Genomic DNA, 55,727 nt, shown 5'->3' with positions numbered 1-55,727 from the left:
CACGAAATTCGTGCCCGCCAGCAGCGTCATGTTCAAGGTGCTGGCGGATTCATGCGCAGCCTGCGCATCCGGCACCTTCGAAGCGCAGAGCGAACCGCCGGTACGGAACGGCAGACCGAGACGGCGGGCAAGCTGTGCCGCGCCATAGGAGACGAGCGACGGCTCCGGCGTGCCGAAGGTCGGTGCGCCCGACTGCATCGAAATGGATGCGGCGAAGGTGCCAAATAGGACCGGCGAGCCCTTGCGGATCAGCTGCGTGAAGGAAGCGCCGGCCAGCACCTCGGCGAGGATCTGTGTCAGCGTGCCCGCCACCGTCACCGGGCTCATCGCGCCGGACAAGATGAACGGAGAAACGACCGAGGCCTGATTATGTCGCGCATAGACCTTCAAGGCACCGAGCATGGTCTCGTCGAACACCATCGGTGAGTTGGCATTGATCAGGTTCAGCGTCACGCAATTGTTCTCGACGAACTCGTCGCCGAAGACGATCTTCGCCATCGCGATGGTGTCTTCGGCACGCTCCGGTGCCGTGACCGAGCCCATGAACGGCTTGTCGGAATATTTGATATGGCTGTAGACCATATCGAGATGGCGCTTGTTGACCGGGATATCGACGGGCTCGCAAACCGTGCCGCCGGACGAATGCATCGACGGCGCCATATAGGCGAGCTTCACGAAATTGCGGAAATCCTCGATCGTCGCATAGCGGCGGTTGCCTTCGAGGTCACGTACGAAGGGCGGGCCGTAGACGGGCGCGAAGATCGTCGCCTTGCCGCCTACATGGGCGTTGCGGGCGCTGTTGCGCGCATGCCACGTAAATTCTTTCGGCGCCGTCTTCAGAAGTTCGCGGCAAAGTCCCTTCGGGAAATGCACACGCTGGCCACGCACGTCGGCGCCGGCTTCCTTCCAGAGCGCCAAAGCCTCCGCATCGTCACGAAACTCGATGCCGATTTCCTCGAGCACGGTGTCGGCGTTGCGCTCAATAAGCTGCAGACCTTCTTCATCGAGCACTTCATAGACACCGATCTTCCGAGTGATATAGGGGAGCGAAGGGGCCGGTCCGCCGCCGCTGCGCGAGGCGCGCCTCGCCGCGGCACCCCTGCCTTCGCCGCGCGAACGCCGTCCGCCGCCTTCTCCGCCTGCAGCCGGTTGCTCAATCATATCGTCCATGATGTTTCCTCACTCCTGCGCATGAATGCGTCTGTCATAACCCTATGCTACCCGATTCCACCAACCGGACGTTCCTTAATGCGCCAGCAATTAGCATAGGACAGACATCGGTGCGGCAATATCGACTGTTCTCCATTCGTCGCGATTGATCCGCGCGACGTCGCATTCGAAAAGAGTTTTGGCAGACTTCGGGTCTATCGGTAATAACGACACTGTTTTATACAAGCCTCTGATGCATTGCACGAAAATGGGATGGAGCGCATGTCTGACGACGAAATCATTCTCGCGGAACTTTCTGATGAAGAACTCGTGCAGCAGATGCATGATGATCTATATGACGGCTTGAAGGAAGAGATCGAGGAAGCGACGCAGATCCTTCTCGACCGCGGCTGGACGCCTTACGACGTCCTGACGCAAGCGCTTGTCGAAGGCATGCGCATCGTCGGCATCGACTTCCGCGATGGCATTCTCTTTGTTCCGGAAGTTTTGCTTTCCGCCAATGCGATGAAGGCCGGCATGGCCATCCTGCGTCCGCTGCTGGCACTGACCGGTGCACCCAAGCTCGGCAAGATGGTGATCGGCACCGTCAAGGGCGACATTCACGACATCGGCAAGAACCTCGTCGGCATGATGATGGAAGGCGCCGGCTTCGATGTCATCGACCTTGGAATCAACAATCCGGTCGAAAACTATCTCGACGCCATCGAACGCGAACAGCCCGACATTCTCGGCATGTCGGCGCTGCTGACCACTACCATGCCCTACATGAAGGTCGTTATCGACACGCTGAAGGAAAAAGGCCTGCGCGACGACTATGTCGTGCTGGTCGGCGGCGCGCCGCTCAACGAGGAGTTCGGCAAGGCTGTCGGTGCGGACGCCTATTGCCGCGACGCTGCGGTGGCGGTCGAAACCGCCAAGGAATTCATGAAGCGCAAGCACAATAGCCTGGCTGCGGGAGCCTGATTGCTTTATTTCTCCAAGCCGGCGACGAAAAGGTTGTCGCCGGCCTGCGGGCATCCCAAATGAGTTACTGAGCAGCCTTCTTGACGGTATGACCGGCATCTTCCGTCGCATTGACGGCGTTTGCCGTATCCCTGCCCATGCCACGAATGGTGTTGGAGCACGAAGCAAGCACCATAAGCACGGCGAAAGCGGCGGCGATTTTGCTTGTTGTCGATACGGTCATCATCAGGAGCCCCTTTGAATGGATGTTGATCGGCAAAATTCGGAGAAAAACCCTCCGCCCGATAAACGCGTAACAACTCAAAAAGTTCATGTGATCGCGTGCGGCGCAATCGCGCGCGAAATACTGGCGGTCGTTAGAATAAACGGGCTCGACCACATCGACCTGCACTGTCTTCCCGCAATTTACCATTCCTATCCGCAGAAGATCGCACCGGCGCTGGAACAGGCAATCGCCGATGCGCGCTCGCGCGGATTCGACAAGATCTTCATCGGCTATGCCGATTGCGGTACCGGGGGAGATATCGACAGGATTTGCGAGCGCGAGGGAATAGAGCGCCTGTCCGGCCCGCACTGTTACTCCTTCTTTACGGGCAATGAGGCTTTCGCGGCGCGTGACGATGATATCACGTCGTTTTTCCTGACCGACTTCCTGGCCCGTCAGTTCGAATCCTTCGTCATCGTCCCACTGGGTTTGGATCGTCATCCGGAGCTGCGCGACATGTATTTCGGCAACTACCGCAAGGTTGTCTACCTCTCGCAGGAGGAGGATCCCCTGCTGCAGGCAAAGGCGAAGGAAGCCGCCGCCTACCTCGGCCTGGACTACGAATATCGCTTGACCGGCTACGGCGATCTTGCCCGCGAACTGTCGGTCGTCTGATTGCGACGCCCTCTCGTTTCCTGCCGGCTGCTTCTTTGTCGCCACCGACATGCTGGACGAGTGAGGTTCATTCAATCACAGTTCGAACCCGGTAATTTCAAAGGAAAATGCTCGCTGGGGACGCTCACGGACAAGCTTTTCACGCGGCGTCGCTTTTCGGCATGTGCCGCGTCGTGGCGAGCGCAGTCCGATGGTCGGCCGGCGTGCATTCTTGTGTGAAGAGGAGATTTGTGCATGGCAGATCGCATTGTCGTCTACTGGCGGGACATTCCGGCCCAGGTGATTATCAAGAAGGGTAGGCAGACGGCAAAACGTGAGCTTTCGCTGCGCTTTACCGAAGCAATAGACATGTGTGCCATGCGCACGGGTGCCGCCGAAACGGACGACTATCTTGCCGAATGGCGCAAGGCGGATCCCGTGGCCGTTTCCGACGATCTCGAAGCCGAGGCGGACAAGGCGGCAAGCGAGCTTGAGGCCGCCTACGATCGCGAGCGGCTGGTGGCGCTGGTAAAGGCCGGGGGCCGCGACAATGGCTGATGCCGTCCAGAAGCCCGGCAACGCCGCGGCAGGTGCAAAGGCAGCCAGCGGCGCCTATACACCGGCCGGCGTCTCCCCCAATCGCCGCGCCCGGCGCAAATATACAGTCCGCCTATGGGCTGTCCGTCACTCGCGCTTCTTGGAATGGTTCTACCGTCGCTTCGCCGATGCCTTCCTCCTGCTTCATCCGCTGTGGAAAGCGTTCGGCTATGAACGCGTGGAGCGCCCGATTACCTTCATCGAACGCAATGTGAAGGGCTTCCTGTTTGATTGCCGCATGTGCGGCCAGTGCGCGCTGTCGTCGACGGGCATGTCCTGCCCGATGAACTGTCCCAAGCAGCTGCGCAACGGCCCTTGCGGCGGCGTACGCGCCAACGGCAATTGCGAGGTGGAGCCCGACATGCCCTGCGTCTGGGTGCAGGCCTGGAACGGCTCGAGGAACATGACCCACGGGGACGCGATCCTTAACGTGCAGAAACCCGTGAACCAGTCGCTGCGCGAAACATCCTCATGGCTTCGCGTCACGGCGGAAGCGGCAGCAGCCCGTGAAACGGCGAAAAAGGAAGCCTGAGCGATGTCGCATATCGATGAAAACCCGCTTGGCGTCCATCTGCCGCTCGATCCCCTGCCCGGCCATTATTCACTCGGGCGGCTGGAACGCGTCCTTCGTCGCGGCGAATTCGCGGTTACCGCCGAGTTGAACCCACCCGACAGCGCCAATGCCGAAGACGTCTACGAGCGCGCCGCGATTTTCGAAGGTTGGGTCGATGGCATCAACGCCGTCGATGCCTCCGGCGCCAACTGCCATATGTCTTCCGTCGGGATTTGCGCCCTGCTGACGCGCATGGGCTATGCCCCCATCATGCAGATCGCCTGCCGCGACAAGAACCGCATCGCCATTCAGGGCGACGTGCTGGGCGCGGCTGCCATGGGCGTGTGCAACATCATGTGCCTCACCGGTGACGGGGTGCAGGCAGGCGATCAGCCGGGCGCCAAGCCGGTCTTCGATCTCGATTGCATGTCGTTGCTCGAAACCGTGCGTATCATGCGCGACAACGGGAAATTCCTCTCCGGCCGAAAGCTGACATCACCGCCGAAAGTCTTTCTCGGCGCCGCCATCAATCCCTTCGCACCGCCTTACGACTTCCGCCCCTATCGGCTGGCGAAGAAGATCGAGGCCGGCGCGCAGTTCGTCCAGAGCCAGTATTGCTACGACGTGCCGATGTTCCGGGACTATATGAAGAAGGTCCGCGATCTCGGCCTCACCGAAAAGTGCTTCATTCTCGTCGGCGTCGGTCCGCTCGCATCGGCAAAGACCGCCCGCTGGATGCGCTCCAACGTGCCGGGCGTCCATATTCCCGATGCCGTCATCAAGCGCATCGAAGGTGCGCAGGATCAGAAGAAGGAAGGCAAGCAGCTCTGCATCGATATCATCAACGAGGTGCAGGAGATCGAGGGCGTTTCCGGCATTCACGTCATGGCCTATCGCCAGGAGGAGTATGTCGCCGAAATGGTGCATGATTCCGGTGTTCTGAAGGGCCGCCAGCCTTGGAAGCGCGAGGCAAGCCGCAGCGACGTTCTGGTTGCCGAGCGGCTGCACCAGATCAGCGAAGGCCGGGAAGAAAACCAGCAGGCGATGGCGGAAATTGCAGCCCACCATACGCCGCCGCAGGCGCATTGACTTCGATACGATAGAAGCAGGCCAGGAGAGAAACCGGCCGGCTTGTAACCCAGATCACCGCACGGTAGACCAGCTATCGGGCCAATCGACCAGAGGATCAGACATGACGCGTACCATCGTTGCCTCCGCCACCCGCGAGATCATCATAGGCTTCGACCAGCCCTTCTGCGTGATCGGCGAGCGCATCAATCCGACGGGGCGCAAGAAGCTCGCCGCCGAGATGATCGAAGGCAATTTCGACACTGTCATCAAGGATGCGCTGGAGCAGGTGGCGGCCGGTGCGACCATGCTGGACGTCAATGCTGGCGTCACTTCGGTCAACCCCAATGAAACCGAACCGGGCCTGCTGGTGCAGACGCTGGAGATCGTGCAGGGCCTCGTCGATGTGCCGCTTTCCATCGACAGCTCGGTCACGGCAGCCATCGAAGCGGCGCTCAAGGTCGCCAAGGGCCGGCCGCTGGTCAATTCCGTGACGGGCGAAGAAGAGAAGCTCGAGGCCATTCTGCCGCTCATCAAGAAATACGATGTGCCGGTCGTCGCGATTTCCAACGACGAGACCGGCATTTCCATGGACCCGGATGTCCGCTTCTCCGTCGCCAAGAAGATTGTCGAGCGCGCCATGGATTACGGCATCAAGCCGCACGACATCGTCGTCGACCCGCTCGTTATGCCGATCGGCGCTCTGGGCGATGCCGGCCGTCAGGTCTTCGCGTTGCTGCATCGCCTGCGCAACGAGCTGAAGGTCAACACCACCTGCGGCCTTTCCAATATCTCGTTCGGCCTGCCGCATCGCCATGGCATCAATGCCGGTTTCATTCCCATGGTCATCGGTGCCGGCATGACCTCGGCCATCATGAACCCCTGCCGCCCGCAGGAAATGGAGGCTGTGCGCGCCGCCAACGTGCTGAATGGCACCGACGCCAATTGCACCAACTGGATCATGACCTACCGTGATTACAAGCCGGCGGAAGCTGGCGCTGCCCCTGTCTCCACAGCCGCTCCCGCTGCCGGCGGCGGACGACGTGGCGGCCGCGCCGCACGCGCTGGCGCCGGCGCTGCGAGGGAATAGCATGGCATCCGGTCGCGGCTTTTCAAACGATCTTGCCACCCTGTGGCTGCAGTCGCCCGTCGTGATTGCGATACGGCTGCAGCAAATGTGGATGGATGCTTTGGCTGGCAATGTGAACGCGGCCGAGATGAATCGGATGATCTCCGAGAAGATGATGGCAGCGGCCGAAAGCGCCGTTGCCGTCAACGCCGCGATGATGCAGCAAGGCATCGCGGTACTGACGGCAAGCCCCACAAGCCAATCGCAGCGCCACGTCGCCGACGCGATCGCGCACGCCGCGATAGAACCCTATAGCAGGCGCGTTCGCTCGAACGCGCGCCGCCTTACAAAATAGAAAGGCTGATCCGTGGCCGAAGCCGGTGACAGCGCGAACCCTCTCGTCCTTTTCATGCCGTCCGGCAAGCGCGGTCGCTTCCCCACGGGAACCCCGGTACTGGAGGCGGCGCGCCAGCTCGGCGTCTATGTCGAGAGCGTCTGTGGCGGTCGCGCCACTTGCGGGCGCTGCCAGGTTTCGGTGCAGGAAGGCAATTTCGCCAAGCACAAGATCGTCTCTGCCAACGACCACCTTTCACCGATCGGGCCAAAGGAGCGGCGCTATGCCGAGGTGCGCGATTTGCCCGAAGGCCGCCGCCTCTCCTGCTCCGCGCTGATCCAGGGCGATCTCGTCATCGACGTACCGCAGGATACCGTCATCAATGCGCAGGTGGTGCGGAAAGCCGCCGACGAGCGCATTATTGCCCGCGATGCGGCCGTGCACATGTGTTACGTGGAGGTCGAGGAGCCCGACATGCACAAGCCGCTTGGCGATCTGGATCGCCTGAAGGCGGCCATCGCAGCGGACTGGAAATACGACAATCTCGAAGTGGATTTCCACCTCATTCCGCAGGTGCAGGCGATCCTGCGCAAGGGCGAATGGAAGGTGACGGCTGCCATTCACCGTGATCAGGACACCGAGCGTCCCCGCTTGATCGCACTCTATCCCGGCTTGAAGAACGAGGCCTATGGCATCGCCTGCGATATCGGTTCGACGACGATCGCCATGCATCTGTCGTCGCTGCTGTCGGGCAGAACCGTGGCATCGGCAGGCGCCTCAAATCCGCAGATCCGCTTCGGCGAGGATCTGATGAGCCGTGTCTCCTACGTGATGATGAACCCGGACGGCCGCGAGGCGATGACCAACGCTGTGCGCGAAGCATTGAACGGCTTGATCGACAAGGTTTGCGCCGATGGCGGCGTCTCGCGCCAGGATATTCTGAACGCCGTCTTCGTCGGCAATCCGATCATGCATCATCTTTTCCTCGGCATCGATCCGACCGAGCTTGGCGGCGCTCCCTTTGCGCTTGCCGTATCGGGGGCGGTGCATCTGAAGTCGGCGGAAATCGGACTGCCGATGAACGCCGGTACGCGGATCTACATGCTGCCCTGCATTGCCGGCCATGTTGGCGCCGACGCGGCTGCCGCAACGCTTGCCGAGGGTCCGCATCGCCAGGACGAGATGATGCTGCTGGTCGACATCGGCACCAATGCGGAGATCGTGCTCGGCAATCGCCATCGCGTTGTCGCCGCCTCCTCGCCGACCGGCCCCGCTTTCGAAGGTGCTGAGATTTCAAGCGGCCAGCGCGCGGCACCCGGTGCGATCGAACGCGTGCGCATCGATCCCGTCACGCTCGAACCGCGCTATCGCGTGATCGGCATCGAGCCATGGTCGGACGAGCCGGGCTTCGCAGACGCCGCCGCCAAGGTCGGCGTCACCGGTATCTGCGGCTCCGCCATCATCGAGGTCGTCGCCGAAATGTTCCTGACCGGCATCATCTCGGAGGATGGCGTGGTCGATGGCGCGATGGCGGCGCGCTCGCCGCGCATCCTGCAGAACGGCCGCACCTACTCCTATCTGCTGCGCGATGGCGAACCCCGCATCACGGTGACGCAGAACGACATACGTGCCATCCAGCTTGCCAAGGCCGCGCTTTATGCCGGCGTCAAGCTGCTGATGGACAAGCAGGGCATCGATCACGTCGACCGGATCGGCCTTGCCGGCGCCTTCGGCACCTTCATCGATCCGAAATACGCCATGGTGCTCGGGCTCATCCCGGACTGCGCGCTGGACAAGGTGAAGGCCGTCGGCAATGCCGCCGGCACCGGCGCGCGCATGGCTCTGCTCAACCGCGGCCATCGCCGTGAGATCGAGGAAACCGTCAGGAAAATCGAGAAGATAGAGACGGCGCTTGAATCAAAGTTTCAGGAGCATTTTGTCTACGCCATGGCCCTGCCGAACAAGGTGGACGCCTTCCCGGAACTCTCCAAGGTCGTCACGCTGCCCGAACGCAAGCAGATTTCCGATGATGGCGGAGAAGGTGGCGGTCGCAGGCGTCGCCGCAGCCGCGAATAGGAAACGGCTGGCCGCGGTTCACGCGGCCATCTTGCGCCCGATCTCGACAAAGGCCTGGCGGATGCTGTCGGCCACCGCCTTCATCGGCCCCGTCATCTGCGATGCCGTCAGCAGACGAATGTCGAAGGACGTCAGTTCCGGCAGCCCCTCGTTCGGTCCGAGAATTTCCATATCATCGGTGATGTAGGAGCGTGGGAACGGCGCGATCGCAAGATCGGAGACGATAGCGGCGCGCTGCGCCATCGTATGGGCGCTGAGATAGGAGACGCGATAGGCGCGCTTCTGTCTCTCCAGCTGCGCCATGGCTTCGGACCGCCAGATGCAGCCCTCTTCCCATATGGAAATCGGTAGCGGATCGCGACGATAGGCGGTGCCGCACTTGGCGCCGGCCCAGACGAGGCGTTCGGTATATATAACCTCCCCCTCCGTCGGGAAAGGCCGCGTCGCGCAATTGATCAGGGCCAGATCCAGCCGCTGCTCCTCGATGCGCTTCTTGAGCTGGATGCTCATATCCACGACGACATCCACCATGATGCCCGGATAGCTCTCGGAAAAGCTCTTCAGGATGGTCGGCAAGAGCCGCTCACCAATATCGTCGGGGGCGCCGAGCCGCACCACGCCGCTGAGCTCAGGCATGATGAAGCGCGAGACCGCCTCGTTGGAAAGCGCCAGAATGTTGCGGGCATAGGAAAGCAGCATCTCACCGTGCTGCGTCAGGCTCACCGAGCGCGCGTCGCGCAGGAACAGCGTCACGCCGAGCTGCTCCTCCAGCTTCTTGATCTGCATCGAAACGGCAGACGGTGTACGAAAGACGGCATCGGCGGCCGTGGAGAAATTCCCCGTTTCGGCGATCGCGACGAAGGTGCGCAGAACTTCATTGTCAAGCAACGGTATGGGCCGGCGGAGCGGAACGGTCATAACGGTTAACTTTCAATTTTTCTGATTTTAAACACCATATCATTTCATTTGTCTGAATGTCAACGAAGTCCCATATTAGACCTAATGGAAATTCACGCAGACAGCCGCAAAGGAGTAAAATCATGGCTGACACGGCATTGAGCGAAGCTTCTCGCCTCTTCACGCTCTTACGCGTCCGGAAAATTCAGCGGACGGCGCAACATACGCTTGATGAGATCGTAACCCGCTTTCCGGCTCATCTGATCGACGACGTAAACGCGCGCGGCCTGCCGCCAGATCGGACGCTGTCGATCCTCGAGCGCAAGCCCGGCAAGGTGCGTTCGTTCAAAAATACTGATGGCAACCATAAGATCTATTCGCTTGATTGATTGGTTTGCCAGATCCATATTTACACCCAATGGGCGTGACATTTTGAGCGGTTGACACTGAAAGGAACCCGGAAATGACAACGATCATCTATAGACAACCCGGCAGGATGCGGAATTCGTTTCCATCAGGCGGCAGTTACGTACCCTTCATCTCTCGCATCGCCCGTCGCTGGCAGCAATGGCGTTCGCTTCGCGAGCTTGAGTCCCTGTCCGACGACCTGCGCAAGGACCTCGGCTGGCCGGCCGCAAACGAAACGAAAAATCCGAAAGTCATGCGATGATTGCAAAAGATCGAAAGCATTGAAGGCGGCGCTCAACCCCAACGAGTGTCGCCTTTTGAACATTTAATCATCTGAACGCGCATTCCCGAATAATTTCTCGAATTACCTTCATATACATTCCTTTGCTCCGGCGGATTGCCCGCCATCCCCTTCAATCCTCTCCGTAGAGCGACATTTTTCCTGACAAGCGCAAATATCCCTTTGCGGCCGCGATTATCCATGCCAGTGTCGCTAATAGACCATCGGGCCGACGTATTTGGCGCAAGGAATACGCAATGGTCCTGGAGCATGGATTTTCACGATATGAGCAAGACTCCGATTAAGACGCGTTCCCTGGTTTTCTTCCTCGTCCCACATTTCACCATGCTGCCGTTTTCCGCCGCGATCGAGACGCTGCGGATTGCCAACCGCATGCTGGGCTACCCCGCCTATACGTGGCGATTAGCCTCCGCGGACGGCCAGAAAGTCTATTCATCCAGCGGCATCGGATTGGAGGTCAATTCCTCCCTTACCGACGAGCGCCGCTATCTCGGCGGCGAGAACCGCCCGAACATGGTGCTGGTCTGTTCCGGCATCTATGTCGAGGAATTTCACAACAAGTCGGTCAACGCCTGGCTGCGCGAGACCTATAATCGCGGCGTCGCCGTCGGCAGCCTCTGTACGGGCGCGCATGTGCTTGCTCAGGCAGGATTGCTGAACGGCAAGCGCTGTGCGATCCACTGGGAGAACCTGCCCGGCTTTTCCGAAACGTTCCCGCAGGCGGAAGTCTATGCCGATCTCTACGAGGTCGACAGCAACATCTATACCTGCGCCGGCGGCACGGCTTCGCTCGACATGATGCTGAACCTGATCGGCCAGGACTTCGGAGAAAACCTCGTCAACCGCGTCTGCGAGCAGCAGCTGACCGACCGCGTCCGCAGCCCGCACGACCGTCAGCGCCTGCCGCTGCGCGCGCGCCTGGGTGTCCAGAACGCCAAGGTTCTCTCCATCATCGAGCTGATGGAAAGCAATCTCGCCGAGCCATTGTCGCTCCTGGAAATCGCCGACGATGCCGGCCTGTCGCGCCGGCAGATCGAGCGCCTGTTCCGCCAGGAAATGGGCCGCTCGCCGGCCCGCTATTACCTTGAAATTCGCCTCGACCGCGCCCGGCACCTGCTCGTGCAATCCTCCATGCCGGTCGTGGAAGTCGCTGTTGCCTGCGGCTTCGTTTCAGCCTCGCACTTTTCCAAGTGTTATCGCGAGCTCTACAACCGCTCGCCGCAGCAGGAGCGCGCCGAGCGCAAGCTGACCATGTCGACGAACCGCACGGGGATCGTCGTCTAAAAGGCCCGAGCAATCACGACTATGGGGCGCGGCCTACTGGGCCGCCTCCTGGGTCATCTTGAAGTCCGAATAGACCTGATTGCGACCATTGTGTTTCGCCATATAGAGAAACTGGTCGGCGGCGTTGAGATAGTTGTCGAAGGATTCGTATCCGGCGATCTCGGCAACACCAATGGAAACCGTCACTGACAATTCCTCGTCATCGGCGTGAACCTTCAGATCCGCAAGGCTGAGGCGCACCTCGTCGCACACCTCGGTCGCCGCGCGTGAATTCATTTCGGTAAAGAGAATGGCGAACTCCTCACCGCCGAGGCGGGAGAGCAGGTTGTCGCTGCCTTCAAAAAGCGAACCGAGCCGGCCGGCAACCGCCTTCAAGACCTGATCGCCGATCTCGTGACCATAGGTATCGTTCAGATTCTTGAAATGATCGATATCGAGAATGGCGACCGAACTCGGACGCTGGCGGCGCAGGCAATCGTTTACGAGACGCGGACCGTGGTCGTAGAAATAACGCCTGTTATAAAGACCCGTCAGATAGTCGCTCGCCGCCGCCGCGCGCAATTGCTTCAGCTGCGCCAATGTCTCGACGTTCAACGCGATACGGCACTGTAATTCCTCTGGAACGAAGGGGCGATAGATGAAATCGCTCGCGCCGGCCTTCAGGAAGGTCGCGGACAGCAATCGGTCATTCGATGACGAAATGCCGATGATCCGCATCCGGTCCGAACCAAAACGATGGCGGATGCGACGGGTCAGTTCATGGCCATTCATATCGGGCATGTTGTAGTCGGTGACGACCACTTCGATATCGTTGAACTCCTCGAGCGCCGCCAGGGCTTCGATCCCGGTGCCGGCTTCGGTGACCTTGAACTGCTGGGCATGCAGCAAATCCGTCAGCATCTTTCGAGCCGACGGAAGATCGTCCACAACCAATACGCGCGTCGATCGATTGGCAATGGCGCGCCGGACGGACGAGACCAGATTGTCGAGCGCGAACTCGCCGTCCTTGAGCACGTAATCGACGACACTGCGCTCCATGATGCGGTTGCGCGTCGCCATGTCAAAAGACGCGGTAAAAACGATGGTGGGAATATTGTGGGCGACGGCGACATCCAAAGCCTCGCCATGGGCAGCGTCGGGCAGATTGAGGTCGATCACAGCCATGGTAAAGCCACGGTCCGCATCCGCCAGCGCGTCGTTCAACACTTTCAGCGATGGGCAATGCGTAACCGCCAGGCCGAGTTCGGTCTCGAACCGATGCGAAAGCACGGCTGAAAACATGCGGGAATCCTCCACCAGAAGTATCTTCTGGTGGCCGTTGCGGTGGCCGCCGCCATCGCCGAGGGATCCCACATGCAGTACCATTTCCCTTCAATTCCTCCCGCGCCGTAGGCGCCTGAATCTCAGTCAATTGCAGGGTCTGCCAAACCGTCCTTCACCTTATCCTGAACAGGATTCGTGAAAAAATTGGAACCATAGATTGCGGAGTTTTATACAAAAATGATTTCTCCTCACATTCTTTTGATGGACTTCCCTGCTTTCGCAATGCCTAGGCGGTTTCCTCGACTTTACGCGCCGTCTGGATTTGCAAAAGCGTGTCGAGATTCTGATTCACGCGGCAGTAGAATTCCTCGTCGATGAATGGCCGCAGGATGAAGTCGTTGCCGCCGGCCTTGAGGAACCGTGCCGAGAGCAGCCGGTTGTTGGACGACGAAACGCCGATGATGCGCAGCTCGTGCGAACCGGTGGTGGCGCGAATGCGCCGCGTCAGTTCGAAGCCGTCCATGTCGGGCATGTTGTAATCCGTGACCATAAGGCCGATATCCGGACTGGCCTTCAGGATTTGGAGCGCCTTGGCGCCGCTTTCGGCAACGCTGACACGGAAGTTATAGCGCTTCAGGCGGCTGGACAGCAGAGCGCGCGCCGTCGCACTGTCATCGACGATGAGCACGTGATGGCGGTGGTTGGTGAGAAAGCGGCAGATCGATTCCGCCAGCATGTCGACCGCAAACACATTGTCCTTGAGAATGTAATCGACGACATCTCTGGCGATCAGCTCGTCGCGCATACCCTCCAGGAAGGTGCCGGTGAAGGCGATGGTGGGAATGCTGAGATCGACCAGATAAGCCAGGGCTTCGCCTTTCTCGGCTCCCGGTAGGTTCATATTCGAGATCGCCAGCTTGATCGGCTCCGACGACTTGTCATAGGCAAGCTGCAATTCCTCGAAATTGCGGCAAATCTCGACATCGATGTCCAGAAGCTCCTTGAGCCTGGCCCGGATCATAGCGGTGAAAAGATTGGAATCCTCGACAAGGAGAATGCGCGAGCCGGCAAGAGACGCACCGGAATACTGCATCCCCGAAACACCCAGAAATGGCATAATGAAAACCTGTTACTGAAAATGATCCCCTCTGTACTTTTTTAGAACAAAGCTTTTGCGGATTCATTAAACCGATTGGTTTCCCAGAGATGAAGAAAGGTAGCATCCGCCGCGGCGGACGCAGGCGAATGTTCCGGCTCTTGGAACCGGTCGATGATCAGCAAGCGTTGAGCATCGTGTGCCACTGATGCCGGCTACAAGTCCGGCCCTGCCCGGCTCACTCCGCTGCGGTTCTGCCGCGGCGACGGCCGGCACCCTTTACCTCGGAAGCACTCTCCTCGGACGGAGCAACACCTTCCGCCGGATCGGCCTCCGGCCCATCGGCCGAATCCGTCAATATACTGGCCGCAATATCGCCGTGCCGCTCTCTCCTGCCGTCGCGAACGATATGCAGCTCCTGATGCGGATAGGGAATGGCAATCCCCTCCTCCTTGAACCGCCTCAGGATTTCGATGCGCAGATTGTTGCGGATCTCCATGCCGTCGGAAAGATCCGAGAGGTAGAAGCGCATCTCGAAATCCAGAGATGACGGACCGAAGCGCAGGAACTCCACGTGCGGCTCGGGATTTCTGAGGACCTTCGGGATCGCCCGCACCAGTTCCAGCAGAATATCCATGACCTTGCGCGGATCGGCATCATAGCTGACGGATACCGGAATTTCCGAGCGGCCGAGCCGGTTGCGATGCGTCCAATTGCCGAGCGAAGCGTTGATGAGCTCGGAATTCGGTACGATGATCGACTGTTTGCGGAAGGTCTCGATCTCGGTCGCCCGCACCGAGATGCGCTTGACGATACCCTCCGAAGTGCCCGACACGATCCAGTCACCGACCTTGAAAGGCCGTTCGACCAGAAGGATCAGGCCGGACACGAAATTCGACACGATGTTCTGCAGACCGAAACCGATACCGACCGAAAGGGCACTGGCGACGAGCGCGAGGCTGGACAAATCGATGCCGGCAGCGGAAATGGCAAAGATGGCGGCCAAGGCTATGCCGAGATAGCCGATACCGGTCCTCACGGAGTTGCGGACGCCCAGATCCACCTGCCCGCGCGCCATGACATTGCTGTCGAGCCAGCGCTGGAACCAGCGCGTAATCATATAACCGCCGGCAAACAGCAGAATGCCAACGAATATGCCGAGCAACGAGATCGACATGTTGCCGATCTTGATCTCGGTAAACAGCCTGTAGGCGAAGACCTCCAGATCCTGGATGTGGAAGCCCCAGGACAGCAGGATCAACGGAATGCCCGTCAGCAGCGCGACGGCATAGGTCGCCAGCCCGGCAGCGAGGCCGGCCTGATCGAGCGCCACTTCGCGAAGCTTCAGCCGGTTTTCCAGAAAGCGGCCGATGATCGTTTCGGCAAAGACGCCCTGCTTCGATACGGCCTTGCCGAGCTGAAAGCCGAGATACATGGTCGCGATGACCGCACTCGTCACGATCATCTGCGTTGCCATGAAGCGGGCGAGGCCGACATAACCGATGAACGAGATGAAGATCACCAATATGCCGAGAGCGCGAAGAATGATTGCCATGCCATGCGGCCAATGACGGCCTGGCGCATCCGGATCGCCGTTCTTGGCCAGCATCGGCGAGCCGAACGAGGCGGCAATCAGAATGAGGCCGATCAGCAGCGCCGCCAGGAAGCTCTTTGCAACGGTGACGACGACGGGCGAACCCATGGACTCGCTGATGCGGTCGAAGACGTAGTCCAAACCATTGACCACGGCCATTGCCTGCAGGCACCAGGTCAGCGAATGCGCGCCCTTGTTCGACAGCTTGACGAGGCGCCAGTGCGGCCGGAACGGCGCGAAGACGGCGTTGCTCAGGCGGCCGACGAAATAGACAAGCCCGATGAAACCGAAGACCGCCGCCAGTATCGGCGCGATATCCGGTCGCAGGACATTGAAATTCGACAGGAAAAAGAAGGACGTGACGAGAAATGCCGCCAACGACAGGGTGCGGATCAAGGTCGACCAGAAGGCGACGGAGAGCCGGCTGATATAGGGCGGATTCTCGATGGCCTCGTCCTGCACGTAATAACGGCGGAACAGCCTATAGCCACCGGCGAGGAATAGCAGTGCCGCGCCGATCGACAGGCAAACGGCGGCCAGGAACGAAGCGAGCTTGGCTTTCAGCACGAATCCGATCCAGCTCGTCACGGCGCCGCTGAACTTGATGCCCTCATCGACGAGAGCCGCGCCCGCATCGTCGAATGTGGCACCGGAAATCTCCGTCCGCTTGAACAATGTCTCGGCGAACAGCTTTCGGCGCATTTCCATGAACTGCATGGAAAGCCGATTGGTCTCCGCGGTCAGATTGTCGGCATCGAGGATCACCGCGCTGATCTGCGCGCGCTCGGCATTGAGCCGGTCACGCTCCTGCGCGACGATCGGCGCTTCCGGCGGCTGGCCCTCCTTGGGGGCAGCGCCGAGCTGGGTCAGGCGCGTATCGATCTCGGCGGTGCGGGGTTTCAGACGTGTCGAGATTGCAGCGACGGCGCGATTGAGCTCGTCGACACGGCCCGAGAGCGCCACCAGCGCCTCATCGTCCGCTCCCGATTGTTTTGCGCTGTCCTGGAGGGTGTCGTATGTCTTCTTTGCCTTATTGAGATCGGCAACGGCCGCATCCAGCAACCCGTTTGCAAGCTGCGTGGGCTGTTGCTGATCCGTTTGTTGCGACTGCTGGGCCGGCTGCTGATCCTGCGCAAAGGCATAGCTACCCGCCAACGGAAGGGTGGCGGTAACGGTGCCCAATCCCAGCAGCAAAAGGGGCAGCAGAAAAAGACGGAATTTCAGCGGGCGCAAGCAAAGCTCCTCGTCGCACATAACTCGCAGGCAGCGGATGATCGAAATCGCCGAAGAAAATCGCGAACCGAGTCGTCCTATAGTGTGATTGCGAATTTCATAGTCTTTACGCGAACGCCTTGTAAGACAAAGAAAGGCGACACAAAGGCATTCCACGCCTTTATCCGGTTCTGAATCGTGCCCGAAGCCGGATATCGCTCGCTTCGTCCCGAAGACGACGTGTCGGACCGCTCATGTCTGCGTGGAAATAGGCCGGAGCCAAGCCTTGGCAATGGGTCGTCCATGGCCGCCTGCTTCGCGATGTCAGAATGAAGATCACACCTTCGGCAGGCCGGATGGGCGCGCCAAATTGCTTAAAATAGATCCGCGAAACGTCAGCCGGCCTTGCACTGCGGATGAAAGCGCTCCGCCACGTTTTCGGCTGCTGCATAGGCCTGGGTCACGATCTCCGGCACCAGATCGATATCGGGAAGACTTCCGAGCCCCAAGGGGCCGATGGCAAAGAGCCCCTCCGTCGTGCGGCCATTGACCTCGAGCGCACCGCTCGCCTCGACGGCCAGACCGAGGCCGAGTTCGTCGGGCACCGCAAGGCCGGTGTCGATCAGGCTGCGCAGCAACGGCGCATTCAGATCGGGCGCCTGGCATCGACAGTCGATCACATCATCGGCGTAGAGCTGCTCGGGTTCTGATCGGCCTGCGGGCCTCAAAACCATCCCGGTCGGTGTCCGCCGGATGAAATGGCCGCGCCGCAACACGGTATTCCCCTCGGCCAGTTCCTGCTTCAGGCGAACATGCAGGGCTTCGGGCAGCCGGTTGCGATGGCTGTCGTAGAGTGCCCGCAGATGACGGTTGAACTGTTGCTTCTGGCCGGCGGGCAAGGATCGCCAGAGCGACCGCGCATGCTTGCGCAAGCCGTTCATGACAGACTGCCAGCTTTGGCCACTCGTCTCAGCCTCCTCGCAGGCTTGACGGATAAAGCGAACGATCTCGCTGAGATTGCGAGGCATTTTATCGGCGGGGAATACCGGATCGGCATTGTTACGCGTGTGGCTTTGCGGCAGGAAGCCCCGCCTCGAAACGATGGTGATCTGCCCGGTATAACCATTGTCGCGCATCTGCAGCAGCCGGTCGACGACACGCAGGCCGCTGCCGAGCAGCAGCGTATGCGGGCGCGACACCAGGCGCCGTGCCCGCACCGTCGTCGGGACATTCACGAGATCGCTGGCCTGCGATTCCTGATCGGTGATGCCGTAGCCGGTCGCCACCACCACCATGTCGAACGGCGCGTTAACGGCACCGTCGCTTTCCACCACGAAGCGGCCGCCGCGAACGCGGCGAAGCCCGAAGACCGTCTCGCTGCTGACCTGCACCGCAACATCGCGACGCGACGAGAAAGCCTCGGAAAAGCGCTGATAGACGTAGTCGCTGAAAATGCTCTTCGGCACGAAGATCTGCAAAAAGCCGGGTATGGCGGCGGGAACGGCACTGCGGAACGGCGCATTGCCACAAAGCCATTGATTGAAATCATCGGGATCGCCGGCGGAGACCGAAAGATCGCGAACGCGGCTATTGAGGATTTCGCTGCTATGGCCCGAGGCCAGCGCCTGACCGCCGCTAACGCTGGAATTGGGGTCGAAAAGCTGTAGATGAAACGGAAAGCGCACTGTCTTCATCAGGGCGATCGCCATCATCATACCGGAAAAGCCGCGCCCGATAACGGCAATGCGCGGCATCACATAAGACTGTGCCGCCGCGTTCGTCCTGGCGGAAAAAAATCCCTGAACCGTCATATCAACTCCTGGGGCGAGAGGTGCTCGATCATGCCTTTCTTGAGGCTTGCTCACTTTACGGGCCCAGAAACTCAAACTCCGATATCTGGTGCTCGACAGCCGAAGAACAGTGGCTGACAAAACGCACGGAGGCCGCTTCGGTTCTCAAAACTAGGCGCATTCTTTCAATCTGGATTTCCCTATCCGCTGCAAGAAAGATGCGACAGGCGGGTCCAACTCTGATCTACACCAGATCCCCGCAATCGGCTGCCATGTATTGCTTCTCGGAAGCCGTCAGGCAGCAGGATTATTGTCATTGTCTACTTATTTAGTCGTATATGAAAGCGCGAAAATGCGTCGCTAGCAAGTGCTTTCTTGTGGGACCGGGATCGGACTGTCGATGCTGCAACGCAAAAGACGCCTCGTGATCGTAATGCCTCCTCGTGGATAACGATGATTTCTTCCGGCGGAAAAGAAGAGTGTCTCATAGCCCCGATGCCACTGTGCGGCACCGCTTTCTACGTTGACGAGCAGAAGACGAGAAGCCGCAAAGCTCGCTATTGCAGCAACCATATATCGGCCCGCTCGCTTACAATTTCTGCATTTGACGCCTATTATGTCCAAGGACGTGGCGCGAACAACGCCTGAAAGACTGACCTGGCGCTGGCCGAGGAGTGGTGAATGGGGACTGTTTCGCAGTTGCGCGAACGCGTCAGGCCGCCCGCGCATCGCATTCAAAGCGAAGAAGAAGCGCTCGACATCGCGCGGTCACTCGCGGCTGATTTCGCACAGCAGGCAAGCGACCGCGATATCAACCGCATCCTACCCTATGACGAGATCGAAGCCCTATCCCAATCGGGCCTGCTCGGCATTTCAGTGCCCTCGGAGCATGGCGGCATCGATATTTCAAACTGCGTTCTCGCTGAGGTCATTGCCATCCTGGCGGAGGCCGATCCTTCCATTGCGCAGATACTGCAGACACATTTTCATGTGCTGGAGGCAGTCAGAATCGCCGGCGGCGAGGAACAACGGGCATCCCTCTTCGACCGGGCGATCACAGGCGATCGCTTCGGCAGCGTCTTCTCCCAACCAGAGACCGGCGGGACGGATCAGGATGTCCTGCATCTGGCACCGGATGGGCTCGGCTTTCGCCTCAACGGCCGAAGCCTGCCTTCCGCCAGCATTCTGTTTTCGGACTGGATCGCCCTGTTCGTCCCGGACAAACGCAAGGGGCTGATGGCGGCAATCGTGCCGAGAAATACCGAGGGCATTCAGATCATCGACGACTGGGACGGCTTTGGTCAACGAACCTCCGGAAACGGCACGACCATACTGCATGACGTTTATCTCAACGCCGACGCCCTGCTCCTGCAGCAGGAGAAGCTGACGGAGCCCACGGTGATCGATTGCGTGAGCCAGCTCACCCATGCCGGCATCAATCTCGGCATCGCCCGATCGGCTCTGGCGGCGACCATGGAGTTCGTGCGGACCAATCCTCAACTATCGGCGGATAACGACTCCAAGCGGGCCGTGGACGATCCATTGCTGGTGACGAGGATCGGCGAGATTGCCATTCGGATCGAGGCAGCAACGGCGATCGTGGAGCGCGCCGGCAGCAAGATCGACGCCGCCCAGATCAATCTCACCGAGGATCACGTCATCGATGCTGCGCTCTCAGTTGCGGCGGCCCAGGCGATTACCGCCGACATCGCGATGGAAGCATCCAATACGTTGTTCGATCTTGCCGGCACGACGTCGGCGCGTATCGGGCTCAATCTCGACCGCCACTGGCGCAACGCCCGCATTCACACGCTGTATGATCCCGCGCGCCGAACCCACAACATCGTCGGCAACTATCATCTCAACGGCATAAAGCCGGCAAGAAACTCGCTGGTCTGAAAACCGCAGGGAATGCCGGGAAGGTCAGCCGATCTGCGAGGCGCGGTGGTCTTCCCGCTCCGGGATATCAACATCCGCGCCGCCGGCAACGAACTGCTCCAGCGACATGTTGTCGAGAATCTCGGCAATGGCGTCACGCACCTCCGTCATGGAGCGCCGTACCTGACAGCGCTCCGGATCGGAACAGTCGTCGCAAGCTTCGTAGGCCGTGCGGCTGGCACAGCGGATCGGCGCCAGCGGCCCGTCCAGAGTGCGAATGACATGGCCGATGCGGATTTCCGACGCCGGGCGCGACAGCGAATAGCCGCCACCCGGCCCCTTCTTCGAGCGCAATACGCCGGCGTTTCGCAATTCGAGCAGGATGGTATCGAGAAACTTCTTCGGAATATTGTTGCGCAACGCGATATCGTTGATGAATGCGGTTTCGCCTGGACCGAGGCGTGCGAGATCCACCAACGCCTTCAGTCCGTATTTTCCTTTTTTCGTAAGCATCGCCGTCCGCTTTACTGCAAAGTCGATTGTTGAAACCCGGCTTGGCCACCCAAGAGAGACTCACCCGGCTCATCCTGTCATCATGGATCACGGAAGTAACCCCGCGCCCTTTGACGAACAAGATAGTAACTCACAAATTGTATAGTTTATATGAGTAAATTTAGGCAATTGTATCGCCTAAGCAACGAATTTGCGGCTTTTCTTGGATTTAGGCGGCGCTACTATCCCAATATGCCTTCCTTTTCCCATGCCTACGGCCGCTGATCGCGCCGGCGACCTGTTCGGCGACAAGAACGGCATGCTCGACCACTTCGGGCAGGCCCATGAGTTCGCCGAAGGTGCCGCGTGCGAGCGGTCCGGAAATAAACAGGGACGGCACCACCGTTCCGTCGGCGGCAAGTGCCCGCGATTGCGTATCGCAGGCAAATCCCAACCGCGCGGAATCCATTGCGAGATATCCGGCTTTCGACAGCTCTTCGATCCAGCCTTGCGATTGCAGAATGCCGCGATGTCCGGGGCCTGTGGTGACGACGACCGCATCGAATTGCCTGTCGACACGCCGCCCGGACCGGCTGAGCTGCAATGTGCAGTCAATGACGCCATTGGTAACGTCAACTGCCGCGACCGAAGCTGCCAGAACCTCGAGCCTGCCGCTTTCGATCGCCCGATCGCTGACCGCCTGCACCTGCGGCGCGACGCGAAAACGATGCACATCCCAGAACGGCCTCAAATGCCTGACGAGACGGCGCCGCTCCTCGGTCGGCAGCGCCTGCCAGACATGCCGGCCCTGCGCCCTCACCTGGTCGATGACGGCATGCCAGCTGCGCCCTTCGCCCTCCGCGTTGCGGATAGCAGCCCGCAGGCCGCGCAGGAGATCAAGCGCCGTCTTCGACGGCTCGCTGGCGAAATCCCCGAATGGTTCCTGCTTCACCGCCGCATGACCGCGCGAGCGCAGACCGCGTCGCGATATGGCGGTGACCGGTCCCGCATGCCCCCTGAGTTCGAGCGATGCGATGACATCGGCCGAGGTCAAGCCGTTGCCGACGACCAGGACGCGATCCTCGGCGCCGATAGCCGCTAGCGCATTCGGTCGTGTCGGATCAGGAACGAAGCGCGGGTGCCCCGTAAGCGCCTCCCGCAGCACCTGCGGCGGCGAGGGCGATGGATGGCTGGTGGCGATGACGAGAATATCCGCATCCACGCGCTGTCCAGCCGCACCGGTGACCGCCCAGCGGCCACCTGCCCTCTCGATGCGCTCCACGCCTTGCCTGACATGGACAACACGCCCATCCTCGACGAAGGGATGGATCATGCTGTTGATATAGTTGCCGAAGACAGAGCGTCGTGGGAAGAGGTTGCCATTGGCGGCAACCGCCGCCTCATCGTCGGCAAGCGCATTCCTCTGCTGCAGCCAGCGTTGAAAATGCTCGAGGTCATCCGGCAGCAGGCTCATCTTCGCCGCCGGCACATTGATGCGGTGGGCGGGATCTTGCGTATCGTAGGCAAGCCCTGCTCCCAGACGTTCCCGTGGCTCGAATATGAAGAGCTGGCCGGCTGGCAACGACTGTCGCTGCAGCAGATGGAAGGCAACCGCCGTTCCGGAAACGCCGCCGCCGACAATGACGATAACAGGCAGATCACGTGCCTGGTGGTCAGAGCCAATGGTCAATAGCCAACTCCCTCAAGATCGACCAGCACGCGAGTTCTTCGCGCGTCGAGCAATCGCAATTTCATTGGAGATAATCGTATACTCTATAAAATTTGTTGACAATACGATTGCGGCGGCGGCCCACTCCACCCGCAGCCAAAGGCAGCCAACACAATGCTGATATGCCTTTGCAAACAAGCGGTTATTTGTGCCTCGCACAATATTGTTTTTGCACCGCAGGATGTAAAAAACTTGGCAGGCGTCGTTCGAAAGAACATACTAGCGGTTGTTCTGGTTCGTGTTCTCTGTGGGAGGAGAAACATCATGGAACTGCTTCGTCTGCTCACTGCATTCGACTATACGCTGGTGCTGATTCTGGCCGTCATCTTTGTGTTCAGTGTTATGGAAGGCGGGCATAAAAAGCATTGAATATAGGCTGTTGAAGGCGATAGCCGTTGCGGCCGGGCAACCACGCCCGGCATGGTTAGATGCGCTTGAGCCACCATGCTCGAAACCCGCTACAGCCGCGCAAAATCGACACGCATGGCGATTGGCTATAACAGCGACAGCACGTGTTGATGCAGACAAGCCGCCGCCTGGCCGGCCTCATCCTGACGAATTGTCCAATCATCCCTCACATTGCCTAGATAGCCCTCGCGCGCATGCAGCAACGTTCGCGCCGGCTGCTTCGGCAGGCGCGATGCGGCCCAATCGGCTGCGATATCCTTGGTGACGAACTCCCCGGTTGCGGCCGTTCTCCACATGCGAGCCAGTGTCAGCAGGACATTCCGTTCATCCCCTGGCAGATTGACAAGCAGCGCCGGCAGCGCCTCCAGCATCGCGCGCCGAATGTGATCCATCGGAATTTCGGCCAGAAGATCGACCGGGGCGGGGCCGAACAATGGGCATGCTTGCTGCCGCGCTTGAGCCAGAACAAGCGTATTCTCCGGATCGGAATGAGGTTTGGGAACGGTGCCCGCCTCGAAGCCCTCGCGCAGCCATTCGCCATAGACGAATTCGCTCCGCGCCGGAAACGCTGGCGCAGCAAGATGATCTCCCAGGAACACCATCAGCTCGATGCAGGGCGGAGTGCCCGGACTGACCGGATAGCGGCCCGAAACGTCCAAAAGGGAAGAAAGAAGGTTTTTGCGCATGGCATCGGACATCGGCTGATCGATGACCGCCAGAATATCCACATCGCTTTGCGGCCGCAGTCCGCCCGCGACTGCCGATCCATGCAGATAAACGGCCAGCAGGCCGTCAGCGAACACACGCCTGGCGATTGCCGAGACGGCGCGCGCCTCAGCCGGTATCCTTGACGCTGCTGCCCGCATGCAAAGTCCTTTCGATCCGGGAACAAGTTGTGTCATTGTACTCGCAAATCCGACAGTAAATATTGCAGCAATGAATTGTATAATTCGATGCTCTTCGCTCGTTGAAGTCCGGGAATTATTCCACAAGCTTCGCGCAAACAATTCCTAGGATATTTCCTTGCGTCGATAAGACATCGAGCAAGGGGGATATACTTATGGGCTATGACTGGGACGGCATCAAAACGCGCCGAATGCGAAGGCTGAAATACGGGTTTTCGCTAATCCTCTTCACGATGTCCATCACCGCGCCAGCCATATTCCTGCTGCATCTCCGCTGAACCTTTTGCAAGGCCTGCGCCGATCGGCCGGCCGGGAAGCTTGCCTCGGAGCAGCCCTTGAAGTTTCCGGGACAACGAGCGGCGGGGAACCAAAGCGAGCTGCCGGCCGTTCCTAAAGGCTTGCGCCACTAAGGAGAACACCATGGCCGACGTCTCGCTGGACAAGGATATCAACGCTCAGATCGACGAGCTCCGCAAACAGATCAACAAGCTCTCTACCGTCCTGACAAAGAGAATCGACACCGCTTCGGATCGCGCGGACGAGGCTCTCTATTCATCGAAAGTGAAGGTGGCGCGCATCGCGGATCAGGCTCGATCAGAAAGCCGAAACGTCGTGCGGGCCGCAAAGGAAAATCCGACGGCCACGAGTTCCATCTTGATCGCGACGGCGCTTCTGGGCGTCTTCACCGGCCTTCTGCTCGGCAAGCTTTCGAACTGATCCGGTAATTCCTATCAAACAAAGACCGGCCGATCATTATGACAATGACATCACGTTTCGTTTGAAGCTTCGCCCTGCCTCGCGTTTGAACCGACAGTTGCGCGGCTTAGCGACGGACGCCAAGAAGCTCATGGAATGAGATCGAGCCCGCCGCATTCAAGAAAAGAACGGAACCCGAATTGGAAGCCGTTTCCAATTTGCTGGAAACCGGACAGCCGAAAACCCTTGAGACGCTTCAGAATATCTAACGTTTTCAAGAGGTTTTTGGTGGGTGATGTAGGGCTCGAACCTACGACCCGCTGATTAAGAGTCAGCTGCTCTACCAACTGAGCTAATCACCCGTACCGCTTGCTGGCGGCGTGACCGGGCATATAAATAGGATCGGTTTGATTGTCCAGCGGCCAGACGAATTTTCTTTGATTATTTGTCAAAAAAATTTCAGAAGCCGCGAAAAACCCCGTAAAATCAAAGCTCAAGGATTCCAGACGCAATGCGCACGGCTTGGCCGCCGATGCGGGCATTGGCGATCAGGCCGCCATCGACATCGACATGGAGGTGAATCAGAGACGGCCGTCCCATCTCTATGCCCTGCTCGATGATGAAGGGATGATGGCCGTCCGGCAGAGCATCGAACTGATTGATGGCGCCGGACAGCGCCGCGGCCGCCGACCCCGTTGCGGGGTCCTCCACAATGCCCATGCCGATCGGAAAGACGCGTGCATGAAACTTCGCCGTATGGTTGACCCCGCCACGGCAATAGATGAAGGCCGAGGCCAGAGCGCCATCGACGAAGGGGACCGTCTTTTCCCAAAGCTGCGAATCGAATTCCATCCGCTCGGCCACACCGACATCGTGCACCGGCACCAGAAGAAACGGCACCCCGGCGCTCCAGATGGAGGGAACATGGTTCTCGAAACCAATCTCGGTGATGTTCAGGCTGAGCGCGTTGGCGATGTCGGCCTTGTCGAGCGGCAATAGGATCTGCTGCGATTTCTTCGGCAGATCGAACTCGGCAAAGCTCGCCTTGTTCTGCCGCAGCTTGATGGCGCAGCGCACCGGCCCGACGCGTTCGTCGAGAACGGAGACGAGATCGAGATCTCCGCCATGGCTTGCATGGGCCTTCTCCGCCAAAGCGATCGCCGTGCCGACAGTCGGGTGCCCGGCAAAAGGCAGCTCGCGGCCGGGCGTAAATATGCGCAGGCTTGCCGTATGGGCCGGATTTTGCGGCGGCAGCACGAAGACCGTCTCGGAAAGATTCATCTCCCCGGCAATCGCCTGCATCGCCTCGTCGTTCAGGTCCTCGGCATCGAAGATGATTGCGAGCGGATTGCCCGCCAGCTTGTTGTCGGTGAACACATCATAGACACTATAGCTGCGCGCCAATCCGGCCTCCATCCATACTTCCAGACTCGATTATTCATACCGGCAAGCGACCCCAGCGCAAGCCCAAGCTATTTGCCGCTGCCGAAGAACCAGGCGAGAATGGGAAGCATCGCAATATTATAGGGGTGCGCCGTTGGGTCGGCCGATCGAATAGCGACCACGCCATCGACCTCGTCCTCTTCGGAAACGAGCATATGCGCCTCGATCCGCCGAAGCATGTCCTCGGCCGTCCACGGAAAACGGAAGACGCGAAGAAGCGTGACCGAACGCTTTATATGCATTGCGTAATAGCCTGGATCGGCGGTGGCATCGTTCAGGTCGAGACCAGTTTCCTCCAACACCTCGCGCCGCATATTGCCGTCGACATCGCCGCGCCCGTCGACAACGTCATTCTCATCCATCGACCCGGCGGCGCAATAGACTCGGCCGGGATTGGAGGTGTGTGGCGCCATGCGGATCGCGATGATCGCTCCGTCGGACGATACGGTGACGGCAAAGGCAAAAAGATGGAAGCCGCCCGGCTGCCTCTGCTTTCGCCACCAGAGAAACGTCGAGAACGGTACAATATAGGCCTCGCCCTTCACCGCGCCGCCATTGATCGACAGCCGATGCTGGAAGACCATGCGGCCGTCATAGAGAGATGGATTGGCGGCAATTTCCCTCGCCCAGTTTTCCTGCGCCGCCTCCTGCTCGCGCAGGTGAAACGGATGTTCGCCGGGAAACACGGTGAGGTCGATGCCGGAGATCGGAAATATGGTGCCTTCCGGCGGCCAGCCGGCCATGTCGTTCTGTTCTGAAAGGGTCATATCAAATCCAATGTCATGACGACGGGGCAATGATCGGATGCCTTCGGCCTGTCCCAGCCGGCGCGCGGGTAGCGCTCCACCTCCTGCCCCGGTGGAAATATGGTGCGGAAAGGCTGGCCCGAGCGCACGACATCCGGGAGCCGCGTTGCATTGGCCCGCGCCAGGGCCGGAGACAACCAGATATAGTCGAGCTGACAAAGCCGTTGTTCCTGCGGCCCGCGCGCGTGGTAGAGCGTCCAGCGGTCGAGCTCGTCCCGCCGCTGCATGACGTTTTCGGCAAAGCCGTCATGAGTGAAGACATCAAGCGCGCTGCGCTTGTCTTCACTTCGCGGCTCGAAACGATAGCCCGTGCGGCGCGTGCCGATGACATCGACCCATTCCTGATAGTCGTTCATGTCGCCGCAAATGGCGAAATTCTTCGTCGCCGTATGACCGGCGCCGAACCGGTTCTCGATGATGCGGCGAACCGCCATCGTCTCGGCCCGGCGGATCGGCATGGTCGCATGGCGTCCATCCACCCCTTCACGTGCCGGCCCCATCGATTTGAGGTGCGCCACAAAGAGCGAAAACGGCACGCCGCCGATATGGAGATGCAGCTCCAGGCAGTCGCGTTTGAAGATCTTGTCTTCCGGATGAAGCTCGAGTTCCGGCAGCTCGTCGTTGAAAAGGCCGAAATCGCCATAGGTCACCATGGCGTGACTTTTGATATCGTTGAGCACGATCGGCTGGCCGTCGCGCGTTTCCTCGCGCATCATGACGGCGACATCGATGCCGCGGCTGTCATTGCCCTCGATCAGGAACTTCTGGCGGTAGCCATTGCCGACCATGCGGTAGAGGTAGCCATATTCGAATGCCTGCAGCGCGGCCATGTTGTCGACTTCCTGCAGGCAGATGATGTCGGCATCGGCATCCGCGATCGCAAGCGCCGTCATCTGCCTGGTGTCGTCGGTCGCGGCGATCACGCGCGCGGCTTCGAGCTGCTGGTAGACCTCCTCGCTGCGGACATCGAAAAGCTGCAGCACCCGGTCCTGGCGCAGCTGATTGCGAAAACCGGTGTAATCGAAGCGGGTTAGAAGATTTTCAACATTGAATGTCGCAAGGCGCAGGGACATGAAGCATTCCAGTTTACAAGAATAATGTGAGCCGGCTTATTATTATAAGCGCATCAACCGGCTTTGGCTGTAACAGTCGATTTGAATTTGCCCATCAGATACGGACCGGACAGAACGGGAGCATATCTAGGCTCCTCACCCGGCCTCAGACATGAAGGCAGGCAGGCGATTTCGGCAAACCAGTTCGGTTGATGAAAGAAGGCCAGGGATTGCCGGCGCTGCATGCCGCCCTCTTCCGGCGGCGGATTGACGACGCGATGCACAGTGGAAACCCAGCGGTCATTGGTCCAGAGTGCCATCAGGTCGCCGATGTTGATGACGAAGGCCCCTTCCACCAGCGGTACCGGTGTCCAGTTGCCATCCGGCGCAATGATCTCGAGCCCTTTCGAACCGGGCTGCGGCAAAAGGATCGTCAGGCTGCCGTAGTCGGTATGCGCGCCGGCGCGAAGCTGGCCCGGCTGCGGCGGTACATGCTGCTCGGGATAATTCAGCGCCCTCAGCGCACTGATCGGAGCATCGACGTAAGAATCGAAGAAATGTTCATCGAGACCGAGCGCGGTGGCGAATACGCGCATGATGCGCGCCGCCAGATCCTCCATCGCCCCATAGTAAGCCTTCCATGCCTCCACGAACCCATCTGGCCGCTCCGGCCAGATGGTGGCGGCATAGCAGAAGCCGAGCGCTTCCGGATTGCTCATATCAGCGGGAACGGAAAGCGGGCCGCCATTGAAGCTTTCCTTCAGGTCCGGCGGCGTGTCGACATTGCGTGATTTTGCGAGCGCCTCCGTACCCGGCCCGAGATAACCGTAGGGATAGCCGGGATAGAGCGTCTTGGCGCGCTGTTTCACCTCGGCCGGCAGATCGAAGAAGGCCTTCGTCTTCTCCCATACCTCGGTGATAACGGCATCGCCGACGCCGTGATTGGCAATCGCCAGAAAGCCCGTCGAGCGGCATATCCGGTCCACCTCCGCGCCGAGTCGCTTTTTCTCGTCATGACCGGCCGCTTCGAAGGCACCGAGATCGAAAATCGGAAAGCTATGATCGGACATGCGCGACTCCCATCCGTAACTTCAAGCAAATCAAGCATAGGAGGAGCCGGGGAACAACCATCTTATCCCCCGCCCGATTAAAGCCGCCAGGCCGAACGAATGGCAATGGGGTAGGCATCCCCCGCAGCGACCTTCTCGCGGCTATAAGCGCGCAACACTTGTCCGTCCGGCATCGACAACCTTACCGCATAACGCTCGCCCTCGTAGAGAACGGAATCGACTCGGCAGGAAATGCCCTCCGCATCGGCGAGTACGTCTTCGGGCCGCACGAGAATATCCGCAACCGCCGAGCCGCCTGCCCGGTTCTCCCAAAGGCCTCGGAAGGAGGCCCAATCGATGCGGCGCGGACTGCCATCGGGAAAAGCAAGCGGCAGTATGGCGCCCTGCCCGACCAGACTGCCGACCATTCTACCTTCGGGCCGAGCATAGATTTCCGCCGGCGGCGCCACCTGCAGGAGCCGCCCTTCGGACATGACGGCGACATCGGTCGCAAGCGCCATCGCCTCGCTCTGGTCGTGCGTGACATAGACCATGGTGGCGCCCGAACGCTGGTGAAACTCGCGGAAAGTCTCCTCCATCTCCTTCTTCAGGTGACGGTCAAGATTGGCGAGCGGCTCGTCGAGCAGCACGACGTCGGGCGATGTCACCAGGCAGCGAGCAAGCGCCACGCGCTGACGCTGGCCACCTGAGAGATCGGCGGGCCTGCGCTCGGCATAATCGCCGAGGCGCACTGTCGCTAATGCCTCGCGCACCTTGTCGCGATAGCGCTCGCCGGAGATACCACGCACCTTCAGAGGATAGCCGACATTGTCTGATACGTTCATGTGCGGCCAGAGCGCGTAGGACTGGAACACCATCGCCATGTTGCGCCGCTCCGGCGGCAGCATGGTCGCCGCATCCGCCAGCAACCGCTCGCCGAGATGGATGGAGCCATCGGTCGGTTGCTCGAAACCGGCGATCATTCTGAGCACGGTCGTCTTGCCGCAACCGGACGGGCCGAGCAGCGCCAGGAAACCGCCCTCCCGCACATCGAGCGACAAGGCGTTGACGGCAGCACGCCCGCCCGTGCCGAAATCCTTGCTGACGTGATTGAGGATCAGCTTCGCCAAGGCACCACTCCTTTCGGCAGGCGCTTGGCCATGATTTCCAGAAGCACCATCATGATGACGACCATGGCGATGACGATGACCGACATGGCCGAGGCAAGATCGGCGCTGCCGCCATCGTCGAGATTGTAGATGACGACGCCGAGCGTCTGCGTGCCAGCCGACCAGAGGAGCGCCGAAACGGTCAGCTCGTTGCAGGCGATGAGGAAGACCAGGATCACCGATGCGCCGGCCGCCGGCGCGATCAGCGGTACGATGATATCGGCAAGACGGCGGAAGAAGCCTGCACCGGAAAGACGCGCGGCCTCCTCTAGCGCCGGATCGAGCTGCAGGAAGGCGCTCATGACCGGCTTCAGGCTGACGGCGAAATAGGCGGAGAAATAGGCAACCAGGATGATCCAGATCGTCCCGTAAAGCGTGACGTTGAGGATCGGCAAGGGTGCTGCGAACACCAGAATGAAGCAGACGGCGATGATGATGCCGGGAAGCGAATACGGGATCTCGATCATACCGCCGACGATGCGGCTCAGCATGTCCTTGCGCCGCGTCAGGGCGTAGGCCGCAAGGACCGTCACCAGCAGGAGACCAAGTGCGGTCGCGGTCGCCAGGAATAACGAATTGGAGAAGGCGGTGCGCGTTATGCTTTGCCGAAACAGGATCTCGGTGAAGGCATTCAGCGATGCCGTCTTGAGGGTGAGCGGCACGCCATAGGCGGGCACCAGCGCACCGGCGACCAGCGCGAGGAAGGGCGCGACGAGCATGACGAACAGGATGGCGCAGAGCACAGGCAACGCCAGATAGCGCCAGCGGCCCAGCGAAAAGGCAGCCGTTGCGCCGGAAATGCCGATGACGCGATAGTCGCGTCCCTTCAAGGCTCTGCCCTGCACGGCAAGCCCGGCAACAGCGATGACGGCGATCATCGTCGACAGCATGGCGATGTCGCCGAAGGTGCGTGGTCCGAAACTGGAGAACTTGGTGAAGATCAGCGTCGACAGCGTATAGATCGAGGCGGGTATGCCGAGGATCGCCGGAATGCCGAAATTGCCGATGGACGAGACGAAGGCAATCGCAGCGCCCGCAATGACACCGGGCAGAGACAAGGGCAGGATGATATCGCGGAAGACACGCAGGCCGGACGCGCCCGAAAGCCTTGCGGCCTCGACGCCATCGCGCGGCAGCGCCATCAGGCCGGCGCGCAGAGCGAGATAGACGAGCGGTGCATGCTGAACGCCGTAGAGCAAAGCGATGCCACCGACAGAATAGAGCGGCTGCGGCGAGCCAAGCGGCGGCGCGATATGCAACGCTTTCAGCAAGGGGCTCGACGGCCCGGACATCTGCACCCAGGCGAGTGCCGTCACTTGCGGCGGAATCATCATCGGCAATACGAAGAGGAAGCCGAGCAGCCCCCTGCCCGGCAGATCGGTCAATGTCAGCAGGAATGCGAATAGGCAACCAAGGACCACCGAAACGATCGTGCCGAGCACGGCGGTTTCGATCGTGTACCAGGCCGAGCGCCAGAGCGAGGGATCGGTGATGAGTTCATAGGTGCCGCCCCTAAGCAGCGCCTCGATGCCGGCAAACGCCAGCCGTGCCAGCGGCAGGACGCTGAGCAAGAGCACGACGACAACAACAAAAGGAAACAGCCAGGCCGGCTGGCTGTTTCCCCGACGCACATATGAGTACATTCCAAATCCGGGTCGGATTACTTCGACTTGAAGTAGGTGGAGAAGGTCTTGAGGTCCTGATCCGTGTTCTTGAGAGCATCGGCCGCATTCAACGGCAGAACCTTGATGCTGTCACGTGCCGGGAAGCCTGCCGGCAGCGGCGTGCCATTGCGGGCCGGAATATAACCGAGCTTCAGGAAACCTTCCTGACCCTTTTCGGAGAGGACGTAATCGACAAATTTCTTGGCGGCATCGTCATGCTGCGTGCTGGCGAGAATGCCGACCGGCTCAGTGACGGCGGAAACGCCTTCCTTCGGGAATACGAATTCCAGCGGGGCACCCTTGGCTTTTTCTCTGATCGGCATGTAGTCGACGATCATGCCATAGGCCTTCTCACCCGAAGCAACCGACTTGAGCACAGCACCGTTGCCGCCGGAAGCGATCGCGCCGTTGTCGGCGAGGTTCTTGTAGTAGTCCCAGCCGAGGCTGCCGACGCCGGCGAGCGTCTGTGCGTGGATGAGAGCAGCACCCGAAGCAAGCGGGCTCGGCATGGCAACCAGGCCCTTGGCTTCCGGCTTCACCAGATCCTGCCAGCTTGCCGGCTTCATCGCGGCAGCCGTGTTGTAGACGATCCCGGTCGTGATCAGCTTGGTGGAATAGTAATAGCCGCCGGCGTCATAGAGCGACGCATCGTAATTTGCGGCTTCCGGCGACTTGTAGGCAAGCAGCTTGCCGGCTTCCTTCAAGCGCTCAAGCGTCACCGTATCGGCAATCAGCAGGACATCGGCAACCGGAGCGCCGGCCTGCATTTCAGCTTGAAGCTTGGCGATGATCTGCGGCGTGCCGTCGCGAACCCAATCGACCTTGATGCCGGGATTGGCGGCCATGAAGCCATCGACGGTGGCCTGCGCATCGGCATTCGGCTGGCTGGTATAGAGGACGAGGTCGGCGGCACTGGCGGCGCCGGAGAAAAGAGCGACGGCCAGCAGGCCGGCGAGAGCGGAAACAAACGTCTTCATGAAGCGTCCTCGGCTGGATGATCAGGAAGGTTCCTTAGACGGATGGCTTAACATGATTGTGACAGTTGAATTTTGAATACATTGCCGTTCGTATGATGATTGAATCTTGACCATCGCTATCAGGCACTATTTCCTGACGTACGTATTTCAGACGGGATCGAGGAGGACTGATCTATGGAATATCGCTTGCTTGGCCGCTCCGGCCTCAAAGTTTCCACCATCACTATGGGCACCATGACCTTCGGCGGCGTCGGCTGGGCGAAGACCGTTGGCGATCTCGGCATCAAGGATGCGAAGAAGCTTGTGGACATGTGCATCGATGCCGGCGTCAACCTGCTCGACACGGCCGATGTCTACTCGCAAGGCGCATCGGAGGAAATCATCGGCGAAATTATCGGCGGTCCGCGCAAAAACGGTGCGCTCATCGCCACAAAGGCGCGCTTCCCGATGGGGGCTGGCGCCAACGATGCCGGTTCATCCCGCCAGCATCTCATCCAGGCCTGCGAGGCGAGCCTGAAGCGTATGAAGACCGACGTGATCGACCTCTATCAGCTGCATCAATGGGACGGACAGACGCCGCTCGAAGAGACGATGGAAGCGCTCGATACCTTGGTTCGCCAGGGCAAAGTCCGCTACATCGGCTGCTCGAACTTTTCCGGCTGGCACATCATGAAAGCGCTCGGCGTCAGTGAGCGCGACAGGCGCGAACGTTTCGTCAGCCAGCAGATCCACTACACGCTGGAAGCCCGCGACGCGGAAAACGAGCTGGTGCCCGTCAGCATCGACCAGGGTCTCGGCATCCTCGTCTGGAGCCCAATTGCCGGCGGCCTTCTTTCAGGCAAACATCGCCGCAATCAGGCGACACCAGAGGACACGCGCCAGTTCGCCGGCTGGACGGAACCGCCGATCCGCGATGAAAACCGCCTTTGGAATATCGTCGATACGCTGGTGGAAATCGCCGAAGGCCGCGGTGTTTCGGCCGCTCAGGTGGCGCTTGCCTGGCTCATCGGCCGCAAGGGCGTGACCTCGGTCATCATCGGCGGCCGCACCAAGGCGCAGTTCAAGGACAATCTCGCCAGCGCCGAGCTGAAGTTGACGGACGAGGAGCGCAAGCGCCTCGACGACGTCAGTCTGCAGCCGCTGATGTATCCCTATTGGCACCAGTGCAATACCGCCAGCGACCGGCTGAGCGAGGCCGACCTTTCGCTGCTCAGCCCACACCTGGCGAAGTAAGGAAACTTCTTCCCCCCTCTGGGAGCAGGTGCCCGAAGGGCGGATGAGGGGCGCGGCGCGGCACATTCAATGCCCACCATAACGGTGCATCGCCCCCTCAACCAGCGCCCCTTCGACAAGCTCAGGAGCGCATCCTTCTCCCCGCCGGCGAGAAGGTAAATCAGGCCGCCATCGATCCGATCTCGCTCGCAATCAACCTGCCCAGCCGCGAGATGCCCTCTTCGATCATCTCGTCATTGGCGCAGGAGAAGCTGACGCGGAAAGTGTTCGCACCGGTTCCATCCGCAAAGAAGGCTTGTCCGGGCACGAAGGCAACCTTCGCCGTTTCCAGCGACCGAGCGAGCAGCTTGGCGCCATCCATGCCCTTCGGCAGGGTAACCCAGACGAACATGCCGCCTTGCGGCTTCGTCCAGCTCGTGCCCTCAGGCATGTATTTGGCAAGTGCTGCCAGCATGCAGTTGCGACGGTGGCTATAGGTCTTGCGGACCTTGGCAACCTGCGCATCGAAACCGCGCTCGGCGACTTGATGGATCGCGATCTGGTTGATCGTCGAGGAATGCAGGTCGGCCGCCTGCTTCATCAGCACGAGCTTGCGAATGACGGGCGCATTGGCGACGATGAAGCCAACGCGAAGCCCCGGCGCCAAGGTCTTGGAAAAGCTGCCGCAATAGATCGTCCGCGTGTCGTTGATATGGCCCTTGCGCGCAATTTCCAGAGCCAGGATCGGCGCTACCGGCTCGCCGTCATACCGCAGCGACTGATAGGCGGCATCTTCGATAACGGCGATATCAAGTTCTTCGGCAAGGTCGAGTAGCTTCTCGCGGCCAGGCAGATCGACGGTCTCGCCCGTCGGATTGGCAAAATCGGCCGAAAGATAAGCGAACTTCACCCTGCCGCCGGCTTGCGAAGCCGCGGCGCGATAGGAGTCCGGCGTGCGGTTGCCGTTCGGTGTCAGCTGGTCATAGGTCGGCTCGTAGGCATTGAAAGCCTGCAGCGCGCCAAGATAGGTCGGCGCGGTAACCAGCGCCGTATCTTTCGGCGACAGGAAGAGCTTGCCGAGATAGTCGAGCCCCTGCTGCGAACCGGAGACGATGAAGACGTTTTCGAGTTCGCAGGGAATGCCGAGCGCACCCATCTGGCCGACAAGCCATTCGCGCAGCGGCTTATAGCCTTCGCTGACCGAATATTGCAGCGCTGCATTGACCGTCGGGCCGGAAAAGATATCGGCATAGGCCTGCTTGAATTCGGCATCCGGAAACAATGCGGGATCGGGAATGCCGCCTGCGAAAGAGATGATATCCGGCCGCTCCAGCAGCTTCAGCAGCTCGCGGATTTCGGAGGCGCGCATACGGCTCGAGCGCGTCGCAAAGATATTTTCCCAATTCAACATGGGCTTCCTCGTAATTTTTGGTCTTTCCGGCACAAGATCACGCAACAAAAGATAAGTCAATAATGCTGACCTAATTTGTTTATGATGGTAGCGAGGAATCAAACTTCAGCGATAGAAAAGGCTATTCATTCAACGTGGCATCCACTCAAAATCTCCCAATTTTCTGCTTCCCAAGGAGACCTACACATTCCTCTGTGCAGATGCTATTCTTACGCTAGATCAATCGATAGGAAAAAGTAAGAATGATCACTGCGACCCTGTCCTCAAAATTTCAGATATCGATCCCAAAAGAAGTGCGTGATCAGCAGCATTGGAGCGCTGGTCAGGAGTTCGTCTTTATTCCCAAAGGCAAGGGCGTGCTCGTTATGCCGGTTCCAACATTGGAAGATCTCAAAGGTATGGCGCGAGGCGCAAACCCCGAAGACTATCGCGATCGAGGCGACCGATACTGATGCGTGTGATCGATAGTTCCGCATGGATAGAGTGGCTTCTTGATAGCCCGACTGGACAGCAGCTTTCCGACCAGATCCCGAAACCGCGCGACTGCATTGTTCCGACAATAGTCCAGCTTGAACTTTCCAAATGGCTTCTTCGCGAAAAAGACGAAGACGTTTTGGACAACTTCATCGCCTACACGATGCTATGTAACGTTACTCCATTGGACACAGCCATAGCCCGGCGCGCGGCTGAGATCTCGGCACAGCATAAGCTCGCAACCGCCGATGCGATCATCTATGCAACCGCTCTTCATCTCGATGCCGATATCCTGACTTGTGATGCTCATTTCAAGGGATTGGAAAACGTAATCTATTACCTGAAGATGGGTGGCTGATATGGCAAAAGACGACCCCACGTCCTCCTTCTACGATCACAGCGCAGCCGTCTACGCGGTGCGCGATCGCAGCCTGCCGCAGCGTCGGCTCGATGCCTTCCTGAATACTCTCCCCGCCGGCGCATCGATTCTCGAACTGGGCTGCGGCGGCGGTCAGGACGCAGCCTACATGATCTCACAGGGCTTCAACGTCACGCCTACAGACGGTTCGCCGGAAATGGCCAAGCAGGCCGAAAAGTTGATCGGAAAGCCGGTGACCGTTCGCAGGTTTGAAGAACTGGAGGACGACCAGCTCTACGACGGCATTTGGGCCGAAGCATCCTTGCTGCATGTACGGCGACCGGATCTTCCGGAGATTTTCAACCGCATCCACAAGGCTTTGAAGGACGGCGGCCTATTTCACGCCAGTTTCAAAGCGGGAGAAGCCGAGGGGTACGACAGCTTCGGCCGATACTACAACTACATCTCGGCCGACTGGCTTAATGATCTGCTTATCTCGACCGGGTGGAAGGACATTTCGCTCAACGAAACCGATGGCGGCGGCTACGATGGCAAACCGACAAGATGGCTGCGGATGAGAGCCAGGAAAGGCATTCGATCGGCCACGTGAGCCGTAAACACATCCTGAAACGTTTAGAGCGTGATGCCGAAAAGTGTAGGCGGTTTTCGGACGACATCACGCTCTACTTCTTTGATCCTAGAGCGGATTCAGATTTTAGGTCCAACAGACCTAAAATCATCCGGCTCCAGGGCCGGGGAAGTCTCCCTCCCCGGGCCTTTCTACTGCGGTATAACCCTGAAGAAGCTTAGTTGACCGACTTGTCGACCAGCTTGTTCTTGCCGATCCAGGGCATCATGCCGCGCAACTTGGCGCCGACTTCTTCGATCTGGTGGCTGTCGTTCAGGCGGCGGATACCCTTGAAGCGGGCAGCGCCCGAGCGGTATTCCTGCATCCAGTCCGAGGTGAACTTGCCGGTCTGGATGTCCTTCAGGACGCGCTTCATTTCAGCCTTGGTTTCAGCCGTGATAATGCGCGGGCCGGAGACGTATTCGCCCCATTCAGCTGTGTTGGAGATCGAGTAGTTCATGTTGGCGATGCCGCCTTCATAGATCAGGTCGACGATGAGCTTTACTTCGTGCAGGCACTCGAAATAGGCCATTTCCGGTGCGTAACCAGCCTCGACCAGCGTTTCGAAGCCGGCGCGAATGAGCTCGACGAGACCGCCGCAGAGAACGACCTGTTCGCCGAAGAGGTCGGTTTCGCACTCTTCGCGGAAGTTGGTTTCGATGATGCCGGAACGGCCGCCGCCGACGCCGCAGGCGTAGGAGAGAGCGAGTTCAAGGGCGTTGCCGGAAGCGTTCTGATGAACGGCAACGAGGCAGGGAACGCCGCCGCCCTTCTGATATTCGCCGCGAACCGTGTGGCCCGGGCCTTTCGGAGCGATCATGACGACGTCGACAGAGGCCTTCGGCTCGATGAGGCCGAAGTGAACATTGAGGCCGTGCGCGAAAGCGATCGCAGCGCCGTCCCGGATGTTCGGAGCAATGTCGGCCTTGTAGATGTCGGCCTGCAGTTCGTCCGGGGTCGCCATCATCATCAGGTCGGCCCAGCCGGCAGCTTCAGCAACGGTCATGACCTTGAAGCCGTCGGCCTCCGCCTTCTTGACGGTCGGCGAACCGGCCTTGAGCGCGATCGCAACGTTCTGTGCGCCGCTGTCCTTCAGGTTCAGCGCGTGAGCGCGGCCCTGGGAGCCGTAGCCGATGATGGCGACCTTCTTCGATTTGATGAGGTTGAGATCGGCATCACGATCGTAATAGACGCGCATTGTTTGTCCTTCCCTTTGCTTGTCTGGGTGCAGATTTTAAATTGTCAGACGGTCGCTGTTGCTTCCGCCAATACCTTTTCCGTGCCGTAGAGCCGGAGGAAGGCGCTGACCGCCTTCTCCGCCTGACGGCTCGTATCCTTCAAACCGGGCTCGCCGAGCAGCATGCGCACATGCAGATCGGAGACGATGAGCCCGTAGAGCGTGTGATATGCCTCGTCGGCATCGGTGAAGCGCAACAGCCCTGCCCGCTTGCCGGCATCGATGAGACCGCTGGCGCGGCGGTCGATCTGCCGGCGCCCCCGCTCCAGCAAGAGCTTGCCGAGCTTAGAGCCGTCGCGGTTCGACTGGCCGATCGCCAGACGGTTCAAGGCGAGCGAAACGTCGCCGGCCAGCACTTCCAGCAGGTCGCGCGCGAAGATCACGAGATGATCGTGCAGGCTTGCCGAGTTCAGCCGCTCGCCATTGCGCTCGAACGTGCGCACCTTGCTCGCCTGATAGGTGATCATCGCCGAGAGCAGACCGTCGCGATCGCCGAACCACTTGTAGAGGCTTTCCTTGGAGCAATTGGCGGCGCGTGCGACACCCGAGGTCGTCAGCGCCTTTTCGCCGCCGTCGACGAGCAGACGCAACGCCTGTTCCAGAACGGCGTTCTGGCGCGGCGAAAACTCGCTCGACTGTCCTGCTTCGCTCAGCACGATGACCACTCCCAAATGCGTACCGTACGGTACGGTTCGTGGGTGCTTTATGCAGGACGACACGGTGGCCGTCAAGCGGAATTCGTTGCTGCACTGCGCCAAAAAGAGAGTGCTTGTCAGGGCAGGCTTGCGGAGGCTAGAGCTTGCCGGCCGGCCGACACGCCCTTGGTCGGCATCGCCTTAATGAGAACCGCATCCATGTATCTTTGCGAAACGCTGCTATTCTCGAATTCAATGAAGCGTCGTTCCGTCAAAGGCAGGCGGCGGATGCTTGCCGGCACCATTGGGGTCTGTCTGGCAATCGGCCTGCTTCCCGTGTCGACATCAAGTCTCTCGGAAGCAAAGCCACTCGCCGGACCAGCCGGACATTATTGCGGCAAACTTCTTTCAAACGGATCATTGGTGGACGTCGAGACATCGCTGCAGGTCAACATGGAAGGGCACATCTCGGGAACGTACCGTTTCGACGACGATGGAGCGAAGACGATCGGTACCGTGTCGGAAATCGGAGCAGCCCCCGGTAGGAAACGGGTGCTGCTATGGTTCGACAAATATGGAACCGGAGCGCTCTCGATCCAGTTCGATCCCAGCTACACACGCTTCGAGGGCCTGTGGGGACCGCATGGCTCCCTCCCTAGCTACACCTGGACCGGCGGCAACTGCAACGACCCGATCAGTTGATCGATAGAGCTGGACGCGGACGACGGGTCGGGAACGTCGCCTATTCGGCCGCCACCGCATTGGTACGCATGGCCTCGACATCCTTCAGCGGCGGCAGGCCATAGAGGCGGCTGTATTCGCGGCTGAACTGCGAAGGGCTCTGATAGCCGACGCGATGGCCGGCCGATCCGACGTCGAGCTGCTCGACGATCATCAGCCGCCGCGCCTCGTGAAGCCGAAGCTGCTTCTGATATTGCATCGGCGACATTGCCGTCACCGCCTTGAAATGATGGTGCAGCGAGGAGACACTCATGCCGACACGTTCCGCCAGTTCCTCGATGCGCAGCGGCTGGGAGAAATTGCCACGGATCCAGGCAACCGCGCGCGCCACCCTGTTGCTCTGGCTCTCAGCCATGGCGACTTGCAGCAGCCGGGGACCGCTCGGGCCTGTCAACAGACGGTAGAGTATCTCCTGTTCGATCAGTGGCGCCATGGCCGGAATATCCTCCGGCCGGTCGAGCAATCTGAGCAGCCGCAATGAGGCATCGAGCAGTTCCGGCGACGCCGCATCGACCGCAAGCCCGCGCATGGGCTCCGATGCCATCGCTTGGCGCGGAATATTGACACGCGTTAACAGCTCATTCAGCCGTTCGCTGTCGAGGGCCATGGCAAAACAGAGATAGGGTGTATCACTGCCGACATTGGTGACCTGGGTCGATACGGGCAGGTCGAGGGCCATCAAAATATACTCGCCGACACCGTAATGGTACGAATCGGCGCCGACCGTCAGGCTTTTCCGTCCCTGGACAACGACGGCATAGCAGGGTCGATAGGCCCCATGTTGCCACACGGTCGCAGCCGACTGTCGGTATAGGTTGAGACCGTCTATCGGCGTGCGATATTCTCCATCCCTCGTAGCGAAACGGGCAACGATGGAGGCGAGTTCCTGATTGGGGTTGAAAGCCAGTGTCATGCGCAACCGATTGTTTTTGAGAGCGTGTCGAGGCTTATCTAGGTGACCTCTTCCGTTCGCAAAAGAGCCGCAGGAAATTTAGATTCGCAGGATCGTACATAAAGCTTGCAGGATCGCTCTACCGCTGCCGTCCGATACCGATGCATAGTCCAGCCTCTCAATTCCACTCCCAACCCGTCCCAATATTAAGGAACCTTCCATGCCTATCGCAAAAGGTTATGCCGCCACCGACGCGTCCAAGCCGCTCACTCCCTTCACCTTCGAGCGCCGCGAGCCGAACGAAGACGATGTCGTCATCGCTGTTCAATATTGCGGCGTCTGCCATTCCGACATTCACCAGGCTCGCAACGAATGGGGCTTCTCGAAATACCCGATGGTACCTGGCCATGAAGTTGCAGGCCTCGTCACGGCCGTCGGGTCCAAGGTAACGAAATTCAAGGTCGGTGACCGCGTCGGCGTCGGCTGCTTCGTCAATTCCTGCACGACGTGCGCCACGCGCGATCTGGATTACGAGCACTACATGCCGGGCCTGGTCCAGACCTACAATGACGTCGAAGCCGATGGCGAGACGCCGACCTATGGCGGCTACTCCGACTCGATCGTCGTCAAGGAAGGCTATGTTCTCTCCTTCCCCGACAATATTCCGCTGGATTCGGGCGCGCCGCTGCTGTGCGCCGGCATCACGCTCTTCTCGCCGCTGCGCCACTGGAAGGCCGGTCCGGGCAAGAAGGTTGCGATCGTCGGCATGGGCGGCCTCGGCCATATGGGCGTCAAGCTGGCGCACGCCATGGGCGCTGACGTGACGGTTCTCAGCCAGACGCTGTCGAAGAAGGAAGACGGCTTCAAGCTGGGCGCCAAGGAATATTACGCCACCAGCGATGCCGAGACCTTCACCAAGCTCGCAGGCACCTTCGACCTGATCATCAACACGGTCGGCACCGCGATCGACTGGAATGCCTATCTGAACCTTCTGAAATATGATGGCAGCATGGTGCTGGTCGGCGTTCCCGAACATGCCGTTCCGGTGCATGCCTTCTCGCTGATCCCCGGCCGTCGCAGCCTCTCCGGTTCCATGATCGGCTCGATCAAGGAAACCCAGGAAATGCTCGACTTCTGCGGCGAGCATAACATCGTCGCCGAGATCGAGAAGATCAGCATTCAGGACATCAACGAAGCCTATGAGCGCGTGCTGAAAAGCGACGTTCGCTACCGCTTCGTCATCGACATCGCCTCGCTGGCGTAAGCGCTTGCGGCGCAAATGCTCATACGGAAAGGGCAGCCACTGCGGCTGCCCTTTTTTCATTCCTCGCGCATGGTTTCCTTCTGCGTGATCAGCCGGGCGCTGTGCTGCCGGCTGATATAGATCCAAAGCCAGCTCCAGGCGACTGCGATGCGCCAGCGCACGCCGATCAGGAAATAGATGTGGGCGAGGCCCCATACCCACCAGGCGAGCCATCCCCTGAGCTTGATCCAGCCGAAATCGATGATCGCCGCACTTTTGCCGATCGTCGCCAGGCTGCCTTGATGGCGATAGTGGAATGGTCCCGGCGCCGGTTTGCCCGTCAGCTTCGCCTTGATCACCTTGGCAACGTAGGCGCCCTGCTGCTTGGCGGCCGGAGCAATCCCCGGCACCGGACTGCCGTCGTCGCGCAGGACGGACGCCGTGTCGCCGATGACGAAGATATCTTGCTTGCCGGGCGCCCGCAGCTCCTTGTCGACGACGGCCCGGCCAGCGCGGTCGGCAGGAATGTCCAGCCATTTCGCCGCCGGGGATGCCTCGACGCCCGCCGCCCAGACGATGGTGCGGCATGGCACGAAGGCATCTCCGATCGTCACTCCTTCGGCCGAGCAGAAGGTGACAGGCTTGCCGAAGCGGATTTCGACGCCCAGTTCTTCCAGTTCCCTGCGCGCATAGTCGGACAAGTCCTCGGCGAAAGCCGGGAGCACGCGCGGCCCCGCCTCCACGAGAATGATCTTCGCCTTCCGGGTATCGATATTGCGGAATTCCCTAGGCAAGGTCGTCCTTGCCAGCTCCGAGATGATCCCGGCAAGTTCGACGCCAGTCGGTCCCGCGCCGACAATGACGAAAGTCAGGAGGGATTCGCGGACCGCCGGGTCTGTTTCCAGCTCCGCCTGCTCGAAGGCGAGCAGCACCCGGCGGCGGATGGTCGTCGCATCCTCCAGTGTCTTCAACCCCGGCGCCACCGGTTCCCATTCGTCATGGCCGAAATAGGCATGGGTGGCACCAGTCGCCAGCACCAGCGTATCGTAGCCGATCTTCTGCCCATCTTTCAGAAGGACTTGATGCGTCTCGCTGTCGACACCGACAACTTCCGCAAGCAATGTCGTCACCTCCGGCCTGTCCCTGAAGAAGCTGCGGATCGGCCAGGCAATCTCGGAAGTTGAGAGCAAGGTGGTCGCAACCTGATAGAGAAGCGGCTGAAACAGATGGTGGTTGCGCCGGTCGATCATCGTGACGCGTACGGGAGCGCCCTTTAAATCGTTGACGAGCTGTACCCCGCCGAAACCGCCCCCGACAACGACAACGTGATGATCCTGCATGGCAACACCTCATGGCTACATTTCGCCGAAAACGTAGGGTTGAGAAGAGTAAGCAGCAACCATCTTTTATGCATGGCACCTCTGCTGCTGTCACGCGCCATTGTGCTTAACGCGCATATCCAACCGGAACGGACGCCCCGCTTTTCAGCTCCTCCATGGAGATCGATGCAGAAACATCGAACAATTCGACCTTGCGCACGAGCATCTTGTAGATGACGTCATAATGCTCAACACGCGGCAGCACGATCTTGAGGATATAATCGTAATTACCTGTCAGCCGGTGCGCTTCAACGATCTCTGGGATATCACCGATCACCTTGCGGAAAGATTCGATCCATTCGTCGGCATGATGCGCCGTCTTGATCAGCGCATAGACCGTGGTCGGCACGCCCATCCTCTCGCGATCGAGCACGACGATACGCCGGGCGATATGTCCGCTTTCCTCAAGCCTCTGGATGCGGCGCGAGCAGGCCGAGACCGACAGCGCGACACGATCGGCAAGCTCCGTTACCGAAATGCCGGCATCAGCCTGCAAAAATTCAAGAATCTTTCGGTCTCGTTCGTCCAGCATGTGCGGTAATCCTCATTCATACGCCTATATTTTGCACAAAAGTGGAAAAATGCGCAAACTATTACAGAAAAACTTTGATAGACTTCAAAAAATGCAAACACGCGGCGGCTGAATCGCAGCAATATTCCTCCATTCACACATTAGGAGCGGAGAACAGCATTATGCGCACCATTGGCCTGATCGGCGGCATGAGTTTCGAGAGTTCGGCGGTCTATTATCGCCTGATCAATGAAATGGTCCGCGAGCGGCTGGGCGGCCTCTCCTCCGCCGAACTGGTGATGTACTCCGTCAATTTCGAAGAAATCGTCGCGCTGCAGAAGGCGGGACGCTGGAGCGATGCCGCCGACCGGCTTGCCGATGCCGCGCAGCGCCTCCAGACCGCCGGCGCCGAATGCGTGCTCATCTGCACCAATACCATGCACCTGATCGCATCCGAGCTTGCTGCCCGCGTTTCCGTGCCGCTCATCCACATCATCGATGAAACCGCGGCGGCGCTGAAGGCCGCAGGCCGGCTCAAGCCCCTGCTGCTCGCGACCCGCTACACAATGGAACACGGCTTCTATGCCGAGCGCATGGCTAAGAATGGTGTCTCCATCATGGTTCCCGGCCCTGAGGATCGCACCGTGACGCATGACATCATCTTCAACGAACTCTGCGCCGGCATCATCAAGGACGAGTCGCGCCGGAAGCTGAACGGCATCATCGAGCGTGCCAAGACGGAAGGTGCCGACAGCGTCATTCTCGGCTGCACCGAAATCTGCCTGATCCTCGATCCCAAGGCGCTGATCCTGCCTGGCTTCGACACCACGACGATCCACGCCGAAACCGCCGTCGATTTCGCGCTTGCAAATGAAAAGAGCAGCAAAAGTTGCGCTGCTTGATCTCGATCAATTTACTTGACTGAGTCCAACAAATGACGGACATCGTCTCCTATATCTGAGGAGACGATGCCATGAGTCCTGCCGCCGAATTCGCGACCATTGATGCCGTCCGCGACTTCAACCGCTTCTACACCAATTTTCTTGGCGTCCTGAACAAGGCCTATCTCGACAGTCCCTATACCCTCACGGATGCGCGCGTGCTGTTCGAGGTCGGCTTCCGCGGTGGTGTCGCCGCTTCGGCGCTGACACGCGAGCTTCATCTCGATCCAGCCTACCTCAGCCGCATCGTCAAGCGCTTTCGCGAGGATGGGCTGATCGAAACGACGCCGGACCCGACCGACGCGCGCAGCCAGGTCATAAAAGTCACCGAAAAGGGACAGGTGCAGTTCGAGGAATTCGTCCGCCGCTCTCGTGCCCAGATCGCCGGATATTTCGAAAAGCTCGCGATCGGCGAACCCGAGCGCGTCGTTGCGGCGATGCAGACGATAAAGGACACGCTCGGCATGGATCGAACCACGGCATCCCCCGCGATCATCCGCAACCACCGGGCGGGAGATATCGGCTGGATCGTGCAAAGCCAGGCGCGTTTTTACACCGAGGAATTCGGCTGGGACGACCGCTTCGAAGGGTTGGCGGCCGAGGTCGCCGGAAAATTCCTCTCCAATTTCAATCCGCAAAAGGATCGCTGCTGGATCGCCGAGCGAAGTGGCGTGAATGTCGGATCGGCCATAATCGCCGATGGCGGCGACGGCGTTGCCAAGCTCCGGCTGCTCTATGTCGACAAGGCTGCGCGCGGCCTTGGCCTCGGCAAGCTGCTGGTCGACGAATGCATCCGCTTCTCGCGCGATGCGGGCTACAGCAGCCTTTCGCTCTGGACCAACGATATCCTCGACACGGCACGGGCGATCTACGTCAAGGCGGGCTTCAGGCTGACCGCAGAAGAAAAGCATCGCATGTTCGGCCCTGAACTGAACGGCCAGACCTGGGTGCTCGATCTGTAAATGTCGTTGACGGCGCATGCAGATAGACAGGCTCGCAGTTGAATCATATCCTCGCTGCAGCCCTGATTTGCACCGAGTTGTTCGCCATGACCATCGACACCGAAATCCGGATAGAACCCATCGCCAACGAGTACATCGAAAGGCTTTCACAAGGCGCTCGATACGGTGGCGCGCGAGCAAGAATATCTATCGCTGCTCGAAGCTTTTCCATTGGAGGAGACACGCGCCTTCGTGCTCGGCATGATCGAGAACGGCAACCCGCAATTCGTTGCTCTTGCCGACGGGAAGGTGGTCGGCTGGTGCGATATCAGCCGTCATGGCTTTCCATCCCACGCCCACACCGGCAAGCTCGGCATGGGCATCATTCCAGCCTATCGCGGCCAGGGGCTCGGGCGTCGATTGATAGAAACGACGCTGCAGGCCGCCGCGATGTGGGAATAGAACGCGTCGAGCTCAGCGTGCATGCCGATAATGGCAGGGCTATCGCGCTCTATGAGAAAGTCGGTTTCGTCCGTGAAGGCCTCGCACGCAAGTCTTTTCGTATAGATGGACGCTACAAGGACGCCATCCACATGGCGTTTTTCCACGAATAGCGGAACCAGCAGCAATCACCATTCTCGCCATGTCTTGCTGCGATGCAAAAATTCGCTTGATTTGGAAACGATCATTTCCTAAAAGAGTGACATGACGATAGACACACTCGACATCGCACCGAAGCTCCGGGGACGCCCACGGGAATTCGACATCGATTCGGCGCTCGACGAAGCGCTGCGCGTCTTTTCGGAGCGCGGCTATTATGCCGCCTCGATCAGCGAATTGACCGAGGCCATGGGTCTGACGGCCGGAAGTGTCTACAAGGCATTCGGCGACAAGCGCGGGGTGTTCCTTGCCGCTTTCGACCGCTATCGCCACGTACGCCAGCAATTGATCGACGATGCCCTTGCCAAGGCCCCGAATGCCTATGAAAAGCTGCGGACATTGCTGAGGTTCTTCGCCGAAGCATCATGCGGCGAGGTCGGACGGCGGGGCTGTCTTGTGGTTGGCAGCGCGACCGAACTCGCGCTTTTCGACGAGGAGGTCGCCGGCCGGGTTGGCGTAGCCTTCGATTTCGACGAGCGGCGCATCCTCAATCTGATCCGTCTCGGACAAGAGGATGGTTCTGTACCGAAGCATGTCGATCCTGAAACCACCGCCCGCGCGCTGCTTGCCCTGACCAAGGGCATGCGCGTGATCGGCAAGACCGGCCGCAAGACCGAACATATGCTCGCCGTCGCCGAGACGGCCATGAAACTGCTGAACTGATTTTTATCGAAATTTCGGGGAGCAAACTCCCCCTGCCCGCATCGAGGACAAGATATGCCCGCAACTGCCGCCGCCAGACGGGAGAGCACGCCGCTCCCCGAGAAGACCCTTTCACCGCTGCTGACATTCATGTTCGCCGCCGCCTGCGGGCTGGTGGCTGCCAACCTCTATTATGGCCAGCCGCTCGCCGGCCCGATCAGCCAGTCGCTCGGCTTCACCCCCGCCGCCACCGGCCTCATCGTCACGCTGACACAGATCGGCTACGGCCTCGGCCTCTTGTTGATCGTGCCATTGGGTGATCTTCACGAGAACCGCAGGCTGGTGCTGACCCTGGTGGCGCTGTCCGCCGTCGCTCTTGTCGGCGCTGCCTTCGCATGGTCGCCGTCGCTGTTCCTGCTCGCTTCGCTCTGTATCGGCCTGGCGTCCGTCGCGGTGCAGGTGCTTGTTCCCTTTGCCGCCCATATGGCGCCGGATGCCAGCCGCGGTGCCGTCGTCGGCAATGTCATGAGCGGCCTGCTCGTCGGCATCATGCTCGCCCGCCCAGCGGCAAGCTTCCTGTCCGAACTCCTGTCCTGGCACGCGGTCTATATCATCTCTGCCGGCATTATGATCGGGCTGCTCGTCATCCTGCGCCTCGTCCTGCCGACCCGCGTGCCGCACACCAAGCTGCACTACGGACAGCTCTTGTCTTCCATGGGCCACCTCGCGCTCCGCACGCCGGTACTGCAGCGCCGTGCGCTATATCAGGCCTGCATGTTCGGCGCCTTCAGCCTCTTCTGGACGACGACCCCACTATTGCTGGCAAGCCCTGCATTCGGCCTGACGCAAAACGGCATTGCCCTTTTCGCGCTGGCCGGCGCAGCAGGCGCAGTCGCCTCGCCGATCGCCGGGCGCGTTGCCGATCGCGGCTGGACGAAGCTTGCCACCGCCTTCGCCCTGACGATTGCGATCGTTGCCTTCCTGATCGGCCATTTCTCCGGCAGCGGCTCGTTGCTGGCGCTGATCACGCTGACGCTGTCGGGCATCATGCTGGACTTCGGCGTCCAGACGAACCTCGTGCTTGGTCAACGCGCCATCTTCGCGCTCAGCGCCGAACACCGCAGCCGCCTCAACGGGCTCTACATGGCAACCTTCTTTGCCGGCGGCGCCCTTGGCTCGGCGCTCGGCGGCTGGGCCTATGCCATCGGCGGCTGGAAGATGGCCTCCTGGATCGGCGTCGCCTTCCCGGTCATCGCGCTTCTTGCCTTCCTGACCGAAAGCAATTCCAGGAAAAGTGCGTAGCGGCTTTCCGTCTGAAATTATGTAAAAACAAAAGGATAGAGCATTTTCGCGATTCGAGGAAAAGCGGAAAGGTTCGAGCCTGAGAACTGATCAAGACGGCTGCGGTATAGCCTCCCGCAGCCAGTCGCATTCCCGCAGGCCGGCGCCGTTGAACGGATCGACCAGCGTGCCGGAAACGATGCCCGCCAGGATCTGCGGCGCGGGAGGCACTCTGGCGACTGTGGCGACCAGCCGGTCCCTGATCCAGGCGAGCGCCGCCGAGTCCGATTGATAGAAGGGCGTGAACGCGGCCGAGAGCAGCTGGAACAGCCGCACATGCATCCGCCGCGCCTTGGCATAGGCCGCAAGAGCAGCCTCGATAGTTTCATGTCCTGCAAGCGCATGCGCCAGCGCCGCCACATCGAGCAGAGCCATATTGGCGCCCTGCCCGAGCTGCGGGCTGGTGGAGTGGGCTGCATCGCCGACGAAAACCGTTCGCCCGCTATAGGGCACCTTCATCGTGCGATGGGCGTAACGTGCAAGCGTCAGCTGGTCCCAATCGGTGATCTGCTCCAGCAACGGCTCGCATCCCGGCCAATAGCCGCGGATCGTCTGCTTCCAGCGCTCCAGCCCACGCTTGCGCACCTCATCGGCATCCGCGGCCTTCAAGCTCCAGAACAAGGCCGCCTGCTTCGGCAAATGCGGTCTTCTGCTACCGATTGGCAGGACGCCGATCATTACGCTCGCCCTGTCATAGCGCTGCGTCAGGGCAGCCTGATCCACTAATCCGTCCGGACAGTCGAGCGTCGCCCAAAAGGCGCCATAGACGAGGCTGCGTGCACGCGGCGCGACGGGTGACGCTGCCACCAGCTCGGAGCGCGCGCCGCTGGCATCGATGACGAGATCATAGGGTCCGAGGCGCTCGCCGCCTTCGACGGAGAGAAAGCTGCCGGCCCCCTCTTCGATCACGCCAAGGACCCGCTGACCGGTATGGATCGGGTGTTGCCGTGCGGAGACTTCATCATAAAGCGTATCGAATAGCGCGGCGCGATGAACGCCAAGCCCATAGCGGCCGCCGGGCAGCGCATTATAGCGCACGTCAAGGACGATGCGGCCACGAGTGGTCTCCGTGCCGAACAGCCGATCGATGCGGTTACCGGCGGCATGAATGGCTGGGCCGAGCCCGAGCGATTCCAGCACGGTCAATCCGGTCGGCTGCAGCATCAGCGCCGAGCCGACGGGGGCCGGGCTGTCGAACCGTTCGATGATATCGGTCGTGTGGCCGGCACGAGAAAGAAAGAGAGAAGCGGCAAGCCCGGCAGGCCCGGCGCCGACGATGGCGATTTTCAATGGATTCACTGTAAAGGCTCAGTCCGGCGATTGATCGAAACGGGCTCTTGCGGCCTTAACAGCCTCATGATTGGCTTCCGCCCAATTCAGGAGCTGGGCCAGCGGCTCGTACAGCGAATAACCGAGATCGGTCATGCGGTATTCGACACTCGGCGGTTTGGTGGGAAAGACCTCGCGGTCGACATAGCCGTCGCGCTGAAGGTCGCGCAGCGTTTGCGTCAGCATACGCTGGGAGATATCAGGCACAAGACGACGCAGTTCGCCGAAACGGTATGGCCGCTTTGCCAGCGTTTCCATCAGCAGCACCGACCATTTTCCGCCGATCTGTGAGATGAGGTCGCGCACCGGACAATTGCTGAAATCGAGATTGCTGAGATCCACATCGCGTAACGCGGAATCTCTGCTGCGCAGATTGACGACGGTGCTGGCACCCATGCCGGTTCCCTTTTGGTAACTTGGAGCCGAAAAACTGCCTCCTTTACATCGCGAAGTCAATTCCTATTCTAGCGCTAGTCTCTTTTTGAGAGCAACACGGTCACTGCAAATCCGCGGTGGTCAAACAAGGAAAACCAATATGAGCAGCACTCTTCTCGTTACCGGTGCCGCGGGTCAGCTTGGCCAGCGCGTCATTCATCACCTGCTGGAGACATACAAAGTCGCTCCTGGCCGCATCATTGCCGCCACGCGTAGCCCGGAGAAGCTTGCCGACCTCGCCGCCAAGGGCGTCATTACCCGCAAGGCCGATTTCGATGATGCCGACACCCTGCTTGCGGCTTTCACTGGCGGCGATCGCCTGCTGATCATCAGCACCGACGCGCTCGCCGTTCCCGGCCAGCGCCTGAAGCAGCACACGGCCGCCGTAGAAGCCGCGAAGAAGGCCGGCGTGAAGCATATCCTCTACACCTCAATGCCGGCTCCGGAAGATTCGCTTGTCAGCTTCGCCCCCGACCACCTCGGCACGGAAAATGCCATCAAGGCTAGCGGCATCGGCTACACGATCCTGCGCGACGCCTGGTATTTCGACAACTACCTGCACGGCCTGCCGCATAGCCTCGAAGTCGGCAAGTGGTACACCGCGACCGGCGGCGGCCGCGTCAGCAACATCAGCCGCGAAGACTGCGCACTCGCCATCGCCGCCGCCCTGGCTTCCGACAGCGCGGAAAGCGCCACCTACACGCTGACAGGCTCGACCGCCGTCACCATCGCGGATGTGGCGAGTGTCGTCAGCAGGATCACCGGCCGTCCGCTTGAGGTTATTGACGTCAACGACGAACAGCTTGCCGCCGGTCTCACCGGTGCCGGCCTGCCGCCATTCGTGGTCGACATGCTCGTCTCCGCCGACGCCAACATCCGCGCCGGCAAATTCGACATCCTGACCAACGACTTCAACAAGCTGACCGGCAAGGAGCCGCAGACGCTACGCAGCTTCTTCGAGGAACACAAGGCCGCATTGCTCGGCTAAGTCTTGGAACGGCTGGCAAAGCGTTCTTACCGCTAGCCTACGAACAACCCCTCTCCCCGCAAATGCGGGGCGAGGCAGCTTCCGCCTCCATCAAAGTGTGGACTGCAACGAGGATAACTCCGTCAACGCATGTGGAAAGAGCGATCAATCCGATTCCGCATATTGCGGCAGATCATCGGTAATTTCATACCACTCGGCTTTCGATGCGACGAAAACATGGTGTGTGGGACGTATGCTTGGCGTGTCGACAAGCGTACCCATCGTAACATGGGCGTAAGTGCCGTCCTTGACGATCGCATAGAGAAGCGAGCCGCATATTCTGCAGTGGATGTACGGAGCCGCCGCGTCGCCGTAGATCATGACGCTTTCCGCGCCATCGACTATCCCGATCTTCTCGGATGGGATACCCGCCAGAGGTTTGAAGGCCGACCCGGTTGTTCGCCGGCAGTTCGAACAATGGCAGTTCACCGCATAAGCGAAGTCGTCGGCAACCTGGTAGGTTACGGCACGTCGCGCCCAGCCCCGCATTGGGCAGATGGGCTGATGTCAAGGGCAGCCGAAAGCTACCGCGTCTGGACGGCGGCTCGGCTCACGAACCCGCCCAGTCGGCTTCAAACCGTCTGTCCGCAAGCCCGGCGGAAACGCCGCACCGTTTCGGCCATGCCATATTCCAGTGCATCCGCCGTCAGCCCATGGCCAATCGAGGTCTCCGCGAGCTTCGGAATGCGCTTCAGCAGCGCCGGAAGATTGGCGACTGTCAGGTCGTGGCCGGCATTGACATCAAGGCCGTTGGCGAAGGCTGCATCGGCGGTCTTGCCGAGTGCCTCAAGAATGACAGCAGCCTTCTGCGGATCATCATAGCAGCCACCATAGGGGCCGGTGTAAAGCTCGATGCGATCCGCACCAACTTCTCTCGCGATCTTAACGGCGTCCGCATCGCCGTCGCCATCGGCAAACAGCGACACACGGCAGCCGATCTTCTTGTACTTGGCGACGACCGCAACCAGCAGCTCGCGATTCCTACGAAAATCCCAGCCGTGGTCCGAGGTCGCCTGAGTGGGATCATCGGGCACGAGTGTCACCTGCTCGGGCTCGGCAGAAGCGCAGAGATCGAAGAACTCGTCGCTCGGATAGCCCTCGATATTGAAATCTGCTTCCGGAAACTCGTCATCAATCAGCGCACGGATTTCGGGCAGGTCGGAAAAGCGCACATGCCGCTGATCGGGACGCGGATGAACCGTCAGCCCGCTGGCGCCGGCCGCCAGCGCGATACGGCCCAAACCCGTGACGCTCGGCCAGGGAAGATCACGCCGGTTGCGCAGCATCGCGATGGCGTTGAGGTTCACGGAGAGCTTGGCGGGCATGATCGAAATCCCTGATTTTCAAAGCGGATGATAGTGCCGTTCTATGCCATTATGACCAGCGAAACCAACGAGATTCCGACATCGACCCATGCAAAACTTTGATGGTCACGGCAAAGTGGCATCGCCATGCGGTGACGCATCGGCAGCAAAGTCCTTTTGCGGATATCTATTGCCCCAAGCGCGACTTATCGGACGATGGTCAGCGTCTCGGCGGCGCGGGTGATGGCCGTATAGAGCCAGCGCTCGCGCGTATCGCGAAATGCCCAGCTCTCGTCGAACAGCACGACATTGTTCCACTGCGAGCCCTGCGCCTTATGAACGGTCAACGCGTAGCCATAGTCGAATTCGTCATAGCGCTTGCGCGTCGACCAGGGAATCTCACCCTCGACATCCTCGAAGGCCTGTTTCAAGAGCTTGATCTTGGCCGCACCACGATCCATGTCGTCGTCTTCCGGCCGCACCAGCAGATTGATGCCCGGCTTCGTCGTTTCCCTGGAGGATGTCATGACCTGCCAAAGCGAGCCGTTGAGCAGACCCTTGGCGGGATCGTTGCGCAGGCAGACAAGTTTGTCGCCGGATTGCGGATAGTCGGCGGAAAACCCCTTGAGTTCGCGCAGACGCTGATTGTAGCGCCGGCGCGTCCTGTTGGTGCCGACGAGAACCTGATCCGCCTCCAGCACCAGCGGCTGCGTGACTTCATTCTTCGAGATCACCTGCGCGGTGCCATAATCGCCATGCATGATTTCCTTGCCCTCACGCACCTGCATGGCGAGCTGAATGATCGGATTGTCGCGGGCCTGACGATGAATATCCGTCAGCAGATAATCCGGCTCCTCATTCGTGAAGAAACCGCCGCCGGAAACCGGCGGAAGCTGGCCGGGATCGCCAAGCACCAGAATGGGCGTTCCAAAGCTCATCAGATCCTTGCCAAGCGCTTCGTCCACCATCGAGCATTCGTCGACGATGATCAACGCGGCCTTGGAGACCGGGCTCTGGCGGTTGATGGTGAACATCGGGGCGATCGATGTCTTGCCCGTCTCCTCATCCTCAACGGCTTCCTCGCCGCGCGGCCGGTAGATCAGCGAATGGATGGTCTTCGCATTGGAAGCGCCGCGCGAGCGCAGCACCTGCGCCGCCTTGCCGGTAAAGGCCGCAAACAGCACCTCGCCATCCACATGTTCGGCAAAATGCCGCGCAAGGGTCGTCTTGCCCGTGCCGGCATAACCGAACAGGCGAAACAGCGGCGAGCGCCCCTCCTTCAGCCATTTGGCGACGGCCTTGAGCGCTTCATCTTGTTGCGGCGCGAATTGCATCGGCCGAATTGGCAGGATTCGGCCGCTGGAAGCAAGCAGTAAAAAATACCCGGCGAGCTGGGAATAAAATCAAGCGCACCCGTGTCTCATGTCCGGCAGCGCAAAAATGCGACGCCTGGATAACCATCATCCACCCACCCGAGGAGAGACAACATGAAAACCATGAGATTCCTGGCCGCGCTCGCTGCGGCGTCGGCCTTTGCCACAGCCGCTTTCGCCGCGGCCCCCGTCAAAACGGTCGAAAGCTCCAAGGGCAAGGTGCTTGCCGGCGAAAACGGCAAGACGCTCTACACCTTCAAGAACGACAAGTCGGGCGAATCCAATTGCAATGGCGATTGCGCGAAAGCCTGGCCGCCGCTCATGGCCGATGGCAAAGCCAAGGCGGAAGGTGCATATTCGATCATTACCCGCAAGGACGGGATGAAACAGTGGGCAAAGGACGGCATGCCGCTCTACTTCTTCATCAAGGACGCAAAGTCCGGTGATGTCGCCGGCGACGGCTTCAAGGGCGTATGGGATGTCGCACGGCCCTGACAATCCGGAAAATGGCGCGGCGGGAGCCTCCGCCGCGCCCGATAGCTTCGAGGCGGAGGTGCTGGCGCTCCTCCCCTCGTTGCGCCGCTATTCGCGCAGCCTTGCCCGCTCGGATGCGGATGGCGAAGATCTGCTTCAGGATTGTGTCGAAAAGGTTTTGACCCGGCGCGGCCAATGGCGCGGACTGAACCTGCGCGGCTGGGTGTTGACGATCATGACCAATCTCTATCGCAACGGACTGCGCCAGCAAGGCGGCCGCAGCTTCGTCGACATCGATGACAACAGCCATCTGCCTGCCGCCGAAACCGACAACGACCCGCTGCAGCGGTCACGCCTGGAACTGGCTCTCAACAACCTCGGCGAAGACTATCGAGCAGTGCTGATGCTCGTCGTCGTCGAAGGCTACAGCTATCAGGATGTCGCAGACATGCTTGATATCCCGATCGGCACAGTGATGTCGCGCCTGTCGCGCGCGCGCCAGAAGATGACCAGCCTGTTGAATGCAGACAATGTTGTCACGCTTCGGAGACCAAGATGAACGAACGCAAACCGACCGTGACCGAAGCGGACCTTCACGCCTTTGCCGATGGCCTTCTGCCACCGGAGAAGCAGGCGGAATTGCAGGCATGGCTGACCGAAAATCCCGAGAACGCCGCTGCCGTTGCGACATGGCAGGTCCAGAACGATGAAATCCGCGCCATGTTCTCCCCCTATGCCATATCGAAGGACGGCGACGCGGACCTCTTTTCGAAAAGCAGAAACATATCGTCTGCCCAGGCGACTGCGCCACAGCGAAGCCGCAAGCTGACGATGCTCGCCGCCTCGCTCGTACTATTTGTGGCCGGCGCTGCAGCAGGCCATTTCGGCCCCGATCTTTTCGCGCGGCCCGAATTGCAGCTGACCTCAATCGAGGCATTGCCGCAGCAGGCGCATTCGGCCTTCGTCGTCTATGCCAGCGATGTCCGCCATCCCGTCGAAGTCGGCGCGGATCAGGAGGCACATCTCGCCACCTGGCTTGGCAAGCGCATGAATGTGGCCGGCCTCAAGGTACCGAGCCTGCAGAAGCTGGGATTCCAGCTGGTCGGCGGCCGGCTGCTGCCGATCAACGGTACGCCCGGCGCCCTGTTCATGTATGAGAATGCCAGCGGCCAGCGCCTGACCGTGCTGGTCGGGCGCAATAGCGGCAATACCACGACCAGCTTCCGCTTCGCCAGCGACAACGCCGTCGAGACCTTCTACTGGATCGACGGCGACCTCGGCTATGCCGTCACCGGCGAGATCTCGCGTGACATGCTGCGGCAGGTGGCGGACGAGTGCTACAAGCAATTCTCATCCTGATGCCCCAGCGGAGACCACTCACCCACCCTCGTGGTTCGAGACGGCCTTTTAGGCCTCCTCACCATGTGGGCTAGGAAGTGTGGACAGTTATCTGATCCATAGGACGATTGCTGCGATAGTGACGACTGCGAGGTAGTTTTCGGCGGTTTTTTCGAAGCGCGTAGCGACCGTGCGGAACTGCTTGAGTCTCGAGAAGCAGCACTCGATCAGGTGGCGCTGGGCGTAGAGATGCTTGTCCAGCGGGTATTTTTGCGCGGGAAGGATTGTTGGGGATCACCGCCACAGCGCCTTTATCAGCGATGGCATTGCGCAGGCGATCGCTGTCATAAGCGGTGTCGGCCATGACGATGTCGGCGGGTAGGCCCTCGATCAGGGCAT

General features: G+C 59.9%; 55 protein-coding genes, 1 tRNA gene and 2 pseudogenes (1 of these 58 running past the window's edge). 28 read left to right on the top strand and 30 right to left on the bottom strand.

Going from position 1 to position 55,727, the window contains the following annotated elements; translation table 11 throughout:
- Positions 1–1,170: the 5' portion of a trimethylamine methyltransferase family protein gene (locus tag HGP16_RS03585; RefSeq protein WP_168838659.1), read on the bottom strand. It extends 411 nt beyond the left edge of the window; 1,170 of the gene's 1,581 nt are visible here — the first part of the coding sequence; its start codon is at positions 1,168–1,170; its stop codon lies beyond the left edge, outside the window.
- Between the two features lie 261 nt (positions 1,171–1,431).
- Here HGP16_RS03585 and HGP16_RS03580 point away from each other — a divergent pair, with 261 nt between their 5' ends.
- Complete coding sequence (locus HGP16_RS03580) at positions 1,432–2,133, top strand: corrinoid protein (protein WP_047633207.1); 702 nt, start codon at positions 1,432–1,434, stop codon at positions 2,131–2,133.
- A gap of 64 nt (positions 2,134–2,197) precedes the next feature.
- On the opposite strand, the gene HGP16_RS03575 is transcribed toward HGP16_RS03580, so the two are convergent.
- A complete protein-coding gene (locus tag HGP16_RS03575; RefSeq protein ID WP_015340221.1) occupies positions 2,198–2,359 on the bottom strand; it encodes an entericidin A/B family lipoprotein in 162 nt (53 codons plus the stop codon).
- A gap of 15 nt (positions 2,360–2,374) precedes the next feature.
- On the opposite strand from HGP16_RS03575, the gene HGP16_RS03570 reads away from it, so the two are divergent.
- The 7 genes from HGP16_RS03570 (at position 2,375) to HGP16_RS03540 (ending at position 8,689) form a co-directional block, all read left to right on the top strand.
- Positions 2,375–3,013, top strand: coding sequence for a DUF1638 domain-containing protein (locus HGP16_RS03570; protein ID WP_168838658.1), 639 nt, complete (start codon positions 2,375–2,377; stop codon positions 3,011–3,013).
- A 234-nt stretch (positions 3,014–3,247) separates the two neighbouring features.
- Positions 3,248–3,550: a virulence factor gene (locus tag HGP16_RS03565; RefSeq protein WP_168838657.1), complete on the top strand. Its 303-nt coding sequence runs from the start codon at positions 3,248–3,250 to the stop codon at positions 3,548–3,550.
- Positions 3,543–4,121, top strand: a complete 579-nt coding sequence (locus HGP16_RS03560) for a methylenetetrahydrofolate reductase C-terminal domain-containing protein (RefSeq protein ID WP_168838656.1) — start codon at positions 3,543–3,545, stop codon at positions 4,119–4,121. The genes HGP16_RS03565 and HGP16_RS03560 overlap by 8 nt, the downstream gene beginning before the upstream one ends.
- 3 nt (positions 4,122–4,124) lie before the next feature.
- Positions 4,125–5,231, top strand: coding sequence for a methylenetetrahydrofolate reductase (locus HGP16_RS03555; protein WP_168838655.1), 1,107 nt, complete (start codon positions 4,125–4,127; stop codon positions 5,229–5,231).
- Between the two features lie 103 nt (positions 5,232–5,334).
- The gene (locus HGP16_RS03550) at positions 5,335–6,300 is read left to right on the top strand and encodes a methyltetrahydrofolate cobalamin methyltransferase (protein WP_168838654.1); all 966 of its coding nucleotides are present in this window, start codon (positions 5,335–5,337) and stop codon (positions 6,298–6,300) included.
- Positions 6,254–6,634 (top strand): hypothetical protein, encoded by a 381-nt coding sequence (locus HGP16_RS03545; protein ID WP_312862839.1) that lies wholly within the window; start codon positions 6,254–6,256, stop codon positions 6,632–6,634. The genes HGP16_RS03550 and HGP16_RS03545 overlap by 47 nt, the downstream gene beginning before the upstream one ends.
- 54 nt (positions 6,635–6,688) lie before the next feature.
- Complete coding sequence (locus HGP16_RS03540) at positions 6,689–8,689, top strand: ASKHA domain-containing protein (protein WP_168839152.1); 2,001 nt, start codon at positions 6,689–6,691, stop codon at positions 8,687–8,689.
- 18 nt (positions 8,690–8,707) lie between these two features.
- Here the strand turns inward: HGP16_RS03540 and HGP16_RS03535 are convergent, their stop codons facing one another.
- The gene (locus HGP16_RS03535; protein ID WP_168838653.1) at positions 8,708–9,607 is read right to left on the bottom strand and encodes a LysR family transcriptional regulator; all 900 of its coding nucleotides are present in this window, start codon (positions 9,605–9,607) and stop codon (positions 8,708–8,710) included.
- A 122-nt stretch (positions 9,608–9,729) separates the two neighbouring features.
- On the opposite strand from HGP16_RS03535, the gene HGP16_RS03530 reads away from it, so the two are divergent.
- From HGP16_RS03530 to HGP16_RS03520, 3 genes are all read left to right on the top strand, one after another.
- Positions 9,730–9,975 (top strand): hypothetical protein, encoded by a 246-nt coding sequence (locus HGP16_RS03530; RefSeq protein WP_168838652.1) that lies wholly within the window; start codon positions 9,730–9,732, stop codon positions 9,973–9,975.
- A gap of 74 nt (positions 9,976–10,049) precedes the next feature.
- Positions 10,050–10,256, top strand: a complete 207-nt coding sequence (locus tag HGP16_RS03525; protein ID WP_168838651.1) for a DUF1127 domain-containing protein — start codon at positions 10,050–10,052, stop codon at positions 10,254–10,256.
- Between the two features lie 303 nt (positions 10,257–10,559).
- On the top strand, positions 10,560–11,579 hold the full coding sequence (locus HGP16_RS03520) for a GlxA family transcriptional regulator (RefSeq protein WP_409526807.1): 1,020 nt from the start codon (positions 10,560–10,562) through the stop codon (positions 11,577–11,579).
- 33 nt (positions 11,580–11,612) lie between these two features.
- On the opposite strand, the gene HGP16_RS03515 is transcribed toward HGP16_RS03520, so the two are convergent.
- The 4 genes from HGP16_RS03515 to HGP16_RS03500 form a co-directional block, all read right to left on the bottom strand.
- Positions 11,613–12,944 carry a diguanylate cyclase gene (locus tag HGP16_RS03515; RefSeq protein ID WP_168838649.1) on the bottom strand — a complete coding sequence of 444 codons (1,332 nt, stop codon included), beginning with the start codon at positions 12,942–12,944 and terminating at the stop codon, positions 11,613–11,615.
- A 184-nt stretch (positions 12,945–13,128) separates the two neighbouring features.
- Entirely contained in the window at positions 13,129–13,959 is an 831-nt protein-coding gene (locus HGP16_RS03510) for a response regulator (RefSeq protein ID WP_168838648.1), read from the bottom strand.
- 217 nt (positions 13,960–14,176) lie between these two features.
- Positions 14,177–16,765, bottom strand: coding sequence for a mechanosensitive ion channel family protein (locus HGP16_RS03505; protein ID WP_168838647.1), 2,589 nt, complete (start codon positions 16,763–16,765; stop codon positions 14,177–14,179).
- A 374-nt stretch (positions 16,766–17,139) separates the two neighbouring features.
- The gene (locus HGP16_RS03500) at positions 17,140–18,555 is read right to left on the bottom strand and encodes an FAD/NAD(P)-binding protein (protein ID WP_168838646.1); all 1,416 of its coding nucleotides are present in this window, start codon (positions 18,553–18,555) and stop codon (positions 17,140–17,142) included.
- 660 nt (positions 18,556–19,215) lie between these two features.
- Between HGP16_RS03500 and HGP16_RS03495 the strand changes: the two genes are divergently transcribed.
- Positions 19,216–20,433, top strand: coding sequence for an SfnB family sulfur acquisition oxidoreductase (locus HGP16_RS03495; RefSeq protein ID WP_168838645.1), 1,218 nt, complete (start codon positions 19,216–19,218; stop codon positions 20,431–20,433).
- A gap of 24 nt (positions 20,434–20,457) precedes the next feature.
- Here the strand turns inward: HGP16_RS03495 and HGP16_RS03490 are convergent, their stop codons facing one another.
- The 3 genes from HGP16_RS03490 to HGP16_RS03480 form a co-directional block, all read right to left on the bottom strand.
- Positions 20,458–20,925, bottom strand: a complete 468-nt coding sequence (locus HGP16_RS03490) for an RrF2 family transcriptional regulator (protein ID WP_168838644.1) — start codon at positions 20,923–20,925, stop codon at positions 20,458–20,460.
- A 208-nt stretch (positions 20,926–21,133) separates the two neighbouring features.
- Positions 21,134–22,594, bottom strand: a complete 1,461-nt coding sequence (locus HGP16_RS03485) for an FAD/NAD(P)-binding protein (protein ID WP_168838643.1) — start codon at positions 22,592–22,594, stop codon at positions 21,134–21,136.
- A 533-nt stretch (positions 22,595–23,127) separates the two neighbouring features.
- Positions 23,128–23,907: an aminoglycoside adenylyltransferase family protein gene (locus tag HGP16_RS03480; protein ID WP_168838642.1), complete on the bottom strand. Its 780-nt coding sequence runs from the start codon at positions 23,905–23,907 to the stop codon at positions 23,128–23,130.
- A gap of 459 nt (positions 23,908–24,366) precedes the next feature.
- On the opposite strand from HGP16_RS03480, the gene HGP16_RS03475 reads away from it, so the two are divergent.
- Positions 24,367–24,663 carry a hypothetical protein gene (locus tag HGP16_RS03475; RefSeq protein WP_168838641.1) on the top strand — a complete coding sequence of 99 codons (297 nt, stop codon included), beginning with the start codon at positions 24,367–24,369 and terminating at the stop codon, positions 24,661–24,663.
- A gap of 265 nt (positions 24,664–24,928) precedes the next feature.
- Here the strand turns inward: HGP16_RS03475 and HGP16_RS03470 are convergent.
- The 8 genes from HGP16_RS03470 to HGP16_RS03435 all read right to left on the bottom strand — a co-directional run bounded on the left by HGP16_RS03470 (position 24,929) and on the right by HGP16_RS03435 (position 32,802).
- A tRNA-Lys gene (locus HGP16_RS03470) sits at positions 24,929–25,004 on the bottom strand.
- Positions 25,005–25,128: 124 nt separating this feature from the next.
- Positions 25,129–26,046: a PhzF family phenazine biosynthesis protein gene (locus HGP16_RS03465; protein WP_168838640.1), complete on the bottom strand. Its 918-nt coding sequence runs from the start codon at positions 26,044–26,046 to the stop codon at positions 25,129–25,131.
- 68 nt (positions 26,047–26,114) lie between these two features.
- Positions 26,115–26,852 (bottom strand): NUDIX hydrolase, encoded by a 738-nt coding sequence (locus tag HGP16_RS03460; protein ID WP_168838639.1) that lies wholly within the window; start codon positions 26,850–26,852, stop codon positions 26,115–26,117.
- Positions 26,849–27,964: an endonuclease/exonuclease/phosphatase family protein gene (locus HGP16_RS03455; RefSeq protein WP_168838638.1), complete on the bottom strand. Its 1,116-nt coding sequence runs from the start codon at positions 27,962–27,964 to the stop codon at positions 26,849–26,851. Before HGP16_RS03455 ends, HGP16_RS03460 begins: the two co-directional genes overlap by 4 nt.
- A gap of 53 nt (positions 27,965–28,017) precedes the next feature.
- Positions 28,018–29,013 (bottom strand): isopenicillin N synthase family dioxygenase, encoded by a 996-nt coding sequence (locus tag HGP16_RS03450; RefSeq protein WP_168838637.1) that lies wholly within the window; start codon positions 29,011–29,013, stop codon positions 28,018–28,020.
- Between the two features lie 77 nt (positions 29,014–29,090).
- On the bottom strand, positions 29,091–30,122 hold the full coding sequence (locus HGP16_RS03445; RefSeq protein WP_168838636.1) for an ABC transporter ATP-binding protein: 1,032 nt from the start codon (positions 30,120–30,122) through the stop codon (positions 29,091–29,093).
- Entirely contained in the window at positions 30,110–31,804 is a 1,695-nt protein-coding gene (locus tag HGP16_RS03440; RefSeq protein WP_168838635.1) for an iron ABC transporter permease, read from the bottom strand. Before HGP16_RS03440 ends, HGP16_RS03445 begins: the two co-directional genes overlap by 13 nt.
- Positions 31,805–31,821: 17 nt before the next feature.
- Positions 31,822–32,802, bottom strand: a complete 981-nt coding sequence (locus tag HGP16_RS03435; protein ID WP_168838634.1) for an ABC transporter substrate-binding protein — start codon at positions 32,800–32,802, stop codon at positions 31,822–31,824.
- A 174-nt stretch (positions 32,803–32,976) separates the two neighbouring features.
- On the opposite strand from HGP16_RS03435, the gene HGP16_RS03430 reads away from it, so the two are divergent.
- Positions 32,977–34,035 carry an aldo/keto reductase gene (locus HGP16_RS03430; protein ID WP_168838633.1) on the top strand — a complete coding sequence of 353 codons (1,059 nt, stop codon included), beginning with the start codon at positions 32,977–32,979 and terminating at the stop codon, positions 34,033–34,035.
- A gap of 160 nt (positions 34,036–34,195) precedes the next feature.
- On the opposite strand, the gene HGP16_RS03425 is transcribed toward HGP16_RS03430, so the two are convergent.
- Positions 34,196–35,425: a PLP-dependent aminotransferase family protein gene (locus HGP16_RS03425; protein ID WP_168838632.1), complete on the bottom strand. Its 1,230-nt coding sequence runs from the start codon at positions 35,423–35,425 to the stop codon at positions 34,196–34,198.
- 242 nt (positions 35,426–35,667) lie between these two features.
- Here HGP16_RS03425 and HGP16_RS03420 point away from each other — a divergent pair, with 242 nt between their 5' ends.
- The 3 genes from HGP16_RS03420 to HGP16_RS03410 are packed head-to-tail and all read left to right on the top strand — an operon-like array spanning position 35,668 to position 36,867.
- A complete protein-coding gene (locus HGP16_RS03420; protein WP_168838631.1) occupies positions 35,668–35,877 on the top strand; it encodes an AbrB/MazE/SpoVT family DNA-binding domain-containing protein in 210 nt (69 codons plus the stop codon).
- On the top strand, positions 35,877–36,257 hold the full coding sequence (locus HGP16_RS03415) for a type II toxin-antitoxin system VapC family toxin (protein ID WP_168838630.1): 381 nt from the start codon (positions 35,877–35,879) through the stop codon (positions 36,255–36,257). Before HGP16_RS03420 ends, HGP16_RS03415 begins: the two co-directional genes overlap by 1 nt.
- A 1-nt stretch (position 36,258) precedes the next feature.
- Positions 36,259–36,867, top strand: a complete 609-nt coding sequence (locus tag HGP16_RS03410) for a class I SAM-dependent DNA methyltransferase (protein ID WP_168838629.1) — start codon at positions 36,259–36,261, stop codon at positions 36,865–36,867.
- 196 nt (positions 36,868–37,063) lie between these two features.
- Here HGP16_RS03410 and ilvC read toward each other — a convergent pair whose 3' ends face one another.
- Positions 37,064–38,083 carry a ketol-acid reductoisomerase gene (gene ilvC, locus HGP16_RS03405; protein WP_168838628.1) on the bottom strand — a complete coding sequence of 340 codons (1,020 nt, stop codon included), beginning with the start codon at positions 38,081–38,083 and terminating at the stop codon, positions 37,064–37,066.
- Between the two features lie 44 nt (positions 38,084–38,127).
- On the bottom strand, positions 38,128–38,778 hold the full coding sequence (locus tag HGP16_RS03400) for a TetR/AcrR family transcriptional regulator C-terminal domain-containing protein (protein WP_168838627.1): 651 nt from the start codon (positions 38,776–38,778) through the stop codon (positions 38,128–38,130).
- Between the two features lie 234 nt (positions 38,779–39,012).
- On the opposite strand from HGP16_RS03400, the gene HGP16_RS03395 reads away from it, so the two are divergent.
- Positions 39,013–39,459 (top strand): hypothetical protein, encoded by a 447-nt coding sequence (locus tag HGP16_RS03395; RefSeq protein ID WP_168838626.1) that lies wholly within the window; start codon positions 39,013–39,015, stop codon positions 39,457–39,459.
- Between the two features lie 40 nt (positions 39,460–39,499).
- Here the strand turns inward: HGP16_RS03395 and HGP16_RS03390 are convergent, their stop codons facing one another.
- Positions 39,500–40,411: an AraC family transcriptional regulator gene (locus HGP16_RS03390; protein ID WP_168838625.1), complete on the bottom strand. Its 912-nt coding sequence runs from the start codon at positions 40,409–40,411 to the stop codon at positions 39,500–39,502.
- Positions 40,412–40,610: 199 nt separating this feature from the next.
- On the opposite strand from HGP16_RS03390, the gene HGP16_RS03385 reads away from it, so the two are divergent.
- Entirely contained in the window at positions 40,611–41,654 is a 1,044-nt protein-coding gene (locus HGP16_RS03385; RefSeq protein ID WP_168838624.1) for an NAD(P)-dependent alcohol dehydrogenase, read from the top strand.
- Positions 41,655–41,710: 56 nt separating this feature from the next.
- Here HGP16_RS03385 and HGP16_RS03380 read toward each other — a convergent pair whose 3' ends face one another.
- On the bottom strand, positions 41,711–42,973 hold the full coding sequence (locus tag HGP16_RS03380) for an NAD(P)/FAD-dependent oxidoreductase (RefSeq protein ID WP_168838623.1): 1,263 nt from the start codon (positions 42,971–42,973) through the stop codon (positions 41,711–41,713).
- Between the two features lie 106 nt (positions 42,974–43,079).
- A complete protein-coding gene (locus tag HGP16_RS03375) occupies positions 43,080–43,544 on the bottom strand; it encodes an Lrp/AsnC family transcriptional regulator (RefSeq protein WP_168838622.1) in 465 nt (154 codons plus the stop codon).
- Between the two features lie 161 nt (positions 43,545–43,705).
- On the opposite strand from HGP16_RS03375, the gene HGP16_RS03370 reads away from it, so the two are divergent.
- The 5 genes and pseudogenes from HGP16_RS03370 (at position 43,706) to HGP16_RS03350 (ending at position 48,009) form a co-directional block, all read left to right on the top strand.
- On the top strand, positions 43,706–44,425 hold the full coding sequence (locus tag HGP16_RS03370) for an aspartate/glutamate racemase family protein (RefSeq protein ID WP_168838621.1): 720 nt from the start codon (positions 43,706–43,708) through the stop codon (positions 44,423–44,425).
- 71 nt (positions 44,426–44,496) lie between these two features.
- A complete protein-coding gene (locus tag HGP16_RS03365; protein ID WP_168838620.1) occupies positions 44,497–45,426 on the top strand; it encodes a helix-turn-helix domain-containing GNAT family N-acetyltransferase in 930 nt (309 codons plus the stop codon).
- A gap of 86 nt (positions 45,427–45,512) precedes the next feature.
- Positions 45,513–46,019: pseudogene (locus HGP16_RS03360) on the top strand (GNAT family N-acetyltransferase).
- 91 nt (positions 46,020–46,110) lie between these two features.
- Positions 46,111–46,728, top strand: coding sequence for a TetR/AcrR family transcriptional regulator (locus HGP16_RS03355; protein WP_168838619.1), 618 nt, complete (start codon positions 46,111–46,113; stop codon positions 46,726–46,728).
- A gap of 54 nt (positions 46,729–46,782) precedes the next feature.
- Positions 46,783–48,009 (top strand): MFS transporter, encoded by a 1,227-nt coding sequence (locus HGP16_RS03350; RefSeq protein WP_168838618.1) that lies wholly within the window; start codon positions 46,783–46,785, stop codon positions 48,007–48,009.
- A 90-nt stretch (positions 48,010–48,099) separates the two neighbouring features.
- Here the strand turns inward: HGP16_RS03350 and HGP16_RS03345 are convergent, their stop codons facing one another.
- Together HGP16_RS03345 and HGP16_RS03340 are read right to left on the bottom strand one after the other, a co-directional pair.
- Positions 48,100–49,347 (bottom strand): NAD(P)/FAD-dependent oxidoreductase, encoded by a 1,248-nt coding sequence (locus HGP16_RS03345; protein ID WP_168838617.1) that lies wholly within the window; start codon positions 49,345–49,347, stop codon positions 48,100–48,102.
- Between the two features lie 9 nt (positions 49,348–49,356).
- Positions 49,357–49,773: a winged helix-turn-helix transcriptional regulator gene (locus HGP16_RS03340; RefSeq protein WP_168838616.1), complete on the bottom strand. Its 417-nt coding sequence runs from the start codon at positions 49,771–49,773 to the stop codon at positions 49,357–49,359.
- Positions 49,774–49,912: 139 nt separating this feature from the next.
- On the opposite strand from HGP16_RS03340, the gene HGP16_RS03335 reads away from it, so the two are divergent.
- Positions 49,913–50,800, top strand: a complete 888-nt coding sequence (locus HGP16_RS03335; RefSeq protein ID WP_168838615.1) for an SDR family oxidoreductase — start codon at positions 49,913–49,915, stop codon at positions 50,798–50,800.
- A gap of 144 nt (positions 50,801–50,944) precedes the next feature.
- On the opposite strand, the gene HGP16_RS03330 is transcribed toward HGP16_RS03335, so the two are convergent.
- The 3 genes from HGP16_RS03330 to HGP16_RS03320 form a co-directional block, all read right to left on the bottom strand.
- Positions 50,945–51,328: a GFA family protein gene (locus tag HGP16_RS03330; protein ID WP_168838614.1), complete on the bottom strand. Its 384-nt coding sequence runs from the start codon at positions 51,326–51,328 to the stop codon at positions 50,945–50,947.
- An 83-nt stretch (positions 51,329–51,411) separates the two neighbouring features.
- Positions 51,412–52,164: a pyridoxine 5'-phosphate synthase gene (locus tag HGP16_RS03325; protein ID WP_168838613.1), complete on the bottom strand. Its 753-nt coding sequence runs from the start codon at positions 52,162–52,164 to the stop codon at positions 51,412–51,414.
- A gap of 185 nt (positions 52,165–52,349) precedes the next feature.
- The gene (locus tag HGP16_RS03320) at positions 52,350–53,477 is read right to left on the bottom strand and encodes an ATP-dependent RecD-like DNA helicase (RefSeq protein ID WP_168838612.1); all 1,128 of its coding nucleotides are present in this window, start codon (positions 53,475–53,477) and stop codon (positions 52,350–52,352) included.
- A gap of 153 nt (positions 53,478–53,630) precedes the next feature.
- Between HGP16_RS03320 and HGP16_RS03315 the strand changes: the two genes are divergently transcribed.
- From HGP16_RS03315 to HGP16_RS03305, 3 genes are read left to right on the top strand one after another with little or no spacing between them, the layout of a single operon-like run.
- The gene (locus HGP16_RS03315; RefSeq protein WP_168838611.1) at positions 53,631–54,011 is read left to right on the top strand and encodes a hypothetical protein; all 381 of its coding nucleotides are present in this window, start codon (positions 53,631–53,633) and stop codon (positions 54,009–54,011) included.
- On the top strand, positions 53,995–54,549 hold the full coding sequence (locus tag HGP16_RS03310; RefSeq protein ID WP_168838610.1) for an RNA polymerase sigma factor: 555 nt from the start codon (positions 53,995–53,997) through the stop codon (positions 54,547–54,549). Before HGP16_RS03315 ends, HGP16_RS03310 begins: the two co-directional genes overlap by 17 nt.
- Positions 54,546–55,349: an anti-sigma factor family protein gene (locus tag HGP16_RS03305; RefSeq protein WP_168838609.1), complete on the top strand. Its 804-nt coding sequence runs from the start codon at positions 54,546–54,548 to the stop codon at positions 55,347–55,349. The genes HGP16_RS03310 and HGP16_RS03305 overlap by 4 nt, the downstream gene beginning before the upstream one ends.
- An 87-nt stretch (positions 55,350–55,436) precedes the next feature.
- Here HGP16_RS03305 and HGP16_RS03300 read toward each other — a convergent pair.
- Positions 55,437–55,727: pseudogene (locus HGP16_RS03300) on the bottom strand (transposase); the annotation flags it as partial.

Origin of the sequence: Rhizobium sp. P40RR-XXII (assembly GCF_012641405.1) — a bacterium.
Taxonomy (GTDB): Bacteria; Pseudomonadota; Alphaproteobacteria; order Rhizobiales; family Rhizobiaceae; genus Rhizobium.
This window is presented reverse-complemented; position numbering and strand designations above follow the sequence as displayed.

Excerpts from the sequence above, each read along its gene's own strand:
- HGP16_RS03340 (WP_168838616.1), bottom strand. The coding sequence starts at position 49,773 with ATGGGTGCCAGCACCGTCGTCAATCTGCGCAGCAGAGATTCCGCGTTA.
- HGP16_RS03540 (WP_168839152.1), top strand. The coding sequence starts at position 6,689 with ATGCCGTCCGGCAAGCGCGGTCGCTTCCCCACGGGAACCCCGGTACTG.
- HGP16_RS03495 (WP_168838645.1), top strand. The coding sequence starts at position 19,216 with ATGGGGACTGTTTCGCAGTTGCGCGAACGCGTCAGGCCGCCCGCGCAT.
- HGP16_RS03380 (WP_168838623.1), bottom strand. The coding sequence starts at position 42,973 with ATGCAGGATCATCACGTTGTCGTTGTCGGGGGCGGTTTCGGCGGGGTA.
- HGP16_RS03525 (WP_168838651.1), top strand. The coding sequence starts at position 10,050 with ATGACAACGATCATCTATAGACAACCCGGCAGGATGCGGAATTCGTTT.
- HGP16_RS03435 (WP_168838634.1), bottom strand. The coding sequence starts at position 32,802 with ATGAAGACGTTTGTTTCCGCTCTCGCCGGCCTGCTGGCCGTCGCTCTT.
- HGP16_RS03480 (WP_168838642.1), bottom strand. The coding sequence starts at position 23,907 with ATGCGGGCAGCAGCGTCAAGGATACCGGCTGAGGCGCGCGCCGTCTCG.
- HGP16_RS03370 (WP_168838621.1), top strand. The coding sequence starts at position 43,706 with ATGCGCACCATTGGCCTGATCGGCGGCATGAGTTTCGAGAGTTCGGCG.
- HGP16_RS03535 (WP_168838653.1), bottom strand. The coding sequence starts at position 9,607 with ATGACCGTTCCGCTCCGCCGGCCCATACCGTTGCTTGACAATGAAGTT.
- HGP16_RS03330 (WP_168838614.1), bottom strand. The coding sequence starts at position 51,328 with ATGCGGGGCTGGGCGCGACGTGCCGTAACCTACCAGGTTGCCGACGAC.
- HGP16_RS03305 (WP_168838609.1), top strand. The coding sequence starts at position 54,546 with ATGAACGAACGCAAACCGACCGTGACCGAAGCGGACCTTCACGCCTTT.
- HGP16_RS03425 (WP_168838632.1), bottom strand. The coding sequence starts at position 35,425 with ATGTTGAATTGGGAAAATATCTTTGCGACGCGCTCGAGCCGTATGCGC.
- HGP16_RS03570 (WP_168838658.1), top strand. The coding sequence starts at position 2,375 with ATGGATGTTGATCGGCAAAATTCGGAGAAAAACCCTCCGCCCGATAAA.
- HGP16_RS03365 (WP_168838620.1), top strand. The coding sequence starts at position 44,497 with ATGAGTCCTGCCGCCGAATTCGCGACCATTGATGCCGTCCGCGACTTC.
- HGP16_RS03460 (WP_168838639.1), bottom strand. The coding sequence starts at position 26,852 with ATGACCCTTTCAGAACAGAACGACATGGCCGGCTGGCCGCCGGAAGGC.
- HGP16_RS03375 (WP_168838622.1), bottom strand. The coding sequence starts at position 43,544 with ATGCTGGACGAACGAGACCGAAAGATTCTTGAATTTTTGCAGGCTGAT.
- HGP16_RS03575 (WP_015340221.1), bottom strand. The coding sequence starts at position 2,359 with ATGATGACCGTATCGACAACAAGCAAAATCGCCGCCGCTTTCGCCGTG.
- HGP16_RS03450 (WP_168838637.1), bottom strand. The coding sequence starts at position 29,013 with ATGTCCGATCATAGCTTTCCGATTTTCGATCTCGGTGCCTTCGAAGCG.
- HGP16_RS03420 (WP_168838631.1), top strand. The coding sequence starts at position 35,668 with ATGATCACTGCGACCCTGTCCTCAAAATTTCAGATATCGATCCCAAAA.
- HGP16_RS03455 (WP_168838638.1), bottom strand. The coding sequence starts at position 27,964 with ATGTCCCTGCGCCTTGCGACATTCAATGTTGAAAATCTTCTAACCCGC.
- HGP16_RS03475 (WP_168838641.1), top strand. The coding sequence starts at position 24,367 with ATGGCCGACGTCTCGCTGGACAAGGATATCAACGCTCAGATCGACGAG.
- ilvC (WP_168838628.1), bottom strand. The coding sequence starts at position 38,083 with ATGCGCGTCTATTACGATCGTGATGCCGATCTCAACCTCATCAAATCG.
- HGP16_RS03530 (WP_168838652.1), top strand. The coding sequence starts at position 9,730 with ATGGCTGACACGGCATTGAGCGAAGCTTCTCGCCTCTTCACGCTCTTA.
- HGP16_RS03560 (WP_168838656.1), top strand. The coding sequence starts at position 3,543 with ATGGCTGATGCCGTCCAGAAGCCCGGCAACGCCGCGGCAGGTGCAAAG.
- HGP16_RS03580 (WP_047633207.1), top strand. The coding sequence starts at position 1,432 with ATGTCTGACGACGAAATCATTCTCGCGGAACTTTCTGATGAAGAACTC.
- HGP16_RS03355 (WP_168838619.1), top strand. The coding sequence starts at position 46,111 with ATGACGATAGACACACTCGACATCGCACCGAAGCTCCGGGGACGCCCA.
- HGP16_RS03515 (WP_168838649.1), bottom strand. The coding sequence starts at position 12,944 with ATGGTACTGCATGTGGGATCCCTCGGCGATGGCGGCGGCCACCGCAAC.
- HGP16_RS03395 (WP_168838626.1), top strand. The coding sequence starts at position 39,013 with ATGAAGCGTCGTTCCGTCAAAGGCAGGCGGCGGATGCTTGCCGGCACC.
- HGP16_RS03410 (WP_168838629.1), top strand. The coding sequence starts at position 36,259 with ATGGCAAAAGACGACCCCACGTCCTCCTTCTACGATCACAGCGCAGCC.
- HGP16_RS03310 (WP_168838610.1), top strand. The coding sequence starts at position 53,995 with ATGTCGCACGGCCCTGACAATCCGGAAAATGGCGCGGCGGGAGCCTCC.
- HGP16_RS03565 (WP_168838657.1), top strand. The coding sequence starts at position 3,248 with ATGGCAGATCGCATTGTCGTCTACTGGCGGGACATTCCGGCCCAGGTG.
- HGP16_RS03550 (WP_168838654.1), top strand. The coding sequence starts at position 5,335 with ATGACGCGTACCATCGTTGCCTCCGCCACCCGCGAGATCATCATAGGC.
- HGP16_RS03490 (WP_168838644.1), bottom strand. The coding sequence starts at position 20,925 with ATGCTTACGAAAAAAGGAAAATACGGACTGAAGGCGTTGGTGGATCTC.
- HGP16_RS03415 (WP_168838630.1), top strand. The coding sequence starts at position 35,877 with ATGCGTGTGATCGATAGTTCCGCATGGATAGAGTGGCTTCTTGATAGC.
- HGP16_RS03440 (WP_168838635.1), bottom strand. The coding sequence starts at position 31,804 with ATGTACTCATATGTGCGTCGGGGAAACAGCCAGCCGGCCTGGCTGTTT.
- HGP16_RS03320 (WP_168838612.1), bottom strand. The coding sequence starts at position 53,477 with ATGCAATTCGCGCCGCAACAAGATGAAGCGCTCAAGGCCGTCGCCAAA.
- HGP16_RS03500 (WP_168838646.1), bottom strand. The coding sequence starts at position 18,555 with ATGACGGTTCAGGGATTTTTTTCCGCCAGGACGAACGCGGCGGCACAG.
- HGP16_RS03555 (WP_168838655.1), top strand. The coding sequence starts at position 4,125 with ATGTCGCATATCGATGAAAACCCGCTTGGCGTCCATCTGCCGCTCGAT.
- HGP16_RS03325 (WP_168838613.1), bottom strand. The coding sequence starts at position 52,164 with ATGCCCGCCAAGCTCTCCGTGAACCTCAACGCCATCGCGATGCTGCGC.
- HGP16_RS03520 (WP_409526807.1), top strand. The coding sequence starts at position 10,560 with ATGAGCAAGACTCCGATTAAGACGCGTTCCCTGGTTTTCTTCCTCGTC.
- HGP16_RS03315 (WP_168838611.1), top strand. The coding sequence starts at position 53,631 with ATGAAAACCATGAGATTCCTGGCCGCGCTCGCTGCGGCGTCGGCCTTT.
- HGP16_RS03390 (WP_168838625.1), bottom strand. The coding sequence starts at position 40,411 with ATGACACTGGCTTTCAACCCCAATCAGGAACTCGCCTCCATCGTTGCC.
- HGP16_RS03335 (WP_168838615.1), top strand. The coding sequence starts at position 49,913 with ATGAGCAGCACTCTTCTCGTTACCGGTGCCGCGGGTCAGCTTGGCCAG.
- HGP16_RS03510 (WP_168838648.1), bottom strand. The coding sequence starts at position 13,959 with ATGCCATTTCTGGGTGTTTCGGGGATGCAGTATTCCGGTGCGTCTCTT.
- HGP16_RS03350 (WP_168838618.1), top strand. The coding sequence starts at position 46,783 with ATGCCCGCAACTGCCGCCGCCAGACGGGAGAGCACGCCGCTCCCCGAG.
- HGP16_RS03385 (WP_168838624.1), top strand. The coding sequence starts at position 40,611 with ATGCCTATCGCAAAAGGTTATGCCGCCACCGACGCGTCCAAGCCGCTC.
- HGP16_RS03430 (WP_168838633.1), top strand. The coding sequence starts at position 32,977 with ATGGAATATCGCTTGCTTGGCCGCTCCGGCCTCAAAGTTTCCACCATC.